At 66.1% G+C, this 54849-nt stretch carries 53 protein-coding genes and 1 riboswitch (2 of these 54 only partly in view); of the genes, 29 read left to right on the top strand and 24 right to left on the bottom strand.

What is annotated here, in order from left to right; genetic code table 11:
* Positions 1 to 184 carry the 3' end of a metal-dependent hydrolase gene (locus ACNFBT_RS00785; RefSeq protein ID WP_416745569.1) on the top strand. It extends 656 nt beyond the left edge of the window, so only the last 184 of its 840 coding nucleotides appear in the window; its start codon lies off the left edge, out of view; its stop codon occupies positions 182 to 184.
* A 495-nt stretch (positions 185 to 679) separates the two neighbouring features.
* Here ACNFBT_RS00785 and ACNFBT_RS00780 read toward each other — a convergent pair whose 3' ends face one another.
* A complete protein-coding gene (locus tag ACNFBT_RS00780) occupies positions 680 to 1618 on the bottom strand; it encodes an alpha/beta fold hydrolase (protein ID WP_416745567.1) in 939 nt (312 codons plus the stop codon).
* A 72-nt stretch (positions 1619 to 1690) separates the two neighbouring features.
* Complete coding sequence (locus tag ACNFBT_RS00775) at positions 1691 to 2335, bottom strand: TetR/AcrR family transcriptional regulator (protein ID WP_416745565.1); 645 nt, start codon at positions 2333 to 2335, stop codon at positions 1691 to 1693.
* Between the two features lie 100 nt (positions 2336 to 2435).
* Between ACNFBT_RS00775 and ACNFBT_RS00770 the strand changes: the two genes are divergently transcribed.
* The gene (locus tag ACNFBT_RS00770; RefSeq protein ID WP_416745563.1) at positions 2436 to 3311 is read left to right on the top strand and encodes a hypothetical protein; all 876 of its coding nucleotides are present in this window, start codon (positions 2436 to 2438) and stop codon (positions 3309 to 3311) included.
* Positions 3312 to 3568: 257 nt separating this feature from the next.
* On the opposite strand, the gene ACNFBT_RS00765 is transcribed toward ACNFBT_RS00770, so the two are convergent.
* The 4 genes from ACNFBT_RS00765 to ACNFBT_RS00750 form a co-directional block, all read right to left on the bottom strand.
* Positions 3569 to 6295: a LuxR C-terminal-related transcriptional regulator gene (locus tag ACNFBT_RS00765; RefSeq protein WP_416745561.1), complete on the bottom strand. Its 2727-nt coding sequence runs from the start codon at positions 6293 to 6295 to the stop codon at positions 3569 to 3571.
* 217 nt (positions 6296 to 6512) lie between these two features.
* The gene (locus ACNFBT_RS00760) at positions 6513 to 7880 is read right to left on the bottom strand and encodes a DUF1329 domain-containing protein (RefSeq protein WP_416745559.1); all 1368 of its coding nucleotides are present in this window, start codon (positions 7878 to 7880) and stop codon (positions 6513 to 6515) included.
* Between the two features lie 152 nt (positions 7881 to 8032).
* Positions 8033 to 9955, bottom strand: coding sequence for a DUF1302 domain-containing protein (locus tag ACNFBT_RS00755; RefSeq protein ID WP_416745557.1), 1923 nt, complete (start codon positions 9953 to 9955; stop codon positions 8033 to 8035).
* 207 nt (positions 9956 to 10162) lie between these two features.
* Positions 10163 to 11845: a fatty acid--CoA ligase gene (locus ACNFBT_RS00750; protein ID WP_416745555.1), complete on the bottom strand. Its 1683-nt coding sequence runs from the start codon at positions 11843 to 11845 to the stop codon at positions 10163 to 10165.
* Positions 11846 to 12116: 271 nt separating this feature from the next.
* Between ACNFBT_RS00750 and ACNFBT_RS00745 the strand changes: the two genes are divergently transcribed.
* Positions 12117 to 13292, top strand: a complete 1176-nt coding sequence (locus ACNFBT_RS00745; protein WP_416745553.1) for a thiolase family protein — start codon at positions 12117 to 12119, stop codon at positions 13290 to 13292.
* Positions 13293 to 13341: 49 nt separating this feature from the next.
* Here the strand turns inward: ACNFBT_RS00745 and ACNFBT_RS00740 are convergent, their stop codons facing one another.
* Positions 13342 to 14526, bottom strand: a complete 1185-nt coding sequence (locus ACNFBT_RS00740; protein ID WP_416745551.1) for an MFS transporter — start codon at positions 14524 to 14526, stop codon at positions 13342 to 13344.
* Between the two features lie 88 nt (positions 14527 to 14614).
* On the opposite strand from ACNFBT_RS00740, the gene ACNFBT_RS00735 reads away from it, so the two are divergent.
* The 4 genes from ACNFBT_RS00735 (at position 14615) to ACNFBT_RS00720 (ending at position 19301) form a co-directional block, all read left to right on the top strand.
* Positions 14615 to 15418, top strand: a complete 804-nt coding sequence (locus tag ACNFBT_RS00735) for an AraC family transcriptional regulator (RefSeq protein ID WP_416745549.1) — start codon at positions 14615 to 14617, stop codon at positions 15416 to 15418.
* A 112-nt stretch (positions 15419 to 15530) separates the two neighbouring features.
* The gene (locus ACNFBT_RS00730) at positions 15531 to 16262 is read left to right on the top strand and encodes a gluconate 2-dehydrogenase subunit 3 family protein (RefSeq protein ID WP_416747151.1); all 732 of its coding nucleotides are present in this window, start codon (positions 15531 to 15533) and stop codon (positions 16260 to 16262) included.
* Positions 16263 to 16281: 19 nt separating this feature from the next.
* Positions 16282 to 18045, top strand: a complete 1764-nt coding sequence (locus tag ACNFBT_RS00725; protein ID WP_416747149.1) for a GMC family oxidoreductase — start codon at positions 16282 to 16284, stop codon at positions 18043 to 18045.
* An 11-nt stretch (positions 18046 to 18056) separates the two neighbouring features.
* The gene (locus ACNFBT_RS00720) at positions 18057 to 19301 is read left to right on the top strand and encodes a cytochrome c (RefSeq protein WP_416745547.1); all 1245 of its coding nucleotides are present in this window, start codon (positions 18057 to 18059) and stop codon (positions 19299 to 19301) included.
* Positions 19302 to 19335: 34 nt separating this feature from the next.
* Here the strand turns inward: ACNFBT_RS00720 and ACNFBT_RS00715 are convergent, their stop codons facing one another.
* Complete coding sequence (locus ACNFBT_RS00715; protein WP_416745545.1) at positions 19336 to 19965, bottom strand: LysE family translocator; 630 nt, start codon at positions 19963 to 19965, stop codon at positions 19336 to 19338.
* A gap of 82 nt (positions 19966 to 20047) precedes the next feature.
* Between ACNFBT_RS00715 and ACNFBT_RS00710 the strand changes: the two genes are divergently transcribed.
* The 6 genes from ACNFBT_RS00710 (at position 20048) to ACNFBT_RS00685 (ending at position 25791) form a co-directional block, all read left to right on the top strand.
* Positions 20048 to 21013 carry a 2-hydroxyacid dehydrogenase gene (locus tag ACNFBT_RS00710; RefSeq protein ID WP_416745543.1) on the top strand — a complete coding sequence of 322 codons (966 nt, stop codon included), beginning with the start codon at positions 20048 to 20050 and terminating at the stop codon, positions 21011 to 21013.
* Positions 21010 to 21774, top strand: coding sequence for a DUF3658 domain-containing protein (locus ACNFBT_RS00705; RefSeq protein ID WP_416745541.1), 765 nt, complete (start codon positions 21010 to 21012; stop codon positions 21772 to 21774). The genes ACNFBT_RS00710 and ACNFBT_RS00705 overlap by 4 nt, the downstream gene beginning before the upstream one ends.
* A 52-nt stretch (positions 21775 to 21826) precedes the next feature.
* Complete coding sequence (locus ACNFBT_RS00700; RefSeq protein WP_416745539.1) at positions 21827 to 22831, top strand: methyltransferase; 1005 nt, start codon at positions 21827 to 21829, stop codon at positions 22829 to 22831.
* Positions 22832 to 22948: 117 nt separating this feature from the next.
* Positions 22949 to 24406: an amino acid permease gene (locus ACNFBT_RS00695; RefSeq protein ID WP_416747147.1), complete on the top strand. Its 1458-nt coding sequence runs from the start codon at positions 22949 to 22951 to the stop codon at positions 24404 to 24406.
* A 44-nt stretch (positions 24407 to 24450) separates the two neighbouring features.
* Positions 24451 to 24582, top strand: a riboswitch (yybP-ykoY riboswitch).
* A 77-nt stretch (positions 24583 to 24659) separates the two neighbouring features.
* Positions 24660 to 25241 carry a TMEM165/GDT1 family protein gene (locus ACNFBT_RS00690; RefSeq protein ID WP_416745537.1) on the top strand — a complete coding sequence of 194 codons (582 nt, stop codon included), beginning with the start codon at positions 24660 to 24662 and terminating at the stop codon, positions 25239 to 25241.
* A 106-nt stretch (positions 25242 to 25347) separates the two neighbouring features.
* Positions 25348 to 25791: a ketosteroid isomerase-related protein gene (locus ACNFBT_RS00685; RefSeq protein ID WP_416745535.1), complete on the top strand. Its 444-nt coding sequence runs from the start codon at positions 25348 to 25350 to the stop codon at positions 25789 to 25791.
* A 46-nt stretch (positions 25792 to 25837) separates the two neighbouring features.
* On the opposite strand, the gene ACNFBT_RS00680 is transcribed toward ACNFBT_RS00685, so the two are convergent.
* Together ACNFBT_RS00680 and ACNFBT_RS00675 are read right to left on the bottom strand one after the other, a co-directional pair.
* Positions 25838 to 26875 carry an NAD-dependent epimerase/dehydratase family protein gene (locus tag ACNFBT_RS00680; RefSeq protein ID WP_416747145.1) on the bottom strand — a complete coding sequence of 346 codons (1038 nt, stop codon included), beginning with the start codon at positions 26873 to 26875 and terminating at the stop codon, positions 25838 to 25840.
* A 5-nt stretch (positions 26876 to 26880) separates the two neighbouring features.
* Positions 26881 to 27699, bottom strand: a complete 819-nt coding sequence (locus tag ACNFBT_RS00675) for a M48 family metallopeptidase (protein ID WP_416745533.1) — start codon at positions 27697 to 27699, stop codon at positions 26881 to 26883.
* 189 nt (positions 27700 to 27888) lie between these two features.
* On the opposite strand from ACNFBT_RS00675, the gene ACNFBT_RS00670 reads away from it, so the two are divergent.
* Positions 27889 to 30021, top strand: a complete 2133-nt coding sequence (locus ACNFBT_RS00670) for a methyl-accepting chemotaxis protein (protein WP_416745531.1) — start codon at positions 27889 to 27891, stop codon at positions 30019 to 30021.
* Between the two features lie 164 nt (positions 30022 to 30185).
* On the opposite strand, the gene ACNFBT_RS00665 is transcribed toward ACNFBT_RS00670, so the two are convergent.
* The 3 genes from ACNFBT_RS00665 to ACNFBT_RS00655 are packed head-to-tail and all read right to left on the bottom strand — an operon-like array spanning position 30186 to position 31265.
* Positions 30186 to 30797 carry an SOS response-associated peptidase gene (locus ACNFBT_RS00665; RefSeq protein WP_416745529.1) on the bottom strand — a complete coding sequence of 204 codons (612 nt, stop codon included), beginning with the start codon at positions 30795 to 30797 and terminating at the stop codon, positions 30186 to 30188.
* A 19-nt stretch (positions 30798 to 30816) separates the two neighbouring features.
* Positions 30817 to 31083: a DUF2007 domain-containing protein gene (locus tag ACNFBT_RS00660; RefSeq protein WP_416745527.1), complete on the bottom strand. Its 267-nt coding sequence runs from the start codon at positions 31081 to 31083 to the stop codon at positions 30817 to 30819.
* Positions 31083 to 31265 carry a CPXCG motif-containing cysteine-rich protein gene (locus ACNFBT_RS00655; protein ID WP_207885994.1) on the bottom strand — a complete coding sequence of 61 codons (183 nt, stop codon included), beginning with the start codon at positions 31263 to 31265 and terminating at the stop codon, positions 31083 to 31085. The genes ACNFBT_RS00660 and ACNFBT_RS00655 overlap by 1 nt, the downstream gene beginning before the upstream one ends.
* A 142-nt stretch (positions 31266 to 31407) precedes the next feature.
* On the opposite strand from ACNFBT_RS00655, the gene ACNFBT_RS00650 reads away from it, so the two are divergent.
* On the top strand, positions 31408 to 32565 hold the full coding sequence (locus ACNFBT_RS00650; protein ID WP_416745525.1) for a 1-acyl-sn-glycerol-3-phosphate acyltransferase: 1158 nt from the start codon (positions 31408 to 31410) through the stop codon (positions 32563 to 32565).
* Between the two features lie 39 nt (positions 32566 to 32604).
* On the opposite strand, the gene ACNFBT_RS00645 is transcribed toward ACNFBT_RS00650, so the two are convergent.
* Positions 32605 to 32883 (bottom strand): hypothetical protein, encoded by a 279-nt coding sequence (locus tag ACNFBT_RS00645; protein ID WP_416745523.1) that lies wholly within the window; start codon positions 32881 to 32883, stop codon positions 32605 to 32607.
* A 267-nt stretch (positions 32884 to 33150) separates the two neighbouring features.
* Here ACNFBT_RS00645 and ACNFBT_RS00640 point away from each other — a divergent pair, with 267 nt between their 5' ends.
* Positions 33151 to 33357 carry a hypothetical protein gene (locus tag ACNFBT_RS00640; RefSeq protein ID WP_416745521.1) on the top strand — a complete coding sequence of 69 codons (207 nt, stop codon included), beginning with the start codon at positions 33151 to 33153 and terminating at the stop codon, positions 33355 to 33357.
* A gap of 66 nt (positions 33358 to 33423) precedes the next feature.
* Here ACNFBT_RS00640 and ACNFBT_RS00635 read toward each other — a convergent pair whose 3' ends face one another.
* Positions 33424 to 34011, bottom strand: a complete 588-nt coding sequence (locus ACNFBT_RS00635) for a YajG family lipoprotein (RefSeq protein ID WP_416745520.1) — start codon at positions 34009 to 34011, stop codon at positions 33424 to 33426.
* Between the two features lie 810 nt (positions 34012 to 34821).
* Here ACNFBT_RS00635 and mqo point away from each other — a divergent pair.
* Positions 34822 to 36315: a malate dehydrogenase (quinone) gene (gene mqo, locus ACNFBT_RS00630; RefSeq protein WP_416745518.1), complete on the top strand. Its 1494-nt coding sequence runs from the start codon at positions 34822 to 34824 to the stop codon at positions 36313 to 36315.
* 71 nt (positions 36316 to 36386) lie between these two features.
* Here mqo and ACNFBT_RS00625 read toward each other — a convergent pair whose 3' ends face one another.
* The 3 genes from ACNFBT_RS00625 to ACNFBT_RS00615 all read right to left on the bottom strand — a co-directional run bounded on the left by ACNFBT_RS00625 (position 36387) and on the right by ACNFBT_RS00615 (position 37928).
* Positions 36387 to 36788, bottom strand: a complete 402-nt coding sequence (locus ACNFBT_RS00625) for a VOC family protein (protein ID WP_416745517.1) — start codon at positions 36786 to 36788, stop codon at positions 36387 to 36389.
* 267 nt (positions 36789 to 37055) lie between these two features.
* Entirely contained in the window at positions 37056 to 37343 is a 288-nt protein-coding gene (locus tag ACNFBT_RS00620; RefSeq protein ID WP_416745516.1) for a PA4642 family protein, read from the bottom strand.
* A 99-nt stretch (positions 37344 to 37442) separates the two neighbouring features.
* Positions 37443 to 37928, bottom strand: a complete 486-nt coding sequence (locus ACNFBT_RS00615) for a hypothetical protein (protein ID WP_416745514.1) — start codon at positions 37926 to 37928, stop codon at positions 37443 to 37445.
* Between the two features lie 137 nt (positions 37929 to 38065).
* Between ACNFBT_RS00615 and ACNFBT_RS00610 the strand changes: the two genes are divergently transcribed.
* Positions 38066 to 38983, top strand: coding sequence for a LysR family transcriptional regulator (locus ACNFBT_RS00610; RefSeq protein WP_416745513.1), 918 nt, complete (start codon positions 38066 to 38068; stop codon positions 38981 to 38983).
* On the opposite strand, the gene ACNFBT_RS00605 is transcribed toward ACNFBT_RS00610, so the two are convergent.
* The 3 genes from ACNFBT_RS00605 to ACNFBT_RS00595 all read right to left on the bottom strand — a co-directional run bounded on the left by ACNFBT_RS00605 (position 38967) and on the right by ACNFBT_RS00595 (position 41665).
* The gene (locus ACNFBT_RS00605) at positions 38967 to 40391 is read right to left on the bottom strand and encodes an aldehyde dehydrogenase family protein (RefSeq protein WP_416745512.1); all 1425 of its coding nucleotides are present in this window, start codon (positions 40389 to 40391) and stop codon (positions 38967 to 38969) included. The genes ACNFBT_RS00610 and ACNFBT_RS00605 overlap by 17 nt on opposite strands.
* 238 nt (positions 40392 to 40629) lie before the next feature.
* The gene (locus tag ACNFBT_RS00600) at positions 40630 to 41106 is read right to left on the bottom strand and encodes a WbuC family cupin fold metalloprotein (RefSeq protein WP_416745510.1); all 477 of its coding nucleotides are present in this window, start codon (positions 41104 to 41106) and stop codon (positions 40630 to 40632) included.
* Position 41107: 1 nt separating this feature from the next.
* Positions 41108 to 41665, bottom strand: coding sequence for a hypoxanthine-guanine phosphoribosyltransferase (locus tag ACNFBT_RS00595; RefSeq protein ID WP_416745508.1), 558 nt, complete (start codon positions 41663 to 41665; stop codon positions 41108 to 41110).
* Positions 41666 to 41820: 155 nt separating this feature from the next.
* On the opposite strand from ACNFBT_RS00595, the gene upp reads away from it, so the two are divergent.
* The 3 genes from upp to ACNFBT_RS00580 all read left to right on the top strand — a co-directional run bounded on the left by upp (position 41821) and on the right by ACNFBT_RS00580 (position 44911).
* Entirely contained in the window at positions 41821 to 42459 is a 639-nt protein-coding gene (upp, locus tag ACNFBT_RS00590) for a uracil phosphoribosyltransferase (RefSeq protein ID WP_416745506.1), read from the top strand.
* Positions 42460 to 42462: 3 nt separating this feature from the next.
* On the top strand, positions 42463 to 43752 hold the full coding sequence (locus ACNFBT_RS00585) for a uracil-xanthine permease family protein (protein WP_416745504.1): 1290 nt from the start codon (positions 42463 to 42465) through the stop codon (positions 43750 to 43752).
* Positions 43753 to 43912: 160 nt separating this feature from the next.
* Complete coding sequence (locus ACNFBT_RS00580; RefSeq protein WP_416745502.1) at positions 43913 to 44911, top strand: lysylphosphatidylglycerol synthase transmembrane domain-containing protein; 999 nt, start codon at positions 43913 to 43915, stop codon at positions 44909 to 44911.
* A gap of 3 nt (positions 44912 to 44914) precedes the next feature.
* Here the strand turns inward: ACNFBT_RS00580 and ACNFBT_RS00575 are convergent, their stop codons facing one another.
* Positions 44915 to 45100: a hypothetical protein gene (locus ACNFBT_RS00575; RefSeq protein ID WP_416745501.1), complete on the bottom strand. Its 186-nt coding sequence runs from the start codon at positions 45098 to 45100 to the stop codon at positions 44915 to 44917.
* A gap of 90 nt (positions 45101 to 45190) precedes the next feature.
* Positions 45191 to 46042: a formyltetrahydrofolate deformylase gene (gene purU / locus ACNFBT_RS00570; RefSeq protein ID WP_416745499.1), complete on the bottom strand. Its 852-nt coding sequence runs from the start codon at positions 46040 to 46042 to the stop codon at positions 45191 to 45193.
* Between the two features lie 260 nt (positions 46043 to 46302).
* Between purU and mvaT the strand changes: the two genes are divergently transcribed.
* Positions 46303 to 46677 carry a histone-like nucleoid-structuring protein MvaT gene (mvaT, locus tag ACNFBT_RS00565; RefSeq protein WP_275608560.1) on the top strand — a complete coding sequence of 125 codons (375 nt, stop codon included), beginning with the start codon at positions 46303 to 46305 and terminating at the stop codon, positions 46675 to 46677.
* 60 nt (positions 46678 to 46737) lie between these two features.
* Here the strand turns inward: mvaT and sbcB are convergent, their stop codons facing one another.
* The gene (gene sbcB / locus ACNFBT_RS00560) at positions 46738 to 48168 is read right to left on the bottom strand and encodes an exodeoxyribonuclease I (RefSeq protein WP_416745497.1); all 1431 of its coding nucleotides are present in this window, start codon (positions 48166 to 48168) and stop codon (positions 46738 to 46740) included.
* Positions 48169 to 48310: 142 nt separating this feature from the next.
* On the opposite strand from sbcB, the gene ACNFBT_RS00555 reads away from it, so the two are divergent.
* From ACNFBT_RS00555 to ACNFBT_RS00525, 7 genes are all read left to right on the top strand, one after another.
* Complete coding sequence (locus tag ACNFBT_RS00555; RefSeq protein WP_416745495.1) at positions 48311 to 49075, top strand: hypothetical protein; 765 nt, start codon at positions 48311 to 48313, stop codon at positions 49073 to 49075.
* Positions 49076 to 49163: 88 nt separating this feature from the next.
* Positions 49164 to 49904 (top strand): RDD family protein, encoded by a 741-nt coding sequence (locus tag ACNFBT_RS00550; protein ID WP_416745493.1) that lies wholly within the window; start codon positions 49164 to 49166, stop codon positions 49902 to 49904.
* Positions 49901 to 50887: a stage II sporulation protein M gene (locus tag ACNFBT_RS00545; protein ID WP_416745491.1), complete on the top strand. Its 987-nt coding sequence runs from the start codon at positions 49901 to 49903 to the stop codon at positions 50885 to 50887. Before ACNFBT_RS00550 ends, ACNFBT_RS00545 begins: the two co-directional genes overlap by 4 nt.
* Positions 50874 to 52454: a DUF4129 domain-containing protein gene (locus tag ACNFBT_RS00540; RefSeq protein ID WP_416745490.1), complete on the top strand. Its 1581-nt coding sequence runs from the start codon at positions 50874 to 50876 to the stop codon at positions 52452 to 52454. Before ACNFBT_RS00545 ends, ACNFBT_RS00540 begins: the two co-directional genes overlap by 14 nt.
* Positions 52451 to 53716, top strand: a complete 1266-nt coding sequence (locus tag ACNFBT_RS00535; protein ID WP_416745488.1) for a DUF4350 domain-containing protein — start codon at positions 52451 to 52453, stop codon at positions 53714 to 53716. Before ACNFBT_RS00540 ends, ACNFBT_RS00535 begins: the two co-directional genes overlap by 4 nt.
* Entirely contained in the window at positions 53713 to 54720 is a 1008-nt protein-coding gene (locus ACNFBT_RS00530; protein ID WP_416745486.1) for an AAA family ATPase, read from the top strand. Before ACNFBT_RS00535 ends, ACNFBT_RS00530 begins: the two co-directional genes overlap by 4 nt.
* On the top strand, positions 54717 to 54849 hold the start of the coding sequence (locus ACNFBT_RS00525; protein WP_416745484.1) for a DUF58 domain-containing protein. The gene runs 1199 nt beyond the window's last position; the window shows 133 of its 1332 coding nt (coding positions 1-133); its start codon is at positions 54717 to 54719; its stop codon lies beyond the right edge, outside the window. Before ACNFBT_RS00530 ends, ACNFBT_RS00525 begins: the two co-directional genes overlap by 4 nt.

The raw sequence follows: 54849 nt of genomic DNA, 5'->3' as shown, positions 1-54849 counted from the left end.
CTGGCGGGTCTGGCGCGACGGCCTGAAGTGGAGCTGGGGCAAGCACGGCGTGTTCCGCCCGCTGGTGCGCGAGTACCTGGACTTCTTCAAGGCCGACTTCCACCCCTGGCAGCACAACAACCTCGACCTGTTGTACGAGGTGCGCCGGGAATACGACCCGCAGCCGCTGGCGCACGCGGGCTGATTCATCTTTGGCTTCGAACACCGCCCCGCTCTGTCGGGGCGGTTTCGTTTCCGGCATCGGAAGGACTCCCCTGCAAGAGCGACTGTCTTGTCCGGCTAAATCCGTGCCTGGGCTTTCCCCCTCACCCCAGCCCTCTCCCTCAGGGAGAGGGAGCAGACCGTGCCGGCTGACGCCGAGGTTTCATCCTGCACCGAACAGTCCCCTCTCCCCTTGGGAGAGGGTTAGGGTGAGGGCCGGAGCGCGCGCGGAATTATCGGGTAGGGTCGAGCTCTGCCAGCGATCGGCTGATCCAGCTCGCCAAGTTGATCAACGGAGCGGCCGCGGACGGAGTCCGCTCCTACGCAAAGCAGACCGTAGGGCGCATAACCTGGAACAGGTTATCCGCCGGCCATTGAATGGCGGATAACGCTAGCGCGTTATGCGCCCTACGAAGAGCAGCCCAGCAAAACGAAAAGCCCGGCGCTTGGCCGGGCCTTTTCATGGGGCGCTCAGCGTTCAGGCATGCAGGAAGCGCAATGCATCCGCCGCCGATTCCTGGGGAATCTCTTCCATCGGGACATGCCCCACGCCCGGATAGACCTTCACCTCGATCCCCGGCACGTCGCGCTGCCACATCGGCACGTGGCGCGGCGAAATCCAGCGGTCGCGCTCGCCCCACATCAGCATCGTCGGCACCTTGAGTTCCGCCACCCGGGTCGGGGTGCCGGTCAGTTCCTCGCGGTTGGCCTTCACCAGCACGCGGAAGATGTCGATCATCGCCCGGCGGTTACCCGGACGGCGGCTGATGTCGTAGTAGCGGTCGATCACGCCCGGCTTGATCTTGCGCGCATCGCCGTAAACCTCCTTGATGCCCTGGGCCACCAGCGCGCGCGGCATCCACATCGGCATCAGCACGCCGGCGCCGGGCAGCACCGCGCTGGCGATCATCAGCGGCACCTTCTGCATGTAGTAGCCGGCCGGGTCGATCAGGATCAGCCGCTCCACCCGGTGCGGCTGCGCCAGCGCGTAGTTCCAGGCGATGTAGCCGCCCAGGGAGTTGCCGGCGATGGAAACGTGCTTCAGGTCCAGGCGGTCGAGGAACATGCCGAACACCTTCACCAGGCGCTCGCCGCTGTATTCGCGGTCGCTGCCGCCACCGGTGAGGCCGAAGCCCGGTACGTCGAGGCGGATGATGCGGAAATGCTCGGCCAGTTCGGCGACCCAGCCGTCCCAGGTGTGCAGCGAGGCCATCACACCGTGGACCATCACCAGCACCGGCTTGTCGCGGCTGCCTTCGTCACGGTAATGGATGTCGAAGCCGTCGACGTTGATGAAGCGCGAGCCGGTTTCCGGCGCGGCGTAGCGGTCCTTCAGCGCGGCCAGCGACAGGGCGCCGAAACCGTAGCGAGCCAGGCCCTCGGCCAGTGGCGGTTGCAGAGACAGGGTGGCGGACATGGACGAGTGACTCCCGTGCTTGTTGTTCTCGAACCTCGATCACACCACAGCCCGTTCGCCGCCGCGCCCAACCTAGGTAGTGCGTGAGCAGAGCGTCGTTACCAACAGGTCACCGATGACCTGCTTGACCTCCCCCAACGGCATGTCGCCCCCCTTGCCCAGCAACTCCAGCGAGGTGGACTCCAGCGCCCAGATCAGCGCCTGGTAGGTCAGCACCGCGTGCTGTACGCCTTCGCCCTGGAAGCGTTCTTCCAGCAGCGCCCGCAACTCGCGGTGTGCTTCGGCGCGGTGGGCGGCGAGTGGCGAGTCGGCGCGCAGCGCTTCCTCGTGCATCAGGCGGATGATCGGCCCCACCGCCAGGTGGTAGTCGAAGAAGCGCTCGACCATCGCCCGCAACCAGGCGTCGGTGCTGCCGGCGTCGGTGCGCATCTCGCGAAAGCGCATCAGCAGCAGTTGCACCGCCGTGCGGTAGATGCCTTCGAGCACGTCGAGCTTGCTCTGGAAGTATTTGTAGAAGGTGCGCCGCGACACCCTGGCGGCGTCCAGCAGGTCGTTCACCGTGGTATCGGCCAGCCCCTTGGCGACGAACACGGGAATGCTCGCCAACTGGATGTTGGCCCGTTGCAGGTGCCCCACCAGCGGCCCCTCGCTCTGGCGCGCCAGCGCGCCGATGCCGCCCAGGTCCTCGAAGACCGCGCTGACCGCTGCCGACTCCATCTCCCCTCCCCCTGCTCAACCCAACCAAGGCGCGGGATGACGCCAGCCCCCGGCCTCGCTAACCTAGGCCGACCGCTCCCCGCGCAAGGAAAGCCCGTTCGTGCCGAACCTACCACGCCGTCTGCTCTGGCCGCTGGCCATCCTTTTGCTGGTTCTCTGCCGCCCCGCCTTCAGCGCCGACCTGTACTACCTCGGGCAGAAGATCCCGGATATCAAGCGCCCCTGGACCAGCGCCGACTACCAGCTGCTGATCGACGCGCTGAAGAAGATCGACGAATCCCAGGCCAACGGCCTGCCCCGGCGCAGCGGCGAGTTCACCGGGCCGATCTACCAGCGCATGGTCAGCGAGGAGAATTTCCGCCCGCAGCTGAACATCTACGCCCCGCTGGAGCTGCGGCAGAACGAGGCGCGCGAGGTGCTGTTCAAGCTCAAGGAGCTGATGCGCCTGTACTTCGACTTCCGCGCCGCCAGGCAGCCCTACGGCGCCGAGGCGCTGGGCCTGATGAGCTACTCGCTGCGCGAGCAGGCGATCCTGTTCAACCTGACGGTGGAATTCTGGATGACCCTGGCGCAGAACGAGCAGCGCAACCCGGTGCGCCTGCAGGGCATGCAGGAGGCCAAGGCAGCAGCCTCGATGCTCACCAGCAGCGCGCTGGACTACCTCGGACTCACCGCGCAGTTCGACCGCCAGGACCTGGTGCTCTACAGCGCCGAGCTGTCCAAGCAGATGCCCGAGCTGTTCATCCATCTGCCGCTGGAAGTCCGCGCGCAGCTGCTGATGCGCGTGGACGAGCTGGCGCAGAAGCATGCCTATGCGGAGGTGCGCGAGAACATGCGCGATCTGCTGCCGGTGCTGCAGGCGATTCAGGATGACGTGCAGAAGCAGCTGGCCGCGCCGGCCAAGGGGCAGGCGGTGCCGAAGGGGCTGGATCTGAGTGCGCCGGCAGAGGTGGAGAAGAAAAAGGCAGTGATGTAATGCCGGGGTGAAATGCTGGCTACAAAAGAGCCGCAAGCGTCTGCTGAAAGTCCAGCGCTCAATCACGCATTGGCTGCCCTCACCCTAACCCTCTCCCGGTGGGAGAGGGGACCGTGCGGTGCAGGGTGAAACTTTGGCGCCAGTTGGTACGGACGGCTCCCCCTGGGAGACGACTGCATGGATGCGGGAGGTAGGGCGACGCAGGATGCCAAAGCCAAGGGCTGGGGTGAGGGAAAACCGAGGCAACAGAATCCCCCCTAGCGCAACAACCCCATCTCCTTCGCCCGCGCCACCGCCTGGGTGCGGCGCTCCACGCCGAGCTTGTCGTTGATGTGCCGCGCGTGGCTCTTGACCGTATGCAGGGAAATGAACAACCGATCGCTGATCTCCTGGTTGGAGCAGCCCTGGGCGATCAACTCCAGCACCGCCAGCTCGCGCCCGCTCAGGCACTCCGACGCCTGTCCACTGCGTTCCGGCGCCGCCGGCAGACGCTCGCGCAACGCCTCCAGCTCGACCGTGGAGGTACGGGCGGCCAGTTGCTCGCGCAACCAGTCCGGATGCTGCTGCAACGTCTCGTGCAGCGGAATCACCAGGCCAACCGCCAGCGCCCCCAGGCAGTCTTCCAGCATCCGCTCCGCCTCACGCTCGCGGCCTTCCTGCAGCAGAAGTGCAACCAGCTGCCCTTGCGCCAGCCGCGCCTGCAGGTGGGCGCCGATCTCCAGCGCGCCGCTGGCCACCGCACGCAGCCGTGCTTCGGCGGCCTCGCACCGGCCTTCGCGGCGCTCCAGTTGCGCCTGGAGCAGCTCCACGTTACGCGGCAACTGCGGCGAACATTCCGGCGCCGTGGCCGACTCCGCGCCGGTATAGGTATCGCGCAGACGCTCCAGCCAGGCCGCCGCCAGCTCGACCTGTCCCTGACCGAGCCAGAGTTCGCATTTGATCAGGGTAATGGCCGACAGGTAGTAGACCGGCGGCACGTCCCAGACGTGCATCATCCGCTCGACTTCAGCCAGATGGGCGAAGGCGCGGGTGTAGTTGCCCAGCCGCCCTTCCAGGCTGGCCAGCACGCAGAAGCCGATGACCAGGCTGATGTCCCGGCAGGCGCGCGCCTCCTCGATACCGGCCTTGAGACACTTGCGCGCCTCGTCCGGCTGTAGCGCGAGGCTGCGCAGATAGCCCTGGTAGAGCATCAACCGCCCGCGCACGGCGTAGCGGCGTTGTCCCGACAGCCCGGAGAGCCGCGCCAGCCCCTGGCGCACTTCCTCTTCGGCGCGCAGCACCTCGCCGCGCGCCTGCAGGACGCGGGCGCGGTCGTAATGCACCATCGCCTCGAACAGCGGATTGCCGAAGCGTTGCGCCAGCTCCAGTGCATCCCGGTTCAAGTTGCGGGCGCGCCACAGGTCGTCGCGGACGATGGCCAGGTTGCTCAGGGTCGACAGGCACAGCAGGCGCGGGCCGAAGCGTTCCGCTCCGAGCCCTTGCAGGGCCTCCCGACAATGTCGCTCGGCGGTCGCGATGTCGCCGCGGCCACGGGCGACCACCCCGGCCAATGCCTGCCACTGGGCCATCAGGTCGCGTTGGGTAGCCGGGTCGGCCGCCGGCAGGAAGCGCGACAGTTGCAGCCCCAGTTCCTCGGCGGCATCCAATTGGCAGGCCAGCGCCAGGGCCCAGCTGTACAGCACGATCAGACGCGGCGTACTGGCCAGCAGGCTGTCGGGCAGGTCCATCTTCCAGCGCAGCAGCGTGGCGACGTTCTGTTCGGCCAGCAGCTGCTCCTCGGACAAGCTCTGCACCAGGTTCGCCGCCACTTCCGGGTGGCCGGCGCGCAGGGCCTGCTCCACGGCGTCGTCGAACAATCCCTGGGCACTGAACCAGCGGCAGGCACGCAGGTGCAGCGCGGCGGCCGAAGGGCCGGAGCCGGGCAGCGGCCGTGCCAGCAACAGGTCGGAGAACAGATGGTGATAGCGGAACCACTGGCCCTGCTCGTCCAGCGGCACCAGGAACACCTGGTGCTGCTGCAGGTGACGCAGGATCGAGGCACTGTCGTGGGCATCACGCAGGGCATCGCAGAGTTCGGCGGAAAAACGTTCGAAGCGCGCCGTCTGGTAAAGGAAGATCTGCACCTCCGGCGACTGCTTGTCGATCACCTCTTCCAACAGGTAATCGCGGATCAGCTCCTCGGCGCCGTGCACCGACAGGTCCGGCACCTTCGCCGCCAGTTCATCGCCGTGGGCCAGCAGCCACAGGCGCAGACCGGCGATCCAGCCTTCGCTGCGCTCGACCAGGTTATCCAGGGCGTTGTCGTCCAGTTGCGCGCCGTTGGCGGACACCAGCCGCGCGGTTTCCTCGGCGGTCAGGCGCAGGTCCTGTTCGCTGAACTCCAGCAGGTGCCGCGACAGGCGCAGGCGCGCCAGGTGCCAATCGGGACGCTGGCGGCTGGTGACCAACAGCACCAGGCCGGGAGGCTGGTGGTTGAGGAGGAATTGCAGGCAGCGGTCGAGCACCGCGCCCTGGGCCAGGTGGTAGTCGTCGAGCACCAGCAGCAGCGGGCGGTCGACGGACAGGCTGTCCACCAGCTCATCGAGCAGGTCGTCGAGCCAGGCTTCGAAGGCGAACGGCTGGTGCCGCTGGCGCATCTTCAGGATGCCCAGGGCCTCTTCGCCCAGCGTGGGAAAGTGCAAGCGCAGGCCTTCGAGCAGGCGCTCGAGGAAACGCCCCGGATCGCTGTCCCTGACACTGAGCCCCAGCCAGAGGCTGTGCCACTGGCTTTCCAGGGTCTGACAGAACTCGATGGCCAGTGAACTCTTGCCGAACCCGGCAGGCGCAGACACCAGAATCAACCGTCCCGCCAGTCCGGACGCCATGCGTTCGCACAAACGCGAGCGCGAGACGTGGCCATCCGGCAGCGGCGGCCGGAAGAAGCGGCTGCCCCCCGTGCTGGTGGGAACCTCGGTCAGTGGTGGCAGAGTCGAGAAGTCGGTCATCAGCCTGGCTCTTGCTCTAGCTCTTGTTTCTGTGTGGACGGAGCCTAGCCGCTCGCGAGCGGTATTTGAAGCCGATTTTGTTACCGTTGCCCACAAGATGACCAGAAGCCTTCCGACATTCAGTCTTCTCATTCATCTGACAGATGATCGCCCATAAAAAAACCGGCCCGAAGGCCGGTCTTTTCTCACCACGGAACCACCCTGGGGATGAGGGGGATCAGCGAACGCCTTCCTGGCGCAGCGCTGCCGGGGTGAAGTCGCTTTCCGAAGCGCTGTAGTTGAAGTCGTAGGCGGATTTCTCCTCGTTCTTCAGACCCAGCACCAGGTAGCGACCGGACAGCAGGTCATACAGGGTTTCGGCGGTGTACCACGGTACCTGGTAGTTGTAGTAGTACTGGTTGAAGGCCTCGGCCACGCGCCACAGGGTGCCGCGACCGTCGTAGTGGTCGATCTCCACGGCCTGCCAGGTGTCCTCGTCGATGTAGAAGTCACGCTTGGCATAGATGTGGCGCTCGCCCGCCTTCAGGGTGGCGGTCACGTGCCACACGCGGTGCAGTTCGTAGCGGGTCAGGTCCTGGTTCAGGTGGCCGGGCTTGATGATGTCGGCGTACTTGAGCTTGGGATCATCGAGCTTGTAGTTGTTGTAAGGGATGTACAGCTCCTGCTTGCCCACCAGTTTCCAGTCGTAGCGGTCCGGCGCGCCGTTGTACATGTCCAGGTTGTCGGAGGTGCGCAGACCGTCGGCGGCGGTACCCGGGCCGTCGTAGGACACCTGCGGGGCGCGGCGTACGCGGCGCTGGCCGGCGTTGTAGAGCCAGGCCAGGCGCGGTTCCTTCACCTGGTCGAGGGTCTCGTGCACCAGCAGGACGTTGCCGGCCAGGCGCGCCGGGGCGGTGACGCGCTGCTTGAAGTAGAACAGGACGTTGCTCGGCTTGCTGGCGTCGTAGTCCTTGAGGTCTGTGCGGAAGACGAATTCGTCCTGGAAGTACACCAGCGAATAGGAGCCATTCACCTGCGGGGTGGCCTGGGTCACCAGACGACGCACGTGGCCGCCACGGTAGCGGGTGATGTGGTTCCAGATGACTTCCAGGCCGTCCTTCGGAATCGGGAAGGGGTTGGCGGTCTGGAAGTTCTGCAGGCCGTTGCCGCCCTGCACCAGGGTGGTGGTGGTGGCGTTCTTCTTGGTCGCCGCCAGCACGCTGTCCGGTACGCTGGCGGTACGGTGCGACGGGAAGACCTGCATCTTGTAGGTGTCCGGGTAGCGCTTGAACATGGCTTGCTGGCCGGGGGTCAGCTTGGCCTTGTACTGGTCCATGTTCTGCGCGGTGATGGTGAACAGCGGCTTCTCGCTGGCGAACGGGTCGGAGAGGAAGCCCTTGCTGTCGGCGCTGCCGGCATTCTTGGGCAGGCCGCCGGTCCAGGCCGGGATGCTGCCGTCGGCGTTGCCGGCCTTTTCCGCGCCCATCGGAGTCAGGGTGGTGCCGAGCTTGGCCGCTTCGTCGGCGGAGACGGCCGCCATCACCTGGGTGGCGAGCAGGCTGAGTGCCAGCGCGCCAGTGTGCAGCAGGATCTTTGTTGTTCTCATTCGTTTATCGTCCTCGTTGAGTCTGTGCCCTCCGCGGTGGCCGCCCCTTGCGGGACGGGTCGCGGGTTGTATCTGCTGCACCGCCGGCCGGTTCGCCCGACCGGCGGATGGCCCGCCGCAGTAGCGGGCCGGAGACCGGTTGAACGACCGGTTTAGAAGTTCACCCCGAAGCTGAGGCTGACGAAATCGCGATCGTCGACGGTGGAATACTTGCCGTCGAAATAGGTGGTGTAGGCCAGGCTCGCGGTGTAGGTGTTCAGGTAGTCGGCGTCGACACCCAGGCTGACCGCCTTGCGGCCTTCCTCGAAGTTGCCGCCGGGGCCGGGCGAATAGCCGTCCACGTCGTGCTGCCAGGCCACGTTCGGCTTGAGGTTCACCCCGGCGAAGACGTCGTTGTAATCCCAGATGGCGCGAGCGCGGTAACCCCAGGAGTCGGCGGTGGTGAAGCCTTCGCTTTCGCAGTTGCGGCTGACGTTGTTGGCGTTGGCGGTGCCCAGGGTGGATACGTTCAGCGCCTCGCAGGTCGGACGGCCGCTGAGGCTGCCGGCCAGCGGGCCGGGGCCGAATACCGGGTCACGGCCATAGCGCGCCTTGTTCTGGCTTTCCAGGCCGCCGACGTGGGTCCAGCCAACCTCGCCCACCAGGGTCAGACGCTCGGCGCCCATGACCTGGTCGAAGAAGTGGGTGAAGGTGGTCTGCAGCTGGGTGACTTCCTTGCGGCGGTAGCCGTGCAGGTCCTCGCCGGCGCTGCCGTTGAGCACCGAGGCGTTGTTGTAGACATGGTTGCCGCCGATGGAAACCGGGTCCAGGCCGGAATACAGGATATCGGTGGTGTTCAGCTGCACCGGAGCGTTCGGACGGTAGCTGATCTCGCCCTGCCAGGCGGTGCCGGTGGGCAGCGTGGTGGAGAAGCTCAGGCCGTACAGATGGATGTCTTCCGGATACTCGACGAAGTAGCTGGAGTTACCGGCCATCGCTGCTGCACCGGCCTGGGCGGCCAGGGACGGGCTGATGGCGGCGATATTGGTGATCAGCTGGTTGATCTGCGCCACCTTGGAGGGATCGGCGCCCTTGCCGCTGAAGATCGGCAGACGGCTGTGGTAGTTCATGTAGTAGCCGCCGAACTCGGTGTTCACGCTGTCGGCGAAGTACTTCAGCGACAGGCCGTACTGGCCGCTGTCGCGGGCGTCGCGGTCCGGGCCGCGCTGCACCACCAGGCCTTCGTTCCACGGCGACGGAGTCACCGCCAGGTTCGGGCCGAGCAGGGCGTTCAGGGTGCGGATCGAGGACGCGTTGTTGGTCAGCACCGCGAGGTTCTGGGTACAGCCGTCGGCGATGACGTCCGGCTGGGAGAAGAAGGTGCCGCAGTTGTCGACCACCGTCTGGTCCCACTCCAGCTGGTAGAAGCCTTCGGCGGAGAGGTTGTCGGTGAGGTTCTGCGACATGTAGAACATGTTCACCGGCACCAGGGCTTCCTTGATCTCGGAGCCCGGACGGCGGAAGGCGGTCACGTCGAACGGGTTGATCACGCTGATGCCGTTCTGGATGAAGGTACTCTCACCCCAGTTCACCACCTGCTTGCCCAGGCGCACGGTGCCCGGCAGTTCGGCGATGGTGTAGTTGTGGTAGATGAAGGCATCGAGCAGTTCGGAACCGGAGGCCTTGGCGGCTTCCTTGCGACCATCGTCGCTGAGCGGCTTGAACTCGGTGTCCTCGTCCTTCTGCTCGAAGTCGTACCAGTACTTGCCGCGCAGGAAGATGCCGGTGTCCTGGTACTTCAGCTCGAGGTCGTGAATGCCCTTGAAGATCTTCGAGAAGGTTTCGCCGGCCTTGTAGTTCAGGTGGCCGTCGTCGGAGGTCTGGGACAGGCCCTTGCCGCCGTTGTTGACGCCGATGAGGTTCTTGTTCGGATTCTGCGTCGACCAGCTGGCCCCCACGGACAGCGACGAGTCGAACGAACCTTCGATTTCCCCGATGTTGAAGGTGACCGCGGAAGCGGGTGTCGCCAGCGTAGAAGCCAGGCTGACGGCCAGCGGCAAACGCGCCAGTCGCCAGATATGTTGCATGGTTTTCATCGACGCTACTCCATGTGTTTTTTGTTATGAGTAGTGGCGACTATATCGACGGCCCTACACACCTTGATCGCTCGAAAGTGTGATTTCTCTTACACAAGGCCCTGACTAGACACCTTCGCAGGCCGGAGACGGCGTCATCACTGGCCTGCGCCGCGCCAAGCGCTTGCTTGGCACGCACGCTTCATACACTGACCAACCGGTCGTCGCTCAAACCGTGGAGAGGAAAGCGCTGCCAGCCTCCTGCCATTGGGCGATGTCTACCCGGATACGCTTCTTGTCGAGCTTGCCGACACTGGTCTTGGGAACTTCAGTAACAACGGCGATCTGGGACGGAATCGCCCACTTGTTGATGTTCCCCTGCTCGACGAAAGGCTTGAGGTGCTCCTTCAGCCCCTTGGCGTCCAGCGACTGGCCCTCGCGCAGCACCAGCAGGGCGAAGGGACGCTCGCCCCATTGCGGATCGGGCACCCCCACCACCGCGACTTCGCGCACCGCCGGGTGGCGGCTGATCAGGTCTTCCAGCTCCAGCGACGACAGCCACTCGCCGCCGGTCTTGATCACATCCTTGATGCGGTCGCGGATATCGATGAAGCCCATGCCGTCGATGGTCGCGACGTCGCCGGTGTGCATCCAGCCGCCGGCCCAGAGTTCCTCGCCCTTCTGCGGCTCCTGGAAATAGCCCTGGGTCAGCCAGGGCGCGCGCAGCACCAGTTCGCCCTGGGACTCGCCGTCGGCCGGCAGGAGCTGGCCGTGCTCGTCCATGATCGCCGCCTCCACCATCGGCACCGGCACGCCCGCCTTGATCCGGTAGGTGGTGCGCTCGTCCTCGCTGCCGGCGCGCAGCTCCTGGTTGAGGTAGCCGCAGGAGATCAGCGGGCAGGTCTCGGACATGCCGTAGGCGGCGGTCAGCTGGATGCCACGGGCCTTGGCGGCGTCATACAGGGCGCGGTTCAGCGCGCTGCCGCCGATGATGATCTTCAACCCACCGAAGTCGTAGTCCTTGGCGCCGGCGGCGTTGAGCATCATCTGCAGGATGGTCGGCACGCAGTGGGAGAAGGTCACCTTCTCCTCGCGGATCAGCTTGCACAGCAGCTCAGGCTCGTAACGGCCCGGATACACCTGCTTCACCCCCAGCATGGTGGCCACGTAGGGCACTCCCCAGGCGTGGACGTGGAACATCGGGGTGATTGGCATGTACACGTCGTCGGTGCCCATCAGGCGGATGCTGTCCAGGCTGCCGATGGTCGAGGCCATCGCCAGGGTGTGCAGCACCAGCTGGCGGTGGGTGAAGTACACGCCCTTGGGATTGCCGGTGGTGCCGGTGGTATAGAAGGTGGTGGCCACCGAGTTCTCGTCGAAATCGGGGAAGGCGTAGCGCGGGCTGGCAGCGGCCAGCAAGGTCTCGTACTCGCCCACGCAATTGGGCAGCGCGCAGCTCTTGTCGGCGCCGTCGGTGAGCAGCAGGGTCTTCTCTACGGTGGTCAACTGGCCGGCGATGCCCTGGTAGAGCGGCACGAATTCGCTGTTGACCAGCACGAAGCGGTCGTCGGCGTGGTTCATGGTGTAGAGGATCTGGTCGGGCGAGAGACGGATGTTGATGGTGTGCAGCACCGCACCGATCATCGGGATGGCGAACATGCACTCCAGGTAGCGATGGCTGTCCCAGTCCATCACCGCCACGGTGTCACCGGCCTTGACCCCTGCCTCGGTCAGCACGTTGGCCAGCCGCGCCACGCGCTCGTTGAAGGTGGCATAGCTGTAGCGCACGCTGTCGCGGTAGACGATTTCCCTGCCCTTTTCATAGCGGCTGCCCGACAGCATCAGGCTCTTGATCAGCAACGGGTACTGGTAGGCGTTCTGTGCAGCAGGGATGACACGGGTCTTCAGCATGGCGGGACACTCTCACGGCTGGATTTCTAGAGGGAATACATCAGGATGATTGCGACTCTAGAGGCCTCCCCGTGTCCGTTCATCAGTCAAAAGAGTGATTTGCCGATGACTCTATGGCCACATCCAGTCACGCGGTAGAATCCACCCCGCCCGGTCGTTCACGGCCGGCATCCTTACCCGGAGCCCGGGTATGGCCTGCTTCCTACGCAGTTCTGCCGACGCGCAGCCAGTCATACGCGGGCTCGTACAACAAGAGCGAAGAGGTAGTTTCATGTCCGAGATCGTCATCGTCAGCGGCGCCCGTACTCCCATGGGCGGCTTCCAGGGCAGCCTGTCCGGTGTTCCCGCCGTGGAGCTGGGCGCCGTCGCCATCCGCGAAGCCATTGCCCGTGCCGGCATCCAGCCCGAGGACGTGCAGGAAGTGATCATGGGCAACGTGCTGCCAGCCGGCCTGAAGCAAGGTCCGGCCCGCCAGGCGGCGCTGAACGCCGGCCTGCCCGCCGCCACCGGCTGCACCACCATCAACAAGCTCTGCGGCTCCGGCATGAAGGCCGTGATGCTGGCCCACGACCTGCTCAAGGCGGGCAGCAACAACGTGATGGTCGCCGGCGGCATGGAAAGCATGTCCAACGCCCCCTACGTGATCGAAAAAGCCCGCACCGGCCTGCGCATGGGCCACGGCGAGATCAAGGACCACATGTTCCTCGACGGCCTGGAAGACGCCCGCACCGGTCGCCTGATGGGCTCCTTCGCCCAGGAAACCGCCGACAAGTACGGCGTGACCCGTGAGGAAATGGACGCCTACGCCATCGAATCCCTCAAGCGCGCCCAGGCCGCCATCGCCGACGGTTCGCTGGCTTCGGAAATCGTTCCGGTCACCGTGACCACCCGCAAGGGCGAGACCGTGGTGAAGGACGACGAGCAGCCGCTGACCGCCAACCTGGACAAGATCCCGGGCCTCAAGGCTGCGTTCAAGAAGGACGGCACCATCACCGCCGCCAACGCCAGCTCCATCTCCGACGGCGCCTCCGCGCTGGTCCTGATGACCGCTGAAGAAGCCGCGCGCCGTGGCCTGAAGCCGCTGGCGAAGATCGTCGCCCACGCCACCCAGAGCCAGGACCCGGCCGAGTTCACCCTCGCCCCGATCGGCGCCATGACCAACCTGTTCAAGAAGACCGGCTGGAACAAGGACGACGTGGACCTGTTCGAGATCAACGAAGCCTTCGCCATGGTCACCATGCTCGCCATGCGCGAACACGGCCTGGACCACGCCAAGGTCAACGTCTACGGCGGCGCCTGCGCCCAGGGCCACCCGGTCGGCTCCACCGGCTCGCGGATCATCATCACCCTGATCAACGCCCTGCAGAAGAAGGGCGGCAAGCGCGGCATCGCCTCGCTGTGCATCGGTGGCGGCGAAGCCACCGCGGTGGCGATCGAGCTGGTCTGATATTCAATCAGGCATGAGAAAGGGGCGCCTCGGCGCCCCTTTTTTGGTTTCAGGCCGTGGCCACCTTCGGCGCATGCGGTGCCGTGCGTGGGAACACCGCCGCCGCCAGGAAGGTGACCGCCCCCAGCGCCGCCAGGATCAGGTAGAGTCCGGTCAACCCCTGGCGCGGCTCGATGTAGCTGATCAGCGGAATCGCCGCCGCGCTGGCGCCGAAGGACACGAAGTAACGCAGGGCGAACACCCTGGCCTGCCACTGCGGCGCGACGAAGTTGGCGACCATCGCGTCGTTCACCGTCACCTGGCCGAACACCGCGAACATGAACAACGCACCGACCACCGCCACCGGCCAGCCTTCGGCATAGGCCAGCGCCACCAGCAGCGGGCCCTGGCAGAAGGTCATGAGCAGGAACGGGCCCTTGAGGCTGAAGCGGTCCAGCAGGCGCCCCATGATCAGCTGCGCCACGGCGCCGAAGGCATAGGCCAGGCTGACCACCACGCCGAGGCTTTCCGGCGAGGCCAGCAGCGCTTCAAGGCGTACCTGGAACAGCCGCGGGTAAGTCACGGTGCTGGCGTTGAACACCACGCCACCGGTGGCCGTCACCAGCGCCAGCACGCCGAACACCCGTGGCATCGACAGCTTCTGCCCGCCCACGCCCCTCGGCGCCGGATGCTGAACCGCCACCGGCGCTTCGGCACGGACCTGCCAGGCGAAGCCGATGCCGATCAACACCGCCACGGCCCCCGGCAGGATGAATGCCGCGCGCCAGCCGAAATGCGCGGTGAGGAAACCCGTCAGCAAAGCGGCGAACGCCACCCCCAGATTGCCCCACATACCGTTGATGCCGATCTCGTGGCCACGGTTCTGCGCGTGGGCTACCAGCATCGCAGTGCCCACCGGGTGGTAGATGGCGGCGAACACGCCGATCAGGGTCAGACCGGCGACCAGCAGCGGCACGGAATTGGAAAGCCCGGTGAGGATGGACGCCGCACCGATGCCGAAGAAGAACAGCTGCATCATGTGCCGGCGGTCCCACTTGTCGCCCAGCCAGCCGGCCGGGATCGAGCAGGCGCCGAAGGCGATGAAGCCGCCCAGGGACAGGCCGATCATCTGCGCGTAGCTCAGGCCGAAGCTCTGCGTCATGCCCAGCACGGCGGCCGGGAAGATCAGCATGAACATGTGGTCGATGATATGGGCGGCGTTGATGTAGCGGATGATCGTTCGAGGTCGGGACATGGCGTCGGCGCTCGGCTTGGTTGGAAGGAAGGCCCATGCTAGGTTGTCCGCAAAACGCAGACCTGACAGAAAAGTCATCGAAGCCGACATGCGCCTGAAACTGCCCGACAACCAGCGCCTCGCCGCCATCGGCCTCGATTATGCCGACGGCCATCACGTGGAACCCCACGATCACCCGCAGGCACAGCTGCTCTACGCCGCCACCGGCCTGATGCGCCTGGTCACCCGCCAGGGCGCCTGGGTCATCCCGCCGACCCGCGCGGTGTGGATTCCGCCGGGCACCCGGCATGAAATCCACATGTCCGGCGAGGTGCACATGCGCACCCTGTTCATTCGCGCCGATGCCTGTCCACAGAATCTGAGCGACTGCTGCGTGCTGGCGGTCACGCCCCTGCTGCGGGAGATGATCCTGCGCTGCATCCGCTGGCAGGCGCAGCCGGGCGAGCCGGCGCTGCCGCTGCTGGAGCAGTTGATCCTGCTGGAGATAGCCACCCTGCAGCGACTGCCCCTGGCCCTGCCGCTACCGACCGACCGGCGCTTGCGGGCGATCTGCAAGGCGCTGCTGAGGCACCCGGAACATCCACACACGCTGGAGGACTGGGGCCAGCAGGTGGGCGCCAGCTCGCGCACCCTGGCCCGGCTGTTCCGTCAGGAACTGGGCATGAGCTATCAGGAATGGCGCCAGCAGTTGCGCCTGACCGAGGCGCTGCCGCGCCTGCTGGCAGGGGAGAACGTGCAGAGCGTCGCCACGGCCCTGGGCTACGCCAGCGGGCGGGCGTTCAGTGCGATGTTCAGGCGGCTGCTGGGGGAGAACCCGCGGGAGTACCTACAGGCGTTGAGTCAATTGTCGACCTTGAAACACCAGACCGGTCGGATCTCCGACGCCGACTGACAGTCCGGAAAATTCCGCGCCCCACATCCGAATGTGGAGTCACACAGTCCGCGTCGGCCGTCCCAGCATAGGCGTTCACCCCAATCGAGAGCGCCCTCCAGTGACCGACGACATCGATGATGACGAGCCCGCTCGCCGCCGATTCCTGAAAAACACCCTCACCCTGATCCCCGCCGTGACGCTGTTCGGCGGCGCCGGCCTGGTCGCCGGCAACGCCGCCGGGGCCCCGCCAACCGCACCCGGCAGCGCCCAGTCCGCGGCAGAAGACTACGTGCCGCTCTATTTCACCGCCGAGGAATGGCAGTTCCTGCTGGCCGCCTGCGACCGCCTGATCCCCAGCGACGCCAACGGTCCGGGCGCGGTGGCCGAAGGTGTGCCGGAATTCATCGACCGCCAGATGGAGACGCACTACGGCCATGGCGGCATCTGGTACCTGAAAGGCCCCGCCATACCGGCGCCGCCGGAGATGGGTTTCCAGAGCACCCTCGCGCCGCGCGACATCTACCGCACCGGCATCGCCGAACTGAACCGGCACTGCCAGGCCACCTTCGGCGGCAAGCGCTTCCACGAGCTGGAACAGGCGCAACAGGAAGCCCTGCTGAGCCATCTGGAAAAAGGCCAGCTGGAACTGAGCGCCTGCCCCGGCGCGATGTTCTTCCAGCAACTGCTGCAGAACACCCGCGAAGGCTGGATGAGCGACCCCATTCATGGCGGCAACAGGACCATGGCCTCCTGGAAGCTGATCGGCTTCCCCGGTGCCCGCGCCGACTTCGCCGACTGGGCCTCCCGCCCCAATCGCCCCTACCCCCAGGGCCCGGTGAGCATCGCCGGCAAAAGGAGCTGACCCGATGAGCAATCTGAAAATGGCCCCCGTCGACGCCGTCGTCATCGGCCTGGGCTGGACCGGCGCGATCATGGCCAAGGAACTGAGCGACGCCGGCCTCAAGGTGGTGGCACTGGAGCGCGGAGAAATGCGCGACACCTATCCCGACTTCGCCTACCCGCGCATGGCCGACGAACTGACCTACGGCATCCGCTACAAGCTGTTCCAGAACCTCGCCAAGGAATCCCTCACCATTCGCCACGCGCCGGGTGACACGGCGGTGCCCTACCGCCGCCTGGGCGCCTTCCTGCCGGGCAACGGTGTGGGCGGTGCCGGCGTGCACTGGAACGGCCAGCACTGGCGCATGCAACCCTACGACCTGCAACTGCGCAGCAACACCCTGGAACGCCACGGCGCCAACGCCATCCCCGACGGCATGACGATCCAGGACTGGGGCGTCACCTACGACGAACTGGAGCCCTGGTTCGACCATTTCGAGAAGGTCTGCGGAACCGCCGGGCAAGCCGGCAACCTGCGCGGCCAACTGCTCGACGGCGGCAACCCGTTCGAGGCGCCGCGCCGGAACCCCTACCCCACGGCGGCGATGAAAACGCTGTACCCCGGCCAGTTGCTCACCCAGGCCGGCAAGGAACTGGGCCTGCACGCCTTCCCCTGCCCCGCCTCCAACTGCACCGAGCCCTACACCAACCCCTATGGCGTGCAGATGGGCCCCTGCAACTACTGCGGCTACTGCGAGCGTTTCGGTTGTTTCAACTACTCCAAGGCATCCCCGCAGTCGACCATCCTGCCCGTGCTGCTCACGCAGCCGAATTTCGAACTGCGTACCCAGTCGAAGGTCATCCGCATCAACACCGACTCCGGCGGCCGCAAGGCCACCGGCGTGACCTACATCGACGCCCAGGGACGCGAGGTCGAACAACCGGCGGACCTGGTGATCCTCAGCGCCTTCCAGTTGCACAACGTGCGCCTGTTGCTGCTGTCGAAGATCGGCACACCCTACGACCCCGTCAGCGGCAGCGGGACCGTCGGCAAGAACTACGCCTACCAGACCAACTCCTCGGTCTCCCTGTTCTTCGACAAGGACCGCCACTTCAACCCCTTCGTCGGGGCGGGCGCCGGCTACACCTGCATGGACGACTTCAACAACGAAACCTTCTTCAACCAGAACAACGGTTTCGTCGGCGGCGCCTACCTCTCCACCTCCACCAGCGGCGGCCGCCCCATTCAGCAGATGGCCCTGCCCGATACCGCACCCGCCTGGGGTAGCGGCTGGAAGCAGGCGATCAAGGACAACTACTGCCACAACATGGGCCTGCATGCCGAAGGCTCGAGCATGGCCTATCGCGACTGCTACCTCGATCTCGATCCGACCTACACCGACGAGAACGGCCTGCCGCTGCTGCGCATGACCTTCGACTGGAAGGACAACGACATCCGCCAGGCCCAGTTCATGGTCCAGCGCATGGAGGAGATCGCCCGGGTACTCAACCCGCGCTACAGCTTCGCCGGCGGCCCCAAGCCGGGCTCGCGCTTCAACTGGACGGTCTACCAGAGCACCCACACCACTGGCGGCGCCATCATGGGCGAGAACCCGAAACAGAGCGTGGTGAACAAGTACCTGCAGAGCTGGGACGTACCGAACCTGTTCGTCCTGGGCGCCAGCGCCTTCCCCCAGAACATGGCCTACAACCCCACCGGCATCGTCGGCGCGCTGGCCTATTGGGCGGCCCACGCCATCCGCCAGCAGTACCTGAAGAACCCCGGTCCGCTGGTATCCGCCTGAGGAGAATCGCCATGAAACTCGCATTCCTGTCCCTGGCGATAGTGCTGGCCAGCGGCGCCGTCTTCGCCGACGAAGCCCGGGACGCCAGCGTCGCTCGCGGCAAGTACCTCGCCCTGCTGGGTGACTGCGCGGCCTGCCACACCGCCGACCCCAAGCGACCGTTCGCCGGCGGCGCCCCCCTGCAATCGCCGCTGGGGGCGATCTACTCCACCAACATCACGCCCGACGACGCCGACGGCATTGGCCGCTACAGCCTCGAGCAATTCGCCGATGCCCTGCGCAAGGGACGCGCCGCCGACGGCCACTATCTCTACCCGGCCATGCCCTATCCCTCCTTCTCCCGGCTCAGGGACCAGGACGTCGGCGACCTCTACGCCTACTTCATGCACGGCGTGGAGGCGCTGCCGAGCAAGGCGCGCCCCTCCGGCATCCCCTGGCCACTCAACATGCGCTGGCCGCTGGCACTCTGGAGCGCCGCCTTCACCCCACAGGGCGCCTACCAGGAGGTTGCAGGGCGCTCAGCGGAATGGAACCGTGGCGCCTATCTGGTGCAGGGCCTGGGACATTGCGGCTCCTGCCACACGCCACGGGGCATCGCCTTGCAGGAGAAGGCGCTGGACCAGGGCAGCCCGCAGTACCTCTCTGGCGCCGTGCAGGATGGCTGGGCCGCGCCGGATATCGGCGGCGCGCAACCCGGCAGCCTGCAAGGCTGGAGCGAACAGGACCTGATTACCTTCCTGAGGACCGGGCGCAACGACCACTCCGCCGCGTTCGGCGCGATGTCGGACGCGGTACTGCACAGCACCCAGTATTTCAGCGACGCCGACCTGAAGGCGGTGGCCGTGTACCTCGGTTCCCTGGGTGAAGGACAGGCTCCCCGCCACACAGCGGCGGACCAGACCACGCCACGGCTCGCCGAGGGCAAGCCCCAGGGCGAAGGCGAAGCGCTCTACCTGGACAACTGCGCCGCCTGCCACCGCAGCGATGGCCAGGGCTACCGCGCCACCTTCCCGCGTCTGGCCGGCAACTCAGCGGTGCTGGGCGCCAGTCCGGAGTCACTGATCCACATCATCCTCAAGGGTTCGAGCGTACCGAAGACGCAAGGCGCCCCCACCGGTCTGACCATGCCTGACTTCGGCTGGCGCCTGAACGATGCGCAGGTCGCCGAGCTGGCGACCTTCCTGCGCTCGGCCTGGGGCTATGACGCAGCCGCTGTGACAGCCGCGGAGGTGGCCCGCATACGGGCATTGGAGTAAAGGCCCGGGGCGCGCGCGGGCGCGCCCTTTTCCGTCAGCGCAGCTCGGTGAACGCCAGCTTGATCCCCAGCCCCACCAGCACCACGCCCATCACCCGGTCGAACCAGTGGCCCATGCGGGCGAAGCCGGCGCGCACGCGCTGCTGGCTGAACAGCAATGCCACCAGGCAGAACCAGACCGCCGTGGCGCACGCCAGGTAAACACCGTAGCCGGCCTGCACCAACAGCGGCGTATGCGGGTTGATCACCACGGTGAAGAGGGAAAGGAAGAACAGCGTGGCCTTGGGATTCAGGCCGTTGGTGACGAAACCGGCGACATAGGCCCCGCGCGCCGCGCGCGCCACCGGCGCGGTGGCGGTTTCGGCGGCCGCCGGATCGGCCGGACGCGCCCGCAGCGCCTTGATGCCGATGTACAGCAGGTAGGCCGCCGCCAGCCACTTCAGCGCGTTGAACAGCACGATGGACTGGGACACGATCAGACCGATCCCCAGCAACGAATAGGTGACGTGCAGGAAGATCGCGCTGCCCACCCCCAGCGCCGTCCAGGTGCCGGCGCGGCGCCCGTGGGTCACGCTCTCGCGCACCACCACGGCGAAATCCGGACCGGGGCTGGCCACCGCCAGCAGGTGGATGAATGCCACGGTGAGAAATTCCGTCCAGTACATCGTGCCTCCGCAGACCCATCGAAAAACGGTTAGGCTGACCACCTTACGTCAGACCGATTTACCGCAAAAGGTACAGCTGCACATGAACAGCCCCCGCGCCGTCTTCCTCGACCACGCCTCCCTCGACCTCGGGGACCTCGACCTCGCGCCGCTGCGCGCGGAGTTCGGCGAGCTGGTCCTGCACGGGCGCAGCGACGCGGAGCAGGTGGCCGAACGGCTCGAAGGCGCCCAGGTGGCGATCAGCAACAAGGTTCGCATCGACGCCGCCGCGCTGGAACGCTGCCCGGACCTCAAACTGATCCTGGTCGCCGCCACCGGCACCAACAACATCGACCTCGCCGCCGCTCGCCGCCACGGCGTGACGGTGAGCAACTGCCAGGGCTATGGCACCCCGTCGGTGGCCCAGCACACCCTGATGCTGCTGCTCGCCCTCGCCACCCGCCTGCCCGACTACCAGGCAGCGGTCCGCGCCGGGCGCTGGCAGCAGGCGCCACAGTTCTGCCTGCTGGATTTCCCCATCGTCGAAATGGAAGGCAAGACACTCGGCCTGCTCGGTCACGGCGAACTGGGCGGCGCGGTGGCAAAGCTGGCGGAAGCCTTCGGCATGCGCGTACTGCTCGGCGCCCTGCCCGGACGCCCGCCGCGCGCTGACCGCCTACCCCTGGACGAGCTGCTGCCGCAGGTCGACGCCCTTACCCTGCACTGCCCGCTGACCGACGCCACGCGTAACCTGATCGGCCAGCGCGAGCTGGACCTGATGAAACCCCACGCCTTCCTGATCAACACCGCCCGCGGCGGGCTGGTGGACGAGCAAGCGCTGGCCGACACCCTGCGCCGCGGCCACCTGGGCGGCGCCGCCTTCGACGTGCTCAGCGTGGAGCCGCCGAAAGACGGCAACCCGCTGCTGGCCGGCGACCTCCCGCGCTTCATCCTCACCCCGCACAGCGCCTGGGGCAGCCGCGAGGCCAGGCAGCGCATCGTCGGCCAGTTGAGCGAGAACGCCGCCAGCTTCTTCGCCGGCGAACCGCGTCGGGTGGTGGCGCCATGAGCCTGCACCTGGTCTGCGGCGACGGCGCCGCCCACGCGCTGCACCGGGCGGTGGAGGCCGGCGTGCTGGTCGCGAAGAAAATCCGCGTGATGCCGGACGACCTGGCCGTCGGCCCACTGACCGATGTGGACTCGCCGCCCTGCCAACAGCGCGCCGCGTTCTGGCACGCACTGGGCGGGGATGCCCTGCGGGACCGGGAAATCGCCATCGAGCTGGCCACCGACGTGAACTGGCTGCGCAGCCCGGATGCCGCCATCGTCACCCTCTGGCACGGCGACAGCGCCAGCGAGCAATTGCTGCTGCGCCGCGCCTGCGCACTGTTGCCGGCGCACGTCACCCTGCGCAGCGTCGGCGCCGGTAGCGGCCAGTGCCGCAGCGACGACCGCCACGCCATCGCCATGCTCAAACCCGTTGAACTGGCTAACGCCCTGGCCGCCAGCCATGAAGTGGATGCCACCGAACGCCAGTGCCTCGGTGAAGACTGGCAAGGCGCCCTGACCGATAACGCCGAACTGCGCCTTTGGCTGGACGGCCAACTCAGCGGCACCGGCTACGAACACATCGACCGCATCCTGGTGGACAGCGCCAGCGACTCCTGGCGCCCGGCGCAGTCGGTGATCGGGCCGACCATGGCCTACGTCGAGGGCCTGTTCGTCAGCGACCTGCTGGCCGCCTGGCGCCTGCGCGAACTGGTCGCGGCAGGGCGCCTTGCGCTGCGCGGCGAGGACTTATGGAAGAACGCCGAGGTGCGGCTCGCCTAGGCTCGGCCAAGGCAGCCCTGCTAAACTCGCGCCCTTTTTTCGAGGAGGCCGCATGTCCAACGCCCCCACCAGTGAAGTGCTGCTGCGCCAGATCGAGCGCTTCCAGGGCCGCGTCCTGCTCGCCGGCCTGCCCGCCGACGGCCTGCTCGGCGACCTGCCGCAGGCCCAGGGCTGGAGCTGGCACGCCGGCGAACAGCAGCAGCTCGAAGCCCGCTATCCCGGCCGCTGCCACTTCGGCGCTACCGCGCCGGAAGGCACCTTCGATGCCGCCGTGCTGTTCCTGCCCAAATCCCGCGAACTCACTGACTACCTGTTCGCCGCCCTGGCCGCCTGCGTGCCGGATGGCGAGCTGTACCTGGTCGGCGAGAAACGCGCCGGTGTCGAACGCGCCAGCAAGCAGCTCGGCGAATTCGGCCGCGCCAGCAAGCTCGACAGTGCCCGCCACTGCCAGCTGTGGCACGCGCGCGTCGACGGCGCACCAGTGGCTCCCGACCTGCACGCCCTGGCACAACGCTACGAACTGTCGCTGGCTGACGGCCCGCTGCACGTGGTGACCCTGCCCGGCGTATTCAGCCACGGCCGCCTGGATCGCGGCAGCGCCCTGCTGCTGGAACAACTGGACGGCCTGCCGATCGGGCAGGTGCTGGACTTCGGTTGCGGTGCCGGCGTGCTCGGCGCCACGCTCAAACGACGTTATCCACAGAGTCGCCTGACCCTGCTGGACGTCGACGCCTTCGCCATCGAAAGCAGCCGCCTGACCCTGGCCGCCAATGGCCTTGAGGGTGAAGTGATCGCCGGCGATGGCATCGACGCGGCTCCCACCGGGCTTGCCGCCATCGTCAGCAACCCGCCCTTCCACCAGGGCGTGCACACCAGCTACGCCGCCACCGAACACCTGCTGCGCCAGTCCGCCCGCCATCTGCTGGCGAACGGCGAGCTGCGCCTGGTGGCCAACAGCTTCCTGAAATACCCGCCGCTGATCGAACAGCATCTCGGCCCCTGCCAGACCCTGGCCGAAGCCGACGGCTTCCGCATTTACAGCGCCCGGCGGCGCTGAGCCGAGGCTCGCACTACACTGCTGCGAGCCACGGACCGGCGCGCCGCCGCACGCCCAGACTTATCGAGGACACCTGTGAATCGAAGACTCAACGACGATGTCGAACTGACATTCGCCATGGGGCCGAAAGAGAAGCCGCATCATCTCAAGCGCTCTCTCAAGCCCCGCCACCTGAACATGATCGCCATCGGCGGCTCCATCGGCACCGGCCTGTTCGTCGCCTCCGGCAGCACCATCGCCACCGCCGGCCCCGGCGGCGCGCTGATGGCCTACGCGCTGATCGGCCTGATGGTGTTCTTCCTGATGACCAGCCTGGGCGAACTGGCGGCGTATATCCCTGACTCCGGCTCGTTCTGCACCTATGGCAGCCGTTTCATCGACGATGGCTTCGGTTTCGCCATGGGCTGGAACTACTGGTACAACTGGGCGGTGACCATCGCCGCGGAGCTGGTGGCCGCGCAGCTGGTGATGAAGTTCTGGTTCCCCGACGTGCCCGGCATCTACTGGAGCGTGGTGTTCCTGGGCATCATGTTCATGCTCAACTACTTCTCGGTGAAGGGCTTCGGCGAGAGCGAGTTCTGGTTCGCGCTGATCAAGGTGGTCGCCGTCATCGTGTTCATCGGCATTGGCCTGGCCAGCATCATCGGCATCATGCATGGCGTCGACAGCCCCGGCTTCAGCAACTTCACCACCGGTGACGCGCCCTTCGTCGGCGGCCTGCAGGCCATGATCGGGGTGGCGATGATCGCCGGCTTCTCCTTCCAGGGCACCGAGCTGATCGGCGTCGCCGCCGGCGAATCGGAGAACCCGCAGAAGTCCATTCCCATCGCCATCCGCCAGGTGTTCTGGCGAATCCTGATGTTCTACATCCTGTCGATCTTCGTGATCGGCATGCTGATCCCCTACACCGATCCGAACCTGCTCAAGACCGACAGCAGCGACATCAGCACCTCGCCCTTCACCCTGCTGTTCGAGCGTGCGGGCCTGGCCGCGGCGGCGGGCGTGATGAACGCGGTGATCCTCTCGGCGATCCTCTCGGCCGGCAACTCCGGCATGTACGCCTCGACCCGGATGCTCTACACCATGGCTCTGCACGGCAAGGCGCCCCGCGTGTTCAGCGAGGTATCCGTCAGCGGGGTGCCACGCTACGCATTGCTGGCCACCACCTTCGTCGGCGCGCTGTGCTTCCTCACCAGCTTCATTGGCGACAAGACCGTCTACACCTGGCTGCTCAACGCTTCGGGCATGTGCGGCTTCATCGTCTGGCTGGGCATCGCCGTGTCGCACTATCGCTTCCGCAAGGCCTTCGTCCTGCAGGGCGGCAACCTGAATAGCCTGCCCTACCGCGCCAAGTGGTTCCCCTTCGGTCCGCTGTTCGCTTTCACCCTCTGCCTGATCATTACCCTGGGGCAAAACTACCAGGCGTTCGTCGGCGAGCACGTGGACTGGGCCGGGTTGGTCGCCACCTACATCACCATCCCGTTGTTCCTGGCGATCTGGCTGGGCTACCGCTTCAAGAACGGCACCCGCATCATCCGCTACGAGGACATGGACATCCGCCCCCACCGCGAATGATCCGACACGCAGGCTTGCCCAAGTCCTAGGACTTGGGCAGAATGCGCCCCGTCCTAGGGGAGTAGTCTCCCGCGAGCGCCCAGCTCGCCCGGTACGCGTCAACACACTTGGTCCGCAGACCATGGCGCGTGCGACCCACGCCTGCACCGTTCAGGCCCGGGTTTGACAAGACCTATGACACGAGCAACCTGACCCGGGGCGGGCAGGTGGCGCGTGTCATGGTGATGAGTCGACCCGCCCCTTAGGAAGCCTGATGGAATCCCTCTTCGTCCCAACCCTGATCGTTGCCCTGGCCGAAATCGGCGACAAGACGCAACTGCTCGCGCTCGTTCTCGCTGCCCGTTTCCGCAAGCCCTGGCCGATCATCGCCGGGATCATCGCCGCCACCCTGGCCAACCACTTCGCCGCCGGTGCCGTCGGCAGCTGGGTCGCCAGCTTCTTCTCCGCCACCGTACTGAGCTGGGTATTGGCTGCCTGCTTCCTGGCCGTCGCCGCCTGGACCCTGATCCCCGACAAGCTGGATGACGACGAAGAAGGCGCGCTGAAGAAATTCGGTCCGTTCCTCACCACCCTGATCGCCTTCTTCCTCGCCGAGATGGGCGACAAGACCCAGGTCGCCACCGTGATGCTGGCCGCGCAGTACCCGCATTTCTGGCTGGTGGTGCTGGGCACCACGCTGGGCATGCTGATCGCCAACGTGCCGGTGGTGCTGGCGGGCAACTTCGCCGCCGACCGCCTGCCGCTGAACCTGATCCGCCGCCTGGCCGCCGCGGCCTTCGCCATCCTCGGCCTGGCCGCTGTCTGGCACGCGCTGCAACTGGGCGGCGTGGTCTGACCTGAAACCCGATGGAGCCTGGCGCGCCGGCCAATGCCTGTGTTTCACAAACGATACACAGTGGCGTGCCATTCTCCCCCGTATTTCAGGAACCGCAGGACGCACCATGTTTGAGAAGGATCTCAAGAAAGTCGCCCGCCAGCACATCGACCTTGCATGGAACAAGGGTCATCTGGCGCTGGCCGAGCAACTGCACAGCCCGGACTTCATCTACAAGAGCGCCTTCACCGCGCAACCGCTGAACAACGCCGGCTACCGCCGGCTGGTGGAGGGCATCCGCTCGGCCATGCCGGACCTGGAAGTAGTGGTGGAGGAATGCATCCGCGAAGGCAACAAGGTGTTCACCTGGAGCACCCTGCTGGGCAGCATCTCCCGCCCCGCCTTCGGCTACCCGGCCAGCGAGAAGATCCTCAGCCTGTCGGCCATGGGCTTCTGGGTGTTCAGCAGCACCGGGGAAATCCTAGAGCTGTGCACCATGTTCGACATGGAAAGCTTCCGCGCGCAGATGGGGCTGCAGAACCGCCCCTTTGCCGAAAAGGCACTGCCCTGACATGAAAAAGCCCGGCATCTGCCGGGCTTTTTCATTCTTGCGGGTTCTACAGATAGTCGTTGGCATGGAACCAGGCAATCGCCCGCTCCAGCGTATCCTCCAGCGGCACGTGGCTCTCGAAGCGCAGCTCTTCGAGCGCCTTGCGCCCGTCGAGGAACTGTCCGCCGGCCATCACCTCGATCGCCGTGTCGTCCAGCAGCGGCATCTTGCCGGTCAGCCGGTAACGCCAGCGTCCCAGGGTGGCCAGGGCGCGCGCGCGATGCAGCGGCATCGGCGTCGGTGCCGGCTTGCCCAGCAGACGGGCGATGGTGGCGGTCAGCTCGCCCATCTCGATGTTGTGTCCGGTAAGCAGGTAACGTTCGCCGACCCGGCCGCGCTCCAGCGCCAGCAGCAGGCCGCGACCTGCCTCGGCGGCGTCGATCACATTGCGCCGGCCTGGCACGTAGTGAAGCATCTCATCGCGGCCAATGGCCGTGATGAGGCGGCCGGTGGTCGGGCCGATGTCGAACTCGCCCAGCGCCATGCCGGGAATCCCGATCACCACCGGCAACCCGCCGCGGGCCTGCTCGCGGGCCTGCTCGTCGAGCGCCCACTTGCACATGACGTAGGCACTCTTGCCGGTGGGCAGGCCCTCGTAGAACAGCCCCTCATGCCCCGGCAGCCCCTGCGGGTGCAAGGGCATGGCGAAGGCTGAGCCGACGTAGAGAATTCGCGGCACCTTGGCCTGCAGGCAGGCGGCGTAGAAATGGTTGGTCAGGTCCAGGGCGCTGGCCACTTCCTCCTGCCAGCGCCGTGGCCGCACCGGGTAGTAACCGGCGCTGAAGATCACCGCGTCCAGGCCGCTCAGCGCGCGCGCCATGCCCTGGTGATCGAAGAGTTCGGCCACCCGGCATTCCGGCTCGAGGTAGGCCAGGCGTTGAATCTGCGACGACGGCCGATGGATCAGCACCAACTGGTGTCCAGCGGCCTTGATGGCGCGGGCGGCGTGATGGCCCAGAAGCCCTGTGGCTCCGAGTACAGCGATTTTCACGGGCGCTCCCTGTTCACGTTGCGCAGCGGCGCTATCTCGCGCCGCTCCTGGCAGGCCAATCAGCGACCCTTGGCTTGCTCGTACAGCGGCATCACCTTCGGAATGGCGGCCTTCAGGTTAGCCATCCGGGTGCTGTCGGCCGGGTGGGTGCTGAGGATTTCCGGCGGCGCGTCGCCACCGGCCTGCCCCATCTTCTGCCACAAGGTCATCGCGGCGTTGGGGTTATAGCCGGCGCGGGCGGCCAATTCCAGGCCGATCAGGTCGGCTTCGTTCTCGTTCTGCCGGCTGTTGGGCAGGGTCAGGCTGTACTCCACCACCTGGTGGGCCAGGTCGACGCTGCCCTGGCCCAGGCCCAGCAGCGCGCCGCCGATACCCAGGCCCATCTGCTCGGCGTAGGCGCGGGACATGGCTTCGCGACCGTGCTCGCGCAGGGCGTGGGCGATTTCGTGGCCCATCACCGCGGCGAGTTCGTCATCGCTCAGCTTCAGCTTATCGATCAGCCCGGTGTAGACGATGATCTTGCCGCCCGGGCCGCAGTTGGCGTTGAGCTCATCGCTCTGGATCACGTTGACTTCCCACTTCCAGGACGGGGCGTCCGGACGGAAGGCGCCGGTCTGCGGAATCAGCCGGCTGGCGATGGCCTTCACGCGCTTGGCGTCGCTGCTGCTGGCGTCCAGCTTGCCAGCCTTGGACGCCTCGCCGAGGGTCTGCTGGTAGGACTGGGCGTACATCTGATCGACCTGCGCGCTGGACAGCATGCTGAACATGTTCTGCTTGCGGTCGACGCCGACGACGCCGCCACTGGTGGTGTTCACCTGCTGGCAGGCGGTCAGCAGCAGGGCTGCGGCCAGGCCGGCGACACGGAAAAGATTGGGCATGCTGCTCTCCCGAAACATTGCGATATGCCAAGAACAGCGCGCATGGTAGGCCCACCCCCGATGGCCGGCAACCACCACGCAACAGGCCGCACACAAGGGCGTTACAACCCATTACAAGCGCTGCCTAATGAATTGTGCGGGTCCTGCCGATACAGAGTGACACGCAGGTCTGGGACATCGGGTACCCGTATGAAATTCAAGTCGATCCAGTTTTCCGTGGTGGCGCTGGCCGGAGCCAGCGTCTTGGCGGTGGTCGCGGCATTGGTGCTGTATGCGCTGTTCGCAGGCGCCAGAACGCAGGCACTGGTGCAGGAGCGCACCCAGGCCTTGCTCGAACAGGTGATCAATGAGCGCCTGGTGGCCATGGCACGCGGGCAGGTCAGCCAGATCCAGCGCGAGCTGGAGTACCCGCTGACCGTCGCCAAGGACCTGGCCAACACCAACGCCCTGATGGGCAAGGTCGACGCCAGCGGCGCCCCGGTGCTGAAAATCAGCCGCGACGAGATGTCCGGCCTGCTGCGCCAGACTGTGGAACAGAACCCCAAGCTGCTCGACGCCTTCGCCGGCTGGGAGCCCAACGCCTTCACCGGCAACGACAGCGATCACGCCGGCCAGCCGGGCTACGGCGCGGACGGCCGCTTCATGCCCTGGTGGTATCGCAAGGACGGCGGCCTGACCGTCGAGGCCATGGGCGACACCCTTGAAAGCCAGAAGATACAGCCTACTGGCGTGCGCGAGGGCGAGTACTACCTGTGCCCGAAAGAGAAGCGCCAGCCCTGCATCGTCGACCCGGCGCCCTATGAAATGGGCGGCAAGATGGTGCTGATGTCGTCCTTCAACGCGCCGATCCTGGTCAACGGCCAGTTCAAGGGTTCGGTGGGCGTCGACCTGTCGCTGGACTTCATCCAGACCCTGCTGAAGAACGCCGACAGCCAGCTCTACAACGGTGCCGGCGAGATGGCGCTGATTTCCGGCAACGGCCGCCTGGTCGCCTACACCAAGGACGCCGGCAAGCTCGGCGAACCGGCCAACAGCGTGCTGGACGCCGATACCCTCGCCAACCTCTCCAAGCTGACGCTGGATCAGCCGCTGTCGACGCTCGACGCGGAGCGCGGCCAGATTGAGGTGCTCCTGCCCTTCACCATCGCCGACACCGGCGTGCGCTGGACGCTGGCCGTGCAGCTGCCGCAGGAAGCGGTGCTGGGCGAGCTGCACAAGCTGCAGGGCGACCTGAAATCCCAACGCGACGGCGACACCCTGGGCATGACCCTGGTGGGCCTGCTCATCGCCGCCATTGGTCTTGCGGTGATCTGGCTGGTCGGCCACGGCATCGCCCGTCCGCTGCGCCAGCTGGTCGGCATGCTCGACGACATCGCCCAGGGCGAAGGCGACCTCACCCGCCGCCTGTCCAGCGACCGCGCCGACGAGCTGGGTTCCATCGCCAAGGGCTTCAACACCTTCCTCGGCAAACTGCAGGGCATGATCGGCCAGGTGGTGACCTCGGTGCAGCGCGTCAGCGATTCCTCCGAACACACCGCCGACATCGCCATCCGCACCAACCAGGGCGTGCAGCAGCAGCTGGCGGAAATCGAGCTGGTGGCCACCGCTGTCCACGAGATGACCGCCACCGCCCAGGACGTGGCACGCAACGCCACCCACGCGGCGGAGGCGGCCAACCACGCCGACCAGGCCGCACACCACGGCAAGCGCATCGTCGAGAGCAGCTCGGCGGCGATCCAGGCGCTGGCCAGCGAGATCGGCCGCGCGGTGGGCGTGGTCCAGACCCTGGCCCGCGACAGCGAGAACATCAATGCGATCCTGGTGGCTATCCGTGGCATCGCCGAGCAGACCAACCTGCTGGCGCTCAACGCCGCCATCGAAGCGGCCCGCGCCGGCGAGCAGGGACGCGGCTTCGCGGTGGTCGCCGACGAGGTGCGCAACCTCGCGCAGAAGACCCAGCAGGCCACCGAGGAAATCCAGTCGATGATCCAGCAACTGCAGCACGGTACCCGCGAAGTGGTGCAGGTGATGCAGCAGAGCCAGGAGAAGACCGACGACAGCGTGCGTCACGCCAGCGAGGCGGCCCAGGCGCTGGAGTCGATCACCCAGGCGGTGTCGGTGATCAACGACATGAACACCCAGATCGCCAGCGCCGCCGAGGAGCAGAGCGCGGTGGCCGAGGACATCAACCGCAACGTCACCAACATCGGCATGGTCGCCAACCAGGTGGCCGGCGGCGCGGACGAAGCCTCCCAGGCCAGCGCCGAGCTGACCAAACTGGCGGAGCAGCAGCGTCGGCTGGTGAATCAGTTCAAGGTGTGAAGCGACTCGCGTACGGCGTACAACCGTTCGCGGTTGTACGCCGGTTCACCACGACTATGGTCGGCCCCATGGGCAAGCTCGGAGCGCCCTGAAACCAAGGCCAAACGGCGTATAACGTCGAAGGTTATGCGCCCTACCCGACCGCTCCTACGGGAAGTTCTGCATCAGGCGGGCGTCAGGCACTCCGGCCCATTGCACGTGGGATCGTTGATGAAGTTCGCCAGCGGCTGCTCGCGCAACCGCGCCTGGGGCAATTGCAGCAGCTCCAGCAGTCGCGCCGTCTCCGTCTCGCTCGACAGCCACTGCGCCTGCTCCGCCACGTCCAGGATCAGCGGCCGGCGCATGTCGCCCGCCGCCTGGGTCAGCATCGCCACGCTGTAATAGGTGTGGCCTTCCACCGGATACGCCTCCCACACCCCCGCAAAGCAGATCAGCCCGCCGCCGGAAATCCAGTGCGGCCGCTTGCGCACACCGCGCCATTCATAGAAGCCGTTGGCCGGCAGCAGGCAGCGGCGCTGGGCGAAGGCGTCGCGGAACATCGGCTGATCGGCGATGGTTTCGGCACGGGCATGGGCCGGCGTGCGCGACAGGTCCTTCAGCCAGGCCGGCGTCAGCCCCCAGCGCGCCAGGTCGGCACAACGGGCGCCGCCCTCCTCGCGCAGCATCAGCACACGGGCGCCGGGCGCAAGGCTCCACTGCGGCTGGAGATCGGCGGGGAATCCGGCGCTCTCGGCAAGTTCGCGGTTCCAGCGGAACAGGGCGTAGCGGCTGGTCATGGGCTCTCGGAACGATCAATCAGCACAGCAGGACGCCAGGACCGGTCTCGATGTCATCGGCGGGCCCTGGCAGGGGTTGCGCGGCATTGTACGCGGCGATCAACGCCCTCGCGCGCTCGGCGTGCTCATCCTCGACCCACAGGTGCAGCAACCCCATGCCCGGCAGCTCGCCGATGCCACCGAGCAGGTGGCGTCCGCCAAGGTGCGACGAAATGCCCTCATTGGCCAGCATCCCGCCCAGCAACTCGGCCTCGATCAGGTCGGCGGGTTCGTAGATTCGCTGCATCAGTCGTCCTCGCGCTGGACTTCCAGGGACCACTCCACACCGTCGGTGTAAAGCTGAAACAGGATCGGCCGGCAACATACCGGACAATCTTCATAGTAGCGCTGGTCGCCTCCGGACAGGTCGAGCACGGCCTCCGCCGGCTCGCCACAATAGGGGCAGGTGTAGGCCTGACTTTCGAGCATCGCTGGTTCCCCCGTGACTTCCGTTTATAATCGCGCGGTCTTTCAGGGTGCCCAGTCTGACCGAGCGGTCCCCTGGCAACCCTCCGAGCTGTCTACTTCGCGGCTTGGCCCGTGATACCCCTAAAAAATTCAATCAGAGAGCATGATGGGCGAGTTCGAAGCCATCCGACCGTACAATGACGCCGAAGTCCCGGCCGTCCTGCAACGCCTGCTGAGCGATGACGCCTTCCTCGGCGCGCTGGCGCGTTACCGCTTCCCCCGTCTGTCCGGGCCGTTCGGCTGGCTGCTCAGACCTCTTATAGCTCATCGCCTGGCCCGTGAAGTCACCGGCATCCGCAGCGTCATCGCGCTGCAGGACAAGATCGAGCCCTATGTCGACCGCACCATCGAGCACGCCACCGACGGAGTCACCTATTCCGGCGTCGAGCGTCTGAAACCCGGCTGCGCGTACCTGTTCATCGCCAACCACCGCGACATCGTGATGGATCCGGCCTTCTGCAACTACGCGATCTACCACGCCAAGCTGCCGACGCCGCGCATCGCCATCGGCGACAACCTGCTGCAGAAGCCCTTCGTCAGCGACCTCATGCGCCTGAACAAGAGCTTCATCGTGCATCGCTCGATCACTGGCCGGCGCGAGAAACTGGCGGCGTACCAGAAGCTCTCGGCCTACATCAATCACTCGATTCGCCAGGACGGCCAGTCGATCTGGATCGCCCAGGCCGAAGGCCGCGCCAAGGACGGGGATGACCGCACCGATTCGGCGATCCTCAAGATGTTCCACATGAGCTGCAAGGACGAGCCGTTCGCCGAGGTGATCCGCGAGCTGCACCTGATCCCGGTGTCCATCAGCTACGAATACGACCCCTGCGATGCCGCCAAGGCCCGCGAGCTGTTCACCCGCGCCACCACCGGCGAATACACGAAAGCGCCGGGCGAGGACGACCGCAGCATCGTGCAGGGCATCACCGGCTACAAGGGCCGGGTGCACATCAACTTCGGCGAGCAGATCACCGGGGAGTTCAGCGACACCAAGCAGCTCGCCGCCGAGCTGGACCGGCAGATCCTCGGCAACTACCGGCTGTTCCCGGTGCACTACCTGGCCTACGAGGCCTCCGCGCTGCGCGATCCGGCCCTGCAGGTGCCCACCGCGGCGAGCCTGTTCAAGGACGAGGAACTGCGCCGCGCCCGCACCGAATGGGAGCGTCGCCTGGCCGAGTGCCCCGCCGAGCAGCGCGCGCACCTGATCCTGCAATACGCCAACCCGGTGCTGAACCAATACCGCCTCAAGCAGGCATGAAAAAAGGCGCCCTCGGGCGCCTTTTTCAATGGTGGCTCATCACAGCCGCGTGCTGTACCAGCTGACCGCCAGCGCCAGCGCCATGCAGGCGAAGCCGAAGCGGTAGAAGAAGCGGTTCAGTCGCAGCGTCGGCTCGAAGCTGTCCAGCGGTATCGGCTGCAGTTCGCTTTCGGTGGCCAGACGCGCCAGGGCCAGGCGCTCGCGACGGCGGGTGGCCAGCAGCAGCCAGCCGCCTGCCAGGGCGAAGAACAGCGCCAGATCGTTGAGGATCCGACCAGGATGGGCCTGGAACAAGCTCCAGAGCGCCTGCAGCGACATCACAACCTCCACTTCGGGACTGCACACCAGTTATCGCGAAGGAGAGCCGGGGGTGAGTCTACTGGATGAACGGGCATCGCCCGTCATGGATGAGAAACAATCGTCGCGCATTTTATCCGCAGGCCAGTCACCGCAGCCAGCGCGTAACGCTTAATTACGACGAGCGTAAGAGTTATCGAGAATCGGTCTAAGACTTCTCCTGCGCCTTGGCACGCGGCTGGCTTGAATGAATCCAGCCAATCCGGTCCTTCGCCTAGGAGATTCGCCATGCTCGAAATCGTTCCCCACGAAAGTGCGTACCTGATCGAACACCTGGAAGAAATCGAAGCCGTCGTCGTCGAGCTGTCCTTCAACGTCCAGGACGACCACTGGCTGGTCTACACCCAGGCCTGCGGCCACGAACACCTGGACCTGCCGGAAACCGACGAACGCATGCGCTCGATCGAGGTCGATCCGTACCGCCAGGCCGCCTGATCGCACCGCCTTCAGCGGCCCATGAAAAAGCCCGGCATTGGCCGGGCTTTTTCATTGCCGCATCGATCAGCGCTGGTTCAACGTCTGGCCGACGCTCGGGTCCTTGAACACGCGGTTCAGGGCATCGCTGAGCACATCGCCCACCAGCTTGCTGTTGGTCGCCTCGTTGGGCGCCATGCCGAAGCGCTGGTTCAGCGCAGCGCCGTAGCGACCGCTGTAGTGACGCGCACTGGTCTGCACGTCCACGCGGAAGGTCGCGCTGATGTCGGCCTCGGTGACGTACATGCCTTCCTTGGGCGACTGGTACTTCAGTTCGGCCAGGGTCAGGGTCAGCTGCGGTGCGTTGTAGGCGTTGGGCGACGGCGTGAAGCCCAGCAGACGCACAGCGGTTTCGGCCTGCAGTTGCAGCTTGGGAATTACATCCTGGCTGCGCACGGTGAGCTGGCTGGTTTCGGAGTACAGGCCACCACGGGTGCCCAGCGCGGTGCTGGGACGGCCGTCGACGACCTTGACCACTACCGGCTGGCCTTGGCCGACGGCGGTGATGGGCCCCTTGAATACCGGGTCCGGGTTGAGTTGTTGCGGGCTGAGCGCACAGCCGGTCAGGGTCAGGCTGGCAGCAGCGATAAAGCTGAGCAACAAGCGTTGCAGCATGCTCATCTCTCCATGGGTTGGGCGATGGCCGGCAGTATACCGACCGTCGGCGCGGGCAGATAGCGCCTGGCCATTGGACGCTGAACCCGTTCTCAGGGTTCCCGGCGGGCGCGGCCTCATGCCGTATTGACCTGCCCTGGGGCAAGACGCACCAAGGCAGGGCGAAAAACGCAATTCCAGAGTCAAAGACTCGGAAAAAAGTCTAAGGTGCAGGGCTTTTTTTTTGTTTCGCCGTTATAATCGCCCCCCGATTATAAGGACGCCTCCAGATCGGGCCCCGCACGATGCCGACACACCGTGTCTCGCCTCTGCCACCCCTCAAAGAGAGTCGCCACTCGCCTCGGTCACTGGCCGTCGCGCTTAACGTTCGTTGCGCAGAACGCTTGGCAAGGATGCAGCCGCCCCCTCCGTACGGAGACCGGACCGGCCCGCAACGACGATCCCCTTTGAGTTTCACGCCTCCAAAAGAGCGTGATTTGAAGGTTTTTCACTACTTCACGAGAGTGTGGCGAGCAATGAAGAGTTTTGCGTCGGTAGCAGCACCATTAACGTCTGTCCCCGCAGCACTGAATCGCTTTTTCGGCACCGGAAGCCGCGCATAAGCGCCCACCCGATGCACTTGCGGATGCCCTGATCGTCCGCCGTGGATTGCCGAGCGAAGGTGCACCTTTCCCCTCCTCCAATCCCGGCCGATGGCATTCGCGGATGGTCGCACGCGACCTGAGAAGAATTCGGACAGGCGGCTTCACGCGCAGTGAGCGCAAAGCCTCTGTCACAACTGGCTGCTGATAGTTTTCTGGAGACGCGTTAATGGCGCAGAACGATTACGAATCGATGGACGTGCTGCTGGTAGGCGCCGGCATCATGAGCGCAACCCTGGCTGTCCTGCTCAAGGAAGTCGATCCGAGCGTCAAGCTCGAGATCGTCGAACTGCAGGAATCCGGGGCCATCGAAAGTTCCAACCCGTGGAACAACGCCGGTACCGGCCACGCCGGTCTCTGCGAACTGAACTACACCCCGCAGGCCGCCGACGGCTCGATCGACATCAAGAAGGCGGTGAACATCAACGCCCAGTTCGAGGTGTCCAAGCAGTTCTGGGCCTACCTGACCGGGAAGGAAGCCTTCGGCACAGCGCGCAACTTCATCAACCCCGTTCCGCACATGAGCTTCGTGCGTGGCAAGGACATTCCGTTCCTGAAGAAGCGCTTCGAGCTTCTCAGCCAGCACCATGCCTTCACCTCGATGGAATACACCGAGGACCGCGCGAAGATCGCCGATTGGGCCCCGCTGACCATGCCCGGTCGCCCGGCCGACGAGCAGGTCGCCATGACCCGCGTGGAAAGCGGTACCGACGTCAACTTCGGCGCCCTGACCAACCAACTGCTGAGCTACCTGGCCAGCCGCGAAGGCAGCGAAGTCCGCTACTTCCAGAAAGTGGTCGGCCTTGAGCGCACCGGTGACGGCTGGCTGGTGGAGATCAAGAACACCCAGACCGGCGAGGGCCGCAAGGTCAAGGCGAAGTTCGTCTTCCTCGGCGCCGGCGGCGGCGCGCTGCCGCTGCTGCAGATGTCCGGCATCCCGGAAAGCAAAGGTTTCGGCGGCTTCCCGGTGAGCGGCCAGTGGCTGCGTTGCGACAACCCCGAAGTGGTCAAGCATCACCAGGCCAAGGTCTACAGCCAGGCCGAAGTCGGCGCCCCGCCGATGTCCGTGCCGCACCTGGACACCCGCGTGGTCGAAGGCAAGACCTCCCTGCTGTTCGGCCCCTACGCCGGCTTCTCCACCAAGTTCCTGCGTCATGGTTCGTTCCTCGACCTGCCGCTCTCGGTGCGCACCAGCAACCTGCTGCCGATGCTCGCCGTGGCCCGTGACAACATGGATCTCACCCGCTACCTGGTGAAGGAAGTCATGCAGTCCATGGAGCAGCGCATCGACTCCCTGCGCAAGTTCTACCCCGAGCTGGACCCGGCCGACTGGCGCCTCGAAACCGCCGGCCAGCGCGTGCAGATCATCAAGAAGGACCCGAAGAAAGGCGGCATCCTGCAGTTCGGTACCGAACTGGTGGCGGCCCAGGACGGCAGCATCGCCGCCCTGCTCGGCGCCTCCCCGGGCGCCTCGGTGACCGTGTCGATCATGCTGGGCCTGCTGGAGCGCTGCTTCCCCGAGCAGTACAAGTCGGCCGCGTGGACCGCGAAGCTCAAGGAGATCTTCCCGGCCCGCGAGAAGCAGCTGGAAACCGACGCCGCGGTCTACCGCGAAGTCAATCAGATGACCGCCGACCGTCTGCAGATCGTCGCCGCGTCCTGAGCCTTGCGCCCATGAAAAAGCCCGCCTTCCGGCGGGCTTTTTCGTTTTCGCATTCGTTTTGAAGTGCAGGGTCAGTGGCAGCTGACCATCCAGCCAACGCCGAAGCGGTCGGTGAGCATGCCGAAGCGCTGGGCCCAGAAGGTCTTCTCCAGCGGCATGTCCACCCGCCCCTCCTCCGCCAGTGCGGCGAACGCCTGCTCAGCCGCCACCACGCTGCGCAGCGCCAGGTGCAGGGAGAAGCCATTGAAAGCGGCGTTGTGCTCGCCACGGCCATCGGACAGGAGGATTTCGGTTTCACCGATCCGCAGGCTGGCGTGCATCACCTTGTCCAGCCAACCGTCCGGCACCGGCGACGGGCCGGGCGCTTCCTCGTAGCGCATCAGTATGTTGAGCTGGGCGCCCACGGCGTGTTGGTAGAAGGCAATGGCCTCATCGGCGCGACCATGGAAAAACAGATAGGGCTGTACTTGCACGGCTTCGTCCTCGCCTTGTCGTTATCGTTGTAACGGAAATTCTAGGCGGGGATTCAGGGATAGGGGCGCAACACAGCGGCTCCTTCTGGGATTTCCGCCGGCTATCGCTACATGGGGGCCCGAAGAGCGGACCTTGTCCGCGAAATCCCGACCGGCGCCCCCTGAACGACCCGGCGTGAATCGGAGCACTTCGCGGACAAGGTCCGCTCCTACAGGATGAAAACGAAAAAGCCCGCACAAGGCGGGCTTTTCAGCGAGTCGATGCGATCAGCCGCGAGCAGCCTTGATCACTTCGATGTAGGGCTCGGCCTGGCGCTGGTCCTGGATCAGGGCAACGAAGTCCTGGCCATTGGCGTCCTTGGCGGACAGGTCGTAACCGGCCTCGACGAAGAAGCCGACGAAGCGCTCGAAGTCGTCGATGCGCAGGCCACGGTAGGCCTTGACCAGCTTGTGCAGGGACGGCGGGGTGTCGTCGGCCGGTTCCACGTCGAGGAACAGCTTGATGGCGTCGTCGCCGATTTCTTCGCCAATCACCTGCTTCTTGTCTTTACGCATCGCTCGTTTCTCTCTACGGCTGTCTCGGGAATCGCGGCCCGCATCGGTTCAGGCCGGGCACCACGGAGGCGGGAGTTTAACTCCGCGCGCGGCCACGGCTCAACGCGCGCGCACCGCACCGGTGTGCAGGTCGGCCCAGATATGGCCGTTGCCGTAGCTCAGGAACTGCACGTAGACGGCGCCGTTGCGCAGCAGGTCGAGCAACTTCGGGTAGGCCGCCTGCGGGTAATAGAGGCTGAGCACCCGGGTCTTGTCGTCATAGACCGGCTTCTTCAGGCTCTTGCCCTCGGCATCGAAGTTGATCACCACCTGGCTGATCTGCGCGCCCTTGTTCAGCGGCTTGCCCTTCAGGCGCAGCAACGCCGGCGTAGTGATCGGGATCGGCTGCTGGTTGGACTGGCGCTGGTTGCCCAGCACCACGCTGTACTCGGTGACCTGCAGCAGTTGCTGCTGCTCCGGCTCGCCCTGGCGCAGGCCGGCGTCGTCCGGCGGCAGGAACTGGCTGTGCATCGGCGGCGCGGCGAACGCCACGAAGGGTAGACAGAGCGCCAGCGCCAACGCGGCGCCCGGAATGCGAACGGACATCATCACCTCCGCGGAACAGGGCCAAGCACTCTAGCACGCCCCCGAAGCGCCACGACAGGCGCACATGGCGTGCCCGCCAATACATTGATAGCCTTCAACGCAACACCCTCCTCACATCGACCCAAGACCATTCCATCATGCTGCACAACGTATCCGACCTCGACCTGCGCCTGCTGCGCATCTTCGCCTGCGTGGTGCGTTGCGGCGGCTTTTCCGCGGCCCAGGGCGAGCTGGGCATGGGCCAGTCGACCATCAGCACGCACATCGCCAGCCTGGAGACGCGCCTGGGCTATCGCCTGTGCGAGCGCGGCAAGAGCGGCTTCCGCCTGACCGAGAAAGGCGAGCGGGTGCTGGACTACACGCAGAACCTGTTCGCCGCGCTCGGCGACTTCCGCGATCAGGTGCAGTCATTGGCCGGGCGCCTGGTGGGCGAACTGCACCTGGGCATGGCCGACAACGTCGCCACCCTGCCCGGTGCGCGCATCCACCAGACCCTGGCGCGCTTCGATCGCCGCGATCAGGACGTGCGCCTGCACTTCCTCATCGAGTCGTCCACCGAACTGGAACGCCTGGTGCTCAGCGGCCGCCTGCACCTGGCCATCGCCTGCTTCAGCCGGCGCCTGCCGAACCTGCGCTACGAGCCGCTGTACCACGAACGCGTGGCGGTCTTCTGCGGGCGCGAGCATCCGCTGTTCGGCAAGGAAGTAACCGATGCCGACGAACTGGAAAGCTGCAACTGGATTCAGCACGGCTATGCGGTGGCCGACGTACAACTGCCGGCCGACCCGCAACGCAGCACGGCGTTCACCCAGCACATGGAGGCAGTGCTCCACGCCGTGCGCGCCGGCACCCACCTGGGCTACCTGCCGACGCATTACGCCGAGCGCTGGGTGGAACAGGGCGAAATGCGCGCGCTACTGCCGGACAGCCTCGGCTACGGCATCACCCACAGCCTGGTGGTGCGCGACGAGCCGGGGCACAACGAAGCGCTCCAGGCGCTGGTGGAGGACCTATGCCTGGAGCACGGGGTGACACCGATCAGCGCGGCACGGTGATGTGCTTGATATCGAAGAACGCCGACAGGCCCCACGGGCCCAGCTCGCGGCCGATACCGCTGCGCTTGCCGCCGCCCCAGGAGGTCTGCGGGAAGACTACTTGCGGCGAGTTCAGCCAGACGTTGCCGGCCTCCAGGTTCTCGGCGACGCGCTGGGCGCGGTCCAGATCAGCGCTGCACACGGTGGCGGCCAGCGCGAAGTCGCTGTCGTTGGCCTGGCGCAGGGCGTCGGCCTCGTCGCTGAAGGTACGCACGCAGAGTACCGGGCCGAAGATTTCCTCGCGCCACAGGCGGCTGTCCGCCGGCACATCGGTGTAGACGGTCGGACGAATGAACCAGCCCTCGCCGGCTTCGCCGCCGGTCAGGCAGGCCAGGCCCTCGTCGCGGGCAACGGCGAAGTAATCCAGCACCTTGCGGTACTGCGCTTCGCTGGTCATCGGGCCCATGTCGGTCTCACCGAGCAGCGGGTTGCCGACGCGCAGGCCTTCCACCGCGACCTTCAGCTTCGCCAGCAGCGGCCCGGCAATGGATTCCTGCACCAGCAGGCGCGAGGTGGCGGAGCACATCTGCCCGGCGTTCCAGTAGACGCCGGCGATGATCCACTGCACAGCTTCGTCCAGGTCGCAATCCTCGAACACCAGGATCGGCGACTTGCCGCCCAGCTCCAGACCCACCGGCAGGGTGCGCGCGGCGGCGGCTTCCATGACCTTGCGGCCCACGACGTTGCTGCCGGTGAAGGACAGCTTGGCGATGGCCGGATGGCTGCACAGCGCAGCGCCCGCATCGGCCAGGCCCGGCACCAGGTTCAGAACGCCGGCCGGCAGGCCGATGGCGTCGGCGATCTCGCCCAGCACCAGCTCGATCAGCGGGGTGATTTCCGAAGGCTTGAGCACCACGGTGCAGCCCGCAGCCAGGGCCGGCGCGACTTTCCAGGCACTGGTCACCAGCGGGAAGTTCCACGGCACGATCAGGCCGACCACGCCGATGGGCTCGAAGCGGGTCTGCGAGCGGTAGCCGGCGTCCGGCAGGGCGACTTCGGCGTTCTGCCGTGCGTCCAGCTGCTCGGCCAGCTCGGCGTAGTAGGCAAAGGTGGCGATGGCGTCACCGATATCAATTTCCGCTTCCAGACGCGGCTTGCCGCTGGCCTGCATCTGCAGGGCGATCAGGTTTTCGCGGCGGGCTTCCAGCTGCTCGGCGAAGCCGCGCAGGTAGCCGGCACGCTGGGCGGCGGTGGTCTGGCGCCAACCGGCGAAGGCGCGCTGGGCGGCGGCGACGGCGCGCTCGATGTCGGCAGCACCGGCGCAGGCGACTTCCGGCAGCGCTTCACGGGTGGCGGGAGCGATCGGGCGCAGGACGGCGCCGCTGGCGGCGGCCAGCCATTGGCCATCGATATAGAGAAGACGGGACATGCGAACCTCGGGCGGGTTGAGTGAGGATCGCAGGATAGGCGGGGCATGCATTGGCAAAAATGCACGCTTTAACATGCATACATCGATTCAAGTCAATGTATCAGGTGCCGTAGGGCGTACAACCGTTCGCGGTTGTACGCCGATACACCTTCCAGGTCAGCAACGCCAAGGTTGAACTCGGAGCGCCTTGGAACCAAGGCCAAACGGCGTATAACGCCGAACGTTATACGCCCTACGCTCAGGCCGGGAACTGCGCCCGCATCCAGGCCAGATACTCGGCGGCGCCCGGCTCGCCCTCGCGCGGTGCCCACTGGCCGCGCTCGTCCTCGCCCAGCGGCACGAACGGCCCGGCCTTGGCTTCGAACATGATGCTGTCCGGCTCCAGCGCCACGATGGCGTGGAAGGTGCCCGGCGGCAGGTCGGCACCGACGCATTCGCCGCCCGCACGCAGCACACGAGTACTTAACAGCTCGCCGCTGTCGGAGAAGATCAGCAGGCCCAGCGCGCCCTTCACCACCAGCAGGCTCTCGGCCTTGTCCGGGTGGCGGTGGCAATGGGGCGGGATGTAGCTGTCCGGCTGCAGCGCGTTGAGCAGCCGGTGGCAAGGCTCGGTCTGCTCGTGGAAGTTGTGGTTCTGCCGACGCCGGGGGCTGGCGGCGGCTTTGGCCGCGACCTGGTCGAACAGCGCACTGTCGAGAAAACGCGGCCCGGTCATATCAGAGCCCCTTGACCGCGAAGATGCCGGCGGCGTTGCGCCAGTAGCCCTTGTAGTCCATGCCGTAACCGAAGATGTAGCGGTCGACGCAGGACAGGCCCACGTAGTCGGCCTTCAGATCCGGACGAGCCTTGCGGTCGTGGTCCTTGTCGATCAGCACGGCGGTGTGCACGCGCTTGGCGCCTGCGTGCTTGCAGAAATCGATGATCGCCGAGAGGGTGTGCCCTTCGTCGAGGATGTCGTCGATGATCAGCACGTCGCGGTCGATGAAGGAGATTTCCGGCTTGGCCTTCCAGAACAGCTCGCCGCCGGTGGTCTCGTTGCGGTAACGGGTCGCATGCAGGTACGAGGCTTCCAGCGGGAAATTCAGCAGCGGCAGCAGCTTGCCGGAGAAGATCAGGCCGCCGTTCATCACGCAGAACACCACCGGGTTGGTCTCGGCCAGGGTGCCGTTGATGGACTCGGCCACGCGGGCGATGGCGGCCTCCACCTCAGCATTGGTGTACAGGCAGTCGGCTTCGGCCATGACTTGGCGAATGTGCGCGAGATCGACGGACATGGGGGTTCTCCCGTGAAAAAGTGCGCAAAGGTACCTATCGGCGTGCCGTGGGGCAAGGGTCAGCGGACGAAAGTCCCCGACAATCGTGGCCCAAGATAGCTAGGATGCATTACGCTACCGCAATTTTTTTGCCAGCCCGTCCGGAGACTCCGCCCATGCCCGTACTCGAGATTCGCCATCCCCTGATCCGCCACAAGATCGGACTGATGCGCCGTCACGATATCAGTACCAAGAATTTCCGCGAACTGGCCCAGGAAGTAGGCGCCCTGCTCACCTACGAGGCGACCAAGGACCTGCCGCTGGAGAACTACGAGATCGAAGGCTGGGCGGGCCCGGTTCAGGTCGAGAAGATCGCCGGCAAGAAGATCACCGTGGTGCCGATCCTGCGTGCCGGCATAGGCATGCTCGACGGCGTGCTCAGCCTGATCCCGGGCGCCAAGGTCAGCGCCGTCGGGGTCGCGCGCAACGAGGAAACCCTCGAAGCGCACACCTACCTGGAAAAGCTCGCGCCGGACATCGCCGAGCGCCGCTCGCTGATCATCGACCCGATGCTCGCCACCGGCGGCTCCATGGTCGCCACCATCAACCTGCTGAAGAAGGCTGGTAGCAAGGACATCCGCGCCATGGTGCTGGTGGCCGCGCCGGAAGGGATCAAGGCGGTGGGCGATGCGCATCCGGACGTGCTCATCTACACCGCGTCGATCGACCAGGGCCTGAACGAGCACGGTTACATCATGCCGGGCCTGGGCGATGCCGGTGACAAGATCTTCGGCACCAAGCAGAAGGACGCCTGATTCATGGCCGATGAATTCAACGACCCGCTGTGGCGCCAGGTCATCTCCGGCGCGCAGATGCTCTTCGTGGCCTTCGGCGCACTGGTGCTGATGCCGCTGATTACCGGCCTGGACCCGAACGTCGCGCTGTTCACTGCCGGCTTCGGCACCCTGATGTTCCAAATCGTCACCGGCCGCCAGGTGCCGGTGTTCCTGGCGTCGAGCTTCGCCTTCATCACCCCGATCATCCTCGCCAAGGGCCAGTTCGGCCTGGCCGCGACCATGGGCGGCGTGGTGGCGGCGGGCTTCGTCTACACCTTCCTGGGCCTGGCGGTGAAGATCAAGGGCACCGGCTTCATCGACCGCCTGCTGCCGCCGGTGGTGATCGGCCCGGTGATCATCTCCATTGGCCTGGCCATGGCGCCAATCGCCGCCAACATGGCCATGGGCAAAGCCGGTGACGGCGCCGAGCTGATCCCCTACAAGACCGCCATGCTGATCTCCATGCCGGCGCTGGTGACCACCCTGATCGTCGCGGTGTTCGGCAAGGGCATGCTGCGCCTGGTGCCGATCATCTCCGGCGTGCTGGTGGGCTACGGCCTGTCCTTCGTCTTCGGCGTGGTCGACGTGGCCAAGATCGCCGCCGCGCCCTGGCTGGAGCTGCCCAAGTTCACCACCCCGGAATTCAACTGGCAGGCCATCCTGTTCATCGTCCCTGTGGCGTTGGCCCCGGCCATCGAGCACATCGGCGGCGTCATCGCCGTGGGTGGGGTGACCGGCAAGAACTACCTGAAGACCCCGGGCCTGCACCGCACCCTGCTGGGCGACGGCATCGCCACCTCCGCCGCCGGCCTGTTCGGCGGCCCGCCGAACACCACCTACGCGGAAGTGACCGGCGCGGTGATGCTGACCAAGAACTACAACCCGAAGATCATGACCTGGGCGGCGGTGTTCGCCATCGGCCTGGCCTTCATCGGCAAGTTCGGCGCCATCCTGCAGAGCATCCCGGTGCCGGTGATGGGCGGCATCCTCTGCCTGCTGTTCGGCACCATCGCCTCGGTGGGCATGAACACCCTGATCCGCCACAAGGTCGACCTGTCGCAGGCGCGCAACCTGTGCATCGTCTCGGTCACCCTGGTGTTCGGCATCGGCGGCGTGCTGATCGGCACCGGCACCGGTCCCGACGACTTCGGCCTGAAGGGTATCGCCCTGTGCGCCATCGTCGCCATCCTGCTGAACCTGATCCTGCCGGGCGAAGACGGCTGGGAGAACAAGGCGCTGGAGGAAGGCGCCGGCGAGAAGTCCCCCGAGTGAGCCTGGGGCGCCGCCGGAGGGCGGCGCCCTGCCCACGGAAAGTTCGGCGAACGCAGTCCCGCGCTGACGGTCCACCCTGCATGAAACAGCGACTCACCCAGCCAACTTCCCCATTGCGCCCTGCCCTGCCCGCCCTTGCGCCCCTGCCGGAGATGCATCCGTGAGTCGCGGCGGGTGGCTGCTGCTGGGCCTGATCGGCGCCTCGCTGATCCCCCTGGTCCTGGGCGGCCCGGAGATGCTCCCCCAGGTCCTGGCGTTCCCCCTCGACAGCCTGCTGATCATGTTCGGAATGATCCTGCTGTGCTGGCTGATCAACGCCCAGAAGCTGCGGGTGCTGCTCAACGGCCGCGCCGGCGACATCGGCCGGGTCCAGTCGGTGGGCATCATCATGGCCTCGGAATTCGCCTTCTACGCCACCCCTGGCGGCACCGGCGGCCCGTTGACGCTGATGGCCCTGCTGTCGCGCCACGGCATGCGCGCGGCGCACAGCAGCGCGATCTTCGCCGTGGACCAGCTCAGCGACCTGATGTTCTTCCTCTGCGCGCTGGCGGCGGTGCTGGTATGGGCCCTGTCCCACAGCGTCAGCCCGAACCTGGAGACGTCGCTGATCACCAGCGGCGTGCTGCTGGGCGGGATCTTCTTCGGGGTGGTCCTGCTGGCGCGCTTCCAGCGCCGGGCGATCAAGGCCGTCGGGCGCCTGCTCGCACGCCTGGGGGTGAAGCCGCGTACGCGCCTGCACTGGGCGCGCAAATGCCTGCACTTCCGCGACACCCTGGTCAGCAGCCTGCGCCAGCCGAAACGCCGCCTGGCGCTGATCTTCTGCCTCACCTGCTGCCACTGGACCCTGCGCTTCTCGGTGCTCTACCTCACCCTGCGCGCGATGGGCGTGGACCTGCACTGGGCCTGGACCTTCCTGATCCAGTTGCTGTCGCTGGCCGCCGGCCTCGCCACGCTGCTGCCAGGCGGCGCTGGCGGCACCGAACTGACCTCCGCCGCGCTGCTCGCCCCGCTGGTGGGCAAATCCACGGCGGCCGCGGCCATCCTGATCTGGCGCGTAGTGACCTACTACTTCTACCTGGTGATGGGCGCTCCGGTGTTCGCCCTGCTGGCCGGGCGGCCGCTGTTGCGCAAGTTGATAGGGCTGCGGGAAAAGACCTGAGACTCAGCCTTCAGAAGGCTCATCGCCTTCGGAGGGCGATTTCGGCTTGAGCGAATCCCAGAGTTCGGCGGCGCCGGGAAACTCGGTGCCATCCTCTTCACTCAAGGCTTCGGGGTCGTAGCGGCGGACGCAGCCTTCGCCCAGGGTGGGCGGCGGGGTGGCGGTCCCGGGGTTCTTCGGATCGTTCATCGCGGCACTCTCCGGTTGGGCGCAGCGCCCGCCGTCAGGCGACGGCAGGCGCATGCGGAGTACCCAGTGTAGCGAACGACCGCGTGCGGATCAGTCGAACACCACGGTCTTGTTGTCGTGCACCAGCACGCGGTCTTCCAGGTGGTAGCGCAGGCCGCGGGCCAGCACCAGCTTCTCCACGTCCTTGCCCAGGCGCACCAGGTCCTCGACGTTGTCGCGGTGGGTGATACGCACCACGTCCTGCTCGATGATCGGGCCGGCGTCCAGTTCCTCGGTGACGTAGTGGCAGGTCGCGCCGATCAGCTTCACGCCGCGCAGCGAGGCCTGGTGGTAGGGCTTTGCGCCGACGAAAGACGGCAGGAAGCTGTGGTGGATGTTGATCACCTGGTGGCGGTACTTCTGGCACAGGTCCGGCGGCAGGATCTGCATGTAGCGCGCCAGCACCACGTTGTCGGCCTGGTGCTCGTCGATCAGGCGGGAGACCTGCTCGAAGGCCGGCTGCTTGTTCTTCGGGTCCACCGGAACGTGGAAGTACGGAATGCCGTGCCACTCCACCATGCTGCGCAGGTCGTCGTGGTTGGCGATCACGCAGGGGATCTCGCAATCCAGCTCGCCGCTGTGCCAGCGGTGCAGCAGGTCGGCCAGGCAGTGCGACTCGCGGCTGGCCATCAGCACCACGCGCTTCTTCACCGACGAGTCGGTGATCCGCCATTCCATGGAGAACTCGCGCGCGATGGGCGCGAAGGCCTGGCGGAAACCGTCGATATCGAACGGCAGGGAGTCGGCACGAATCTCATGCCGCATGAAGAACCAGCCGTTGTCGTTGTCGGAATGGTGACTGGCCTCGGTGATCCAGCCGTTATAAGTGGCCAGGAAATTACTCACCTTGGCGACAATGCCGACCCCGTCGGGGCAGGCGATCACCAGTCGGAAAGTGCGCATGGGTGTACTCCAGATACATCGCGAAGGCCGCCATTCTAGCGGCTGGAGGGGAAAAGTTCAGCACTGGGCGAGAGTGGCCGACGAGAGCCAACTAGGCATGGCACTAAGTTCCCCGGTTAAATCCGCCGGGCTAATAACTTAAATACTTGACTAATTACCCACAAAAGTTTTCTCCGCAGTTTACTTGAACAACTGCGCTGACTATTATGGGAGCTACAAACTATCCGCCACCGCTGGACCTCAAGAACAAGGTACCCAACATGTCGCTGATCAACGAGTACCGCGCCACCGAAGAAGCCATCAAGGAACTTCAAGAACGCCTGAAATCCCTCGAGCAGGACGACAAGCTGAAGAAAGAGCTTGAGTTCGAAGAGAAACTCCGGGCACTGATGGGCAGCTACGGCAAATCCCTGCGCGATATCATCGCCCTTCTCGATCCGGACGCGAAGCTGAGCAAATCGCCGCGTGCCGCGAAGAGCACCGTGACCAAGCGCGCACGTAAGGTCAAGCAATACAAGAACCCGCATACCGGTGAAGTCATCGAGACCAAGGGCGGCAACCACAAGACCCTCAAGGAGTGGAAGGCCAAGTGGGGCGCCGAGGCCGTCGAAGGCTGGGCCACGCTGCTGGGCTGAGCCCTTCGCGCAATAAAGAACGCCAGCCTTGCGCTGGCGTTTTTTATTGCCTGGCAAAAGCTAGAGGCCATAGCGCCCGCGCAACGCGAGTGCATATTTCGCCCAGGCCTCAAGCACCGTGCGGTTTGCTGCGCTGGCATTACTCATCTGCTCGGCCATTGCGCTATCGAAGTTCGACAGCGTATTCGGCGCCCCCCACTCCGGAGCACTCAGGCGCAAGCGGCAGAAGTCCTGCCATTGTTGCTGTTCGGCGGCAGACAAAGTTTCCGGAAAATTACGCGCCCGGTATCGGAACAGAAGTTCTGGAAGTCGCGGATCATCGAACGGCCATTGCTCTTTGGCCAATCGAGCAGGATCTGCCTGACGCACCTGTTCGCACAATCGGCGATCCCGATCTCCGATAAATCCGTCATACAACTGCTGCTCCGGGTCCTCGGTCGTCGCGAAACTTTCCTCGGAATAGATCGGCGCCAGTTTTTCCTGCCAGATTGCCTTGGCCTGAACCAGTGTCTGCGCAACCGCCAGGCATCCGTCCAGGTCCAGGCCGATGCGTTCGCGATCCTGCGGACGCAGCACTTTCAATGGCGCCACCACCGGGCAACGGTTGATGTGCAGCAGTTTCAGCGGCACCGGAAGCTCACCTTCGGCGAGCTCGTCCCGGCGCGTGTACAAGCGCTGGCGCAGGGTCTCGGCATCCAGCTGCAGCAGCGGCGACGGATCGGCGCCCAGGTCGCAGACGATCAGGGCATTGCGGTTGCGCGGGTGCCAGCCCAGCGGCAACACCACCGACAGATAGTGGCGCGCCCCGGAGAAGCGTCCGGACACATGCACCAGCGGCTCGTGCAGGCGGATCTGGTCCAGCACGCCCTGCTTGCTGCGCAGGCGGTACAGGTAGTCGTAGAGCTTGGGCTGGCGGTCACGGATCAATCGCGCCAGGGCGATGGTCGCGCGCACGTCCGACAGCGCATCGTGGGCCTGGCCATGGTCGATGCCGTTGGCGGCGGTGAGGCGTTCCAGCTTGAGGGTGACGGCGCCGTCCTGTTCGGGCCAGACAATGCCTTCCGGGCGCAGCGCATAGCAGGTGCGCACCATGTCGATCAGGTCCCAGCGGCTGTTGCCGCCCTGCCATTCGCGGGCATACGGATCGAAGAAGTTCCGGTACAGGCTGTAGCGCGTAACTTCATCGTCGAAGCGCAGGGTGTTGTAGCCCGCGACGCAGGTGCCCGGCTGCGCCAGCTCCGCATGCAGGCGGGTCATGAACTCGGCTTCGCCCAGGCCCTGCTCCTCCAGGCGCTGCGGGACTATCCCGGTGACCAGGCAGGCCGCCGGATGGGGGAGGATGTCGTCGCTGGGACGGCAGTAGAGGTTCAGCGACGGGCCGATCTCGTTGAGGGCTTCGTCGGTGCGGATGCCGGCGACCTGCAGGGGCCGGTCGCGGCGCGGGTCGATGCCGGTGGTTTCGTAGTCGTACCAGAAGATGCTGGCGGTCATGGCGCGTTTCCTTGCCTGCGTGCGATTGCGCCGCAGTCTAACAGTGCGCATTGCCTCACTTCCAAACCGCAGCGCTGGCTCGTGGCCAGCTGCCATCCTATGCTTCACCTCGAACGGACTCATCTGAAGGAAAGGAACTTCCATGCAAGAGATCTCCGCGCAGAATCCCTACAGCCCTCCGCAAAGCGACCTGCAATCCAGCCCGTCCACGCTGGCCGTCCCTTCCGTGGAGGAAGCCCTCGCCCGTGGCTACGACTTCTCCATCGGCGAAGTCATCGGTGAAGCCTGGAAGCGGGTCAAAGGGATGAAGGGCCTGATGATCGCGGCCGCGCTGGTCTACATCGTGGCGATCCAGGCGATCAGCTTCGCCCTCGGCCTGGCGCTGGGGCTCGGACTGGGCGTAACGGAGTCCAGTACGCCGATGGGACAAGCGGCGCAGATGATCGCAGGCGTTCTCGCCGGCGCCGCCTGCTATCCCCTGGCCGCCGGAATCGCCATGCTCGGCATCCGCCGCGCCGCCGACCAGAAGGTCTCCTTCGACGAGATGTTCAGCCACTTCGGCCTGTTCGTTCCGCTGCTGATCACCGGCCTGCTGATGACGCTGCTGATCTACGCCGGGTTCCTGCTGCTGATCATTCCCGGCATCTACCTGAGCCTCGCCTACCAGTTGGCGATCCCGCTGGCGGTCGAGCGCAGGCTCAGCCCCTGGCAGGCGCTGGAAGCCTCGCGCAAGGCGATCACCCAGCACTGGTTCAAGATCCTGGGTCTATACCTCGCCCTGTGCCTGATCGGTTTCTTCAGTGCGCTGCCACTGGGCATCGGCCTGGTCTGGACCGTACCACTGATGATCATTTCCGGCGGCGTGCTGTACCGGAAGATCTTCGGCGTGCTGCCGCCCGCCAATTGAACCCCGTTCGCCAATTGCCGCCAGCGCGGTTGCCTCGCCGCAGCGCGCTGGCTAGCATCTGCCTTTCAGCCATCGATAGCGACTCCCCTTGACCGCAGCCGCCGCTCCACGCCCGGACGCACGTCCGCCCAGCCCCGCGCTGGATACCCGCTACCACGTGGAGACGCCGGAAGGGATCGACCTGTTGCTGCGTCCCGCTGGCGTGATTCCACGAGCGATCGCCTACCTGGTCGACCTGGGCATCCGCGCCCTGCTGATGTTCGCCCTGTTCATGGCGCTGGCCTTCCTCGGCCAGCTCGGTACCGGCCTGGGCCTGCTGCTCACCTTCGTCATGACCTGGTGGTACATGGTGCTCTTCGAAGTGCTCAACCAGGGCCGCTCGCCCGGCAAGCAGATGATGGGGCTGCGCGTGGTCCACGACGACGGTACGCCGATCGGCTGGTCCGCCTCGCTGCTGCGCAACCTGCTGCGCTTCGCCGACATCCTGCCCTTCGGCTACACCCTGGGCCTGCTCAGCTGCCTGTCCAATCCGGCGTTCAAGCGCCTGGGCGACCTGGCCGCCGGCACCCTGGTGATCTACCGCGATCCGCCGCCGGCCCGTCCGCTGCCACCACAGGTGGCGCCGGAACTGGCGCCCTGGCCGCTGAACCTGGAAGAGCAGCGCGCGATGATGGGCTTCGCCGAACGCTCCAGCCAGCTGTCCGCGGCGCGCCGCGAAGAGCTGGCCGGCATCCTCGCCGAACCGTTGGGCGTTACCCCGGAACAGGCGGAAGCACGCCTCAATGCCATCGCCAGTGGCCTGCTCGGCAGCGAACGGGTGACCCCATGAAGCAGGCCCTCTTCGAACAGCGCCACCAGGGCGCGTGGAAGCGCTTCGGCAAACGCCTGGAGCAACTGGAAAACGGCAAGCGCAAGGAAGCCTCCGAGCGCCCCGACGAATTCGCCGCGGACTACCGGCGCATCTGCCAGCAACTGGCGCTGGCGCAGGAGCGCGGCTACAGCAGCCACCTGATCGATCACCTGCAACAGCTGGCCATGCGCGGGCACCAGCAGTTCTACCGGCACCGCAGCCACCTCGGCGCACGCATCCTCGGCTTCGTCACCGCCGGCTTCCCGCGCCTGGTGCGCGATGAGTGGCGCTTCATCGCGGTCGCCAGCCTGCTGCTGTATGGCAGCGCCCTGCTCATGGGCCTGCTGACCTACCACTTCCCCGATCTCACCTACAGCGTGATGGCGCCCGAGCGCGTCGCGGAAATGGAGACCATGTACTCGCCGGAGGCGCGGCGCCTCGGCCCGATGAGCGAACGGGACACCGGCGATGACTGGAAGATGTTCGCCTTCTACATCATGAACAACATCGGCATCGCCTTTCAGACCTTCGCCAGCGGCCTGCTGTTCTGCCTGGGCAGCCTGTTCTTCCTGCTGTTCAACGGCCTGATGATCGGTGCCGCGGCCGGGCACCTGACCCAGGTCGGCTACATCGAGACCTTCTGGTCCTTCGTCATCGGTCACGGTGCCTTCGAGCTGACCGCCATCACCTTCGCCGGCGCCGCCGGCCTCAAGCTCGGCTGGGCGCTGCTGGCCCCCGGTCGCCTGAGCCGTCTCGATGCGCTGCGCAAGGCGGCGGAACGGGCCGTGCAACTGGTGGGCGGGGTGATCCTGTTGCTGCTGATCGCCGCCTTCGTCGAAGGCTACTGGTCCTCGGTCACCACCTTCCCGGCGACCGTGAAGTACATCGTCGGCGCCTGCCTCTGGCTGCTGGTCGGCGGCTATTTCGTGTTTGCCGGACGGAGCCGCCATGCGCCTGACTGACGCCAGCGTCGCCATCCGTCCGCGCAGCCCGTGGGAGGCCCTTGACCTGGGGATTCTCCTGGCGCGCCGCCACGCCGGCCTGCTGATGGGCAGCTGGGCGCTGGTCACCCTGCCGGTGTTCGCCCTGCTCAGCCTGCTGCTATGGAACCACTCGGGCTGGGCGATCCTGCTGTTCTGGTGGCTCAAGCCGGCCTTCGAGCGCCTGCCGCTGTACATCCTGTCGCGGGCCCTGTTCGACGATACGCCCACCCTCAGGCAAGCCCTGCGGGCCTTCCCCGGCCTGCTCAAGAACCAGCTGCTGCCCAGCCTGCTGTGGCGCCGCGCAAGCCCGACACGCAGCTTCGACCTGCCGGTGCTGCAGCTCGAAGGACTCAAGGGTCAGGCACGCAGCCAGCGTCTGGTGGTCCTCGGCCAGCGCAATGCCGGCGGCGCCACCTGGCTGACCCTGATCGGCATGCACTTCGAGATGGCCCTGTGGCTCGGGCTGTCCGTGCTGCTCTACCTGCTGCTGCCGCAGCAGTGGGTCTCGGACTGGAAATGGCAATCGCTGATCAGCCTGGCCGACGGCGAATGGGGCTGGCTGGAGCACCTGAGCAACCTGCTCTACGCGCTGCTGCTGGTGGTCTGGGAGCCGGTCTACGTGGCCTGCGGCTTCACGCTCTACCTGAACCGGCGCACCGAACTGGAAGCCTGGGACATCGAGCTGGTGCTGCGTCGCCTGCGCCAGCGCCTGATCGGTAGCGCCTACGCCCTGCTGATGGTGGCCGCCATCTGCCTGGCGCCGCTGCCCGGCGCCAGCGCCTGGGCCGCAGAGCAACCCAATTTCAGTTGCCCATTGCCTGATCAGGACCCGAATGGCCCTCAGGCCGCACGCCTGCAGAACCAGTTGCTGAACAGCGAGCAGTCACGCCAGGCCGCCGAGGCCATCCTGGCGGCGCCGCCGTTCCGCAACAGCGAGACGGTGACCCGCTGGCGGCTGAACGATCCGGCCAAGGACAAGAACAAGCCGAGCAAGGATGACGAGCAGAGCCTGAAGCGCTTCTTCGAAGCCCTGGAGCACTGGCAGGCGTTCAAATACATCGCGCAGATCATCGAAGTGCTGCTGTGGGGCGCGCTGATCAGCGTGGTCGCCCTGCTGATCTGGCGCTACCGCGAGTGGCTGCGGCTGTTCGCCGGCCGCATCGGCCTGCCGCAGCGCCCGCGCCGGGAAGTGCCGAGCGTGCTGTTCGGCCTGGAGCTGGCCCCGGAAACCCTGCCCGAGGATGTCGCCAGCGAGGCCGAGCGCCTGTGGGACGAACAACCGCGCGCCGCGCTGGGCCTGCTGTACCGCGCACTGCTCAGCCGCCTGCTGCATGACTTCCGTGTACCGCTGCGCGACTCCACCACCGAAGGCGAGGTACTGGCGCGGGTCGAAACCCTCGACAACCCGCCGCTGGACAGTTTCAGCCGCAGCCTGACCCTGCACTGGCAGGCACTCGCCTATGGCCATCGCGCGCCCCAGGCCGAGCTCAAGCAGGAACTGTGCGAGCAATGGCGCAGCCTGTTCGGCAACGAGGTGCGCGCATGAAGCGCCCCGCCGCCCTGCTGATCACGCTGGCCGTCCTGCTGGTGCTGGGCACCGCCGGGTACTACCTCTACACCCACCTCAAGCCCTATCCCGAGACCGTCGAGCACGGCCCGGCGCCGGAAGCCCGCGCCAATCCCTACCTGGCCGCCGAGGCCTACCTGCGCGGACGCGGCCTGAAGGTCAGCGCGGCCAAGGGACTGGAAGTGCTCGAGCAGCTACCGAGCAAGGGCCACACGCTGATCCTGCTCGGCAGCCGCGAGAACCTCACGCCGAAGCAGACCGAGCGCCTGCTCGACTGGACCTCCCGCGGCGGCCACCTGGTGGTCACCGCCGAGCGCCTGTGGGACGAGGAAGAAGGCAAGAGCGGCGACCTGCTGCTCGATCGCCTGGGCGTGCAGCAGTTCCTCACCGAGGACCTCGAAAAGGACAAGGGCGCCGCCAAACAGGAAGGCCAGTCCGATGCGGAGCCCGCCACGCCCGAGGATTCAGCCGAGCAGCCGGCCGCACCCGAAGCCGCACCCGAAAGCGAAGCCCCGGCCGAGGACGAAGATCCCTATCCCAAGCTGACCAAGCTCTACCTGGAAAACGAAAAGGCACCGGCCTACATCGACTTCGACACCGAATACCACCTGTTCGACTCGAAGAACCTCGCCTACGCCTGGGCCAACAGCTCGGAAGCCACCCACCTGCTGCAACTGCAACGGGGCCAGGGCCTGGTCACCGTGCTGACCGACAACTGGATCTGGCAGAACAGCCAGCTCAGCGACTACGACAACGCCTGGCTGCTCTGGTACCTGACCCAGGACAGCGCCGTTACCCTGGTCTATCGCGCCGACGGTGACAGCCTGTTCTCCCTGCTGGCGCGCAACTTCCCGCAGGCGCTGGTCGCCTGCGCCCTGCTGCTGGCGCTCGCCCTGTGGCGCCAGGGCCTGCGCCAGGGCCCGCTGCAACCCAGCCCGACGCGCGGACGCCGGCAACTGGAAGAACACCTGCGCGCCGGCGCCGACTTCGTCCTCCGCCAGCGCGGCCAGATCGCCCTGCTGCAGGGACTGCAGCGCGACATCCTGCGCCGCGCGCGGCAACGCCAGCCGGGCTTCGAGCGCCTGCCCGTCGCCGAACAATGGCAGACCCTCGGCCGCATGACGCGGCTGCCGGTCAGCGCCATCAGCCAGGCCATGCGCCCCTATCCGCAGCAGCGCATGGCCATCGCCGAATTCACCCGTCAGGTCGCCCACCTGCAAAGCCTCAGGAATGCCCTATGAGCGAACAGATCCCTGAACAAGCCAGCCCGTCATCCAACCCCGTCGCCCAGCGCCAGCGCGCCAGCCAGCTGGCCCAGGCGCTGCGCCATGAACTGCAGAAGGCGCTGATCGGCCAGCAGGGGGTGATCGACGATGTGCTGACCGCGCTGCTCGCCGGCGGCCATGTGCTCATCGAAGGCGTCCCCGGCCTGGGCAAGACCCTGCTGGTGCGCGCCCTCGCCCGCTGCTTCGACGGCAGCTTCGCGCGCATCCAGTTCACCCCCGACCTGATGCCCAGCGACGTCACCGGCCACGCGGTCTACGACCTCGCCACCGAGCAGTTCAAGCTGCGCAAGGGGCCGGTGTTCACCCACCTGCTGCTGGCGGACGAGATCAACCGCGCCCCGGCCAAGACCCAGGCCGCATTGCTGGAAGTCATGCAGGAGCGCCAGGTCACCCTCGAAGGCCGAGCCCTGCCGGTGCCGCAGCCGTTCATGGTGCTGGCCACCCAGAACCCCATCGAGCAGGAAGGCACCTATCCGCTGCCCGAGGCGGAACTGGACCGCTTCATGCTCAAGCTGCGCATCGACTACCCGCAGGAAGCCGAGGAGCAGACCCTGGTGCGCCAGGTGACCCGCTCGGCGCGCAGCGACATGCTCGACGTGGCGCCGATTCGTCCGCTGCTCAAGGAAAAGGACGTCATGGCGTTGCAGAAGATCGCATCCGACCTGCCGATCGACGACCAGGTACTGGACTACGCCGTGCGCATCGCCCGCACTACCCGCAACTGGCCGGGCCTGGCCCTGGGCGCCGGGCCGCGTGCTTCCATCGCGCTGGTGCGCTGCGCGCGGGCGCGGGCACTGCTGCGCGGCGGTGATTTCGTGCTGCCGGATGACGTCAAGGGCAGCGCCCTGGCCGTGCTGCGCCACCGCGTGCGCCTGTCGCCGGAACTGGACATCGAGGGCCTGTCGGTGGATCAGGTGCTGCAACAACTGCTCGACCAGGTACCGGCGCCGCGTCTATGAAGCCATCGCGCGCCCTTCTCGCGCTGCTCGGCGTGCTGCTGGCCGTGGCCATCGCCCTGGGCACGGCGACGGCCCTGGACGCCCCGGCACCGGCCCTGCTCGGCCGACTCTGGTGGAGCGCCTTCTGCG

Source organism: Pseudomonas sp. NY15181, assembly GCF_048068055.1.
GTDB lineage: Bacteria > Pseudomonadota > Gammaproteobacteria > Pseudomonadales > Pseudomonadaceae > Pseudomonas.
The sequence above is the reverse complement of the archived record's forward strand: the minus strand, read 5'-3'. Positions and strand labels throughout refer to the sequence as shown.

Excerpts from the sequence above, each read along its gene's own strand:
- purU (WP_416745499.1), bottom strand. The coding sequence starts at position 46,042 with ATGCGCACTTTCCGACTGGTGATCGCCTGCCCCGACGGGGTCGGCATT.
- ACNFBT_RS00670 (WP_416745531.1), top strand. The coding sequence starts at position 27,889 with ATGAAATTCAAGTCGATCCAGTTTTCCGTGGTGGCGCTGGCCGGAGCC.
- ACNFBT_RS00620 (WP_416745516.1), bottom strand. The coding sequence starts at position 37,343 with ATGCGTAAAGACAAGAAGCAGGTGATTGGCGAAGAAATCGGCGACGAC.
- ACNFBT_RS00725 (WP_416747149.1), top strand. The coding sequence starts at position 16,282 with ATGGCCCCCGTCGACGCCGTCGTCATCGGCCTGGGCTGGACCGGCGCG.
- ACNFBT_RS00535 (WP_416745488.1), top strand. The coding sequence starts at position 52,451 with ATGAAGCGCCCCGCCGCCCTGCTGATCACGCTGGCCGTCCTGCTGGTG.
- ACNFBT_RS00745 (WP_416745553.1), top strand. The coding sequence starts at position 12,117 with ATGTCCGAGATCGTCATCGTCAGCGGCGCCCGTACTCCCATGGGCGGC.
- ACNFBT_RS00720 (WP_416745547.1), top strand. The coding sequence starts at position 18,057 with ATGAAACTCGCATTCCTGTCCCTGGCGATAGTGCTGGCCAGCGGCGCC.
- ACNFBT_RS00605 (WP_416745512.1), bottom strand. The coding sequence starts at position 40,391 with ATGTCCCGTCTTCTCTATATCGATGGCCAATGGCTGGCCGCCGCCAGC.
- upp (WP_416745506.1), top strand. The coding sequence starts at position 41,821 with ATGCCCGTACTCGAGATTCGCCATCCCCTGATCCGCCACAAGATCGGA.
- ACNFBT_RS00650 (WP_416745525.1), top strand. The coding sequence starts at position 31,408 with ATGATGGGCGAGTTCGAAGCCATCCGACCGTACAATGACGCCGAAGTC.
- ACNFBT_RS00660 (WP_416745527.1), bottom strand. The coding sequence starts at position 31,083 with ATGCAGCGAATCTACGAACCCGCCGACCTGATCGAGGCCGAGTTGCTG.
- ACNFBT_RS00655 (WP_207885994.1), bottom strand. The coding sequence starts at position 31,265 with ATGCTCGAAAGTCAGGCCTACACCTGCCCCTATTGTGGCGAGCCGGCG.
- ACNFBT_RS00780 (WP_416745567.1), bottom strand. The coding sequence starts at position 1,618 with ATGTCCGCCACCCTGTCTCTGCAACCGCCACTGGCCGAGGGCCTGGCT.
- ACNFBT_RS00540 (WP_416745490.1), top strand. The coding sequence starts at position 50,874 with ATGCGCCTGACTGACGCCAGCGTCGCCATCCGTCCGCGCAGCCCGTGG.
- ACNFBT_RS00645 (WP_416745523.1), bottom strand. The coding sequence starts at position 32,883 with ATGTCGCTGCAGGCGCTCTGGAGCTTGTTCCAGGCCCATCCTGGTCGG.
- ACNFBT_RS00715 (WP_416745545.1), bottom strand. The coding sequence starts at position 19,965 with ATGTACTGGACGGAATTTCTCACCGTGGCATTCATCCACCTGCTGGCG.
- ACNFBT_RS00710 (WP_416745543.1), top strand. The coding sequence starts at position 20,048 with ATGAACAGCCCCCGCGCCGTCTTCCTCGACCACGCCTCCCTCGACCTC.
- mqo (WP_416745518.1), top strand. The coding sequence starts at position 34,822 with ATGGCGCAGAACGATTACGAATCGATGGACGTGCTGCTGGTAGGCGCC.
- ACNFBT_RS00575 (WP_416745501.1), bottom strand. The coding sequence starts at position 45,100 with ATGAACGATCCGAAGAACCCCGGGACCGCCACCCCGCCGCCCACCCTG.
- ACNFBT_RS00585 (WP_416745504.1), top strand. The coding sequence starts at position 42,463 with ATGGCCGATGAATTCAACGACCCGCTGTGGCGCCAGGTCATCTCCGGC.
- ACNFBT_RS00760 (WP_416745559.1), bottom strand. The coding sequence starts at position 7,880 with ATGAGAACAACAAAGATCCTGCTGCACACTGGCGCGCTGGCACTCAGC.
- ACNFBT_RS00640 (WP_416745521.1), top strand. The coding sequence starts at position 33,151 with ATGCTCGAAATCGTTCCCCACGAAAGTGCGTACCTGATCGAACACCTG.
- ACNFBT_RS00775 (WP_416745565.1), bottom strand. The coding sequence starts at position 2,335 with ATGGAGTCGGCAGCGGTCAGCGCGGTCTTCGAGGACCTGGGCGGCATC.
- ACNFBT_RS00740 (WP_416745551.1), bottom strand. The coding sequence starts at position 14,526 with ATGTCCCGACCTCGAACGATCATCCGCTACATCAACGCCGCCCATATC.
- ACNFBT_RS00615 (WP_416745514.1), bottom strand. The coding sequence starts at position 37,928 with ATGTCCGTTCGCATTCCGGGCGCCGCGTTGGCGCTGGCGCTCTGTCTA.
- ACNFBT_RS00735 (WP_416745549.1), top strand. The coding sequence starts at position 14,615 with ATGCGCCTGAAACTGCCCGACAACCAGCGCCTCGCCGCCATCGGCCTC.
- ACNFBT_RS00545 (WP_416745491.1), top strand. The coding sequence starts at position 49,901 with ATGAAGCAGGCCCTCTTCGAACAGCGCCACCAGGGCGCGTGGAAGCGC.
- ACNFBT_RS00690 (WP_416745537.1), top strand. The coding sequence starts at position 24,660 with ATGGAATCCCTCTTCGTCCCAACCCTGATCGTTGCCCTGGCCGAAATC.
- ACNFBT_RS00675 (WP_416745533.1), bottom strand. The coding sequence starts at position 27,699 with ATGCCCAATCTTTTCCGTGTCGCCGGCCTGGCCGCAGCCCTGCTGCTG.
- sbcB (WP_416745497.1), bottom strand. The coding sequence starts at position 48,168 with ATGACCGCCAGCATCTTCTGGTACGACTACGAAACCACCGGCATCGAC.
- ACNFBT_RS00750 (WP_416745555.1), bottom strand. The coding sequence starts at position 11,845 with ATGCTGAAGACCCGTGTCATCCCTGCTGCACAGAACGCCTACCAGTAC.
- ACNFBT_RS00610 (WP_416745513.1), top strand. The coding sequence starts at position 38,066 with ATGCTGCACAACGTATCCGACCTCGACCTGCGCCTGCTGCGCATCTTC.
- ACNFBT_RS00755 (WP_416745557.1), bottom strand. The coding sequence starts at position 9,955 with ATGAAAACCATGCAACATATCTGGCGACTGGCGCGTTTGCCGCTGGCC.
- ACNFBT_RS00555 (WP_416745495.1), top strand. The coding sequence starts at position 48,311 with ATGCAAGAGATCTCCGCGCAGAATCCCTACAGCCCTCCGCAAAGCGAC.
- ACNFBT_RS00700 (WP_416745539.1), top strand. The coding sequence starts at position 21,827 with ATGTCCAACGCCCCCACCAGTGAAGTGCTGCTGCGCCAGATCGAGCGC.
- ACNFBT_RS00705 (WP_416745541.1), top strand. The coding sequence starts at position 21,010 with ATGAGCCTGCACCTGGTCTGCGGCGACGGCGCCGCCCACGCGCTGCAC.
- ACNFBT_RS00600 (WP_416745510.1), bottom strand. The coding sequence starts at position 41,106 with ATGACCGGGCCGCGTTTTCTCGACAGTGCGCTGTTCGACCAGGTCGCG.
- ACNFBT_RS00685 (WP_416745535.1), top strand. The coding sequence starts at position 25,348 with ATGTTTGAGAAGGATCTCAAGAAAGTCGCCCGCCAGCACATCGACCTT.
- ACNFBT_RS00765 (WP_416745561.1), bottom strand. The coding sequence starts at position 6,295 with ATGACCGACTTCTCGACTCTGCCACCACTGACCGAGGTTCCCACCAGC.
- ACNFBT_RS00530 (WP_416745486.1), top strand. The coding sequence starts at position 53,713 with ATGAGCGAACAGATCCCTGAACAAGCCAGCCCGTCATCCAACCCCGTC.
- ACNFBT_RS00665 (WP_416745529.1), bottom strand. The coding sequence starts at position 30,797 with ATGACCAGCCGCTACGCCCTGTTCCGCTGGAACCGCGAACTTGCCGAG.
- mvaT (WP_275608560.1), top strand. The coding sequence starts at position 46,303 with ATGTCGCTGATCAACGAGTACCGCGCCACCGAAGAAGCCATCAAGGAA.
- ACNFBT_RS00695 (WP_416747147.1), top strand. The coding sequence starts at position 22,949 with ATGGGGCCGAAAGAGAAGCCGCATCATCTCAAGCGCTCTCTCAAGCCC.
- ACNFBT_RS00595 (WP_416745508.1), bottom strand. The coding sequence starts at position 41,665 with ATGTCCGTCGATCTCGCGCACATTCGCCAAGTCATGGCCGAAGCCGAC.
- ACNFBT_RS00635 (WP_416745520.1), bottom strand. The coding sequence starts at position 34,011 with ATGCTGCAACGCTTGTTGCTCAGCTTTATCGCTGCTGCCAGCCTGACC.